This is a genomic window from Burkholderia sp. Bp9099, from assembly GCF_003857805.1.
In the GTDB taxonomy this organism is placed as follows: Bacteria; Pseudomonadota; Gammaproteobacteria; order Burkholderiales; family Burkholderiaceae; genus Burkholderia.
The window spans coordinates 1-56,489 of record NZ_QTPU01000023.1; the positions used below are offsets into that span (position 1 = coordinate 1).

At 66.7% G+C, this 56,489-nt stretch carries 54 protein-coding genes (1 of these 54 running past the window's edge); 29 read left to right on the forward strand and 25 right to left on the reverse strand.

From position 1 onward, the window contains the following. The coding region (locus DIE17_RS37545; protein WP_185643546.1) for a hypothetical protein at window positions 1-234 on the forward strand (234 nt) is incomplete at its 5' end. A 159-nt stretch (window positions 235-393) separates the two neighbouring features. Here DIE17_RS37545 and DIE17_RS25340 read toward each other — a convergent pair. Beyond that, a complete protein-coding gene (locus DIE17_RS25340) occupies window positions 394-1,170 on the reverse strand; it encodes an enoyl-CoA hydratase (protein ID WP_044845869.1) in 777 nt (258 codons plus the stop codon). A 129-nt stretch (window positions 1,171-1,299) separates the two neighbouring features. Between DIE17_RS25340 and paaN the strand changes: the two genes are divergently transcribed. The 5 genes from paaN to paaK all read left to right on the forward strand — a co-directional run bounded on the left by paaN (window position 1,300) and on the right by paaK (window position 6,924). Then, entirely contained in the window at window positions 1,300-3,006 is a 1,707-nt protein-coding gene (gene paaN, locus DIE17_RS25345) for a phenylacetic acid degradation protein PaaN (protein ID WP_124522165.1), read from the forward strand. Between the two features lie 87 nt (window positions 3,007-3,093). Further along, entirely contained in the window at window positions 3,094-4,296 is a 1,203-nt protein-coding gene (gene pcaF / locus DIE17_RS25350; protein ID WP_124522167.1) for a 3-oxoadipyl-CoA thiolase, read from the forward strand. A 45-nt stretch (window positions 4,297-4,341) separates the two neighbouring features. After that, window positions 4,342-5,133: a 2-(1,2-epoxy-1,2-dihydrophenyl)acetyl-CoA isomerase PaaG gene (gene paaG, locus DIE17_RS25355; RefSeq protein WP_124487913.1), complete on the forward strand. Its 792-nt coding sequence runs from the start codon at window positions 4,342-4,344 to the stop codon at window positions 5,131-5,133. 1 nt (window position 5,134) lies between these two features. Then, entirely contained in the window at window positions 5,135-5,587 is a 453-nt protein-coding gene (paaI, locus tag DIE17_RS25360) for a hydroxyphenylacetyl-CoA thioesterase PaaI (RefSeq protein WP_185500394.1), read from the forward strand. Window positions 5,588-5,625: 38 nt separating this feature from the next. After that, complete coding sequence (paaK, locus tag DIE17_RS25365) at window positions 5,626-6,924, forward strand: phenylacetate--CoA ligase PaaK (protein ID WP_044845874.1); 1,299 nt, start codon at window positions 5,626-5,628, stop codon at window positions 6,922-6,924. A gap of 136 nt (window positions 6,925-7,060) precedes the next feature. Here the strand turns inward: paaK and DIE17_RS25370 are convergent, their stop codons facing one another. Further along, a complete protein-coding gene (locus tag DIE17_RS25370) occupies window positions 7,061-8,293 on the reverse strand; it encodes a murein transglycosylase A (protein WP_124522169.1) in 1,233 nt (410 codons plus the stop codon). Between the two features lie 78 nt (window positions 8,294-8,371). After that, window positions 8,372-8,746 carry a Co2+/Mg2+ efflux protein ApaG gene (apaG, locus tag DIE17_RS25375; RefSeq protein WP_057924835.1) on the reverse strand — a complete coding sequence of 125 codons (375 nt, stop codon included), beginning with the start codon at window positions 8,744-8,746 and terminating at the stop codon, window positions 8,372-8,374. Between the two features lie 177 nt (window positions 8,747-8,923). Between apaG and rpe the strand changes: the two genes are divergently transcribed. From rpe to DIE17_RS25415, 8 genes are all read left to right on the forward strand, one after another. Further along, the gene (rpe, locus tag DIE17_RS25380) at window positions 8,924-9,610 is read left to right on the forward strand and encodes a ribulose-phosphate 3-epimerase (RefSeq protein ID WP_044845875.1); all 687 of its coding nucleotides are present in this window, start codon (window positions 8,924-8,926) and stop codon (window positions 9,608-9,610) included. A 4-nt stretch (window positions 9,611-9,614) separates the two neighbouring features. Then, window positions 9,615-10,361 (forward strand): phosphoglycolate phosphatase, encoded by a 747-nt coding sequence (locus DIE17_RS25385; protein ID WP_124487911.1) that lies wholly within the window; start codon window positions 9,615-9,617, stop codon window positions 10,359-10,361. Window positions 10,362-10,719: 358 nt separating this feature from the next. Then, window positions 10,720-12,213 (forward strand): anthranilate synthase component I, encoded by a 1,494-nt coding sequence (gene trpE / locus DIE17_RS25390; protein ID WP_059449739.1) that lies wholly within the window; start codon window positions 10,720-10,722, stop codon window positions 12,211-12,213. Window positions 12,214-12,226: 13 nt separating this feature from the next. Further along, window positions 12,227-12,826, forward strand: coding sequence for an aminodeoxychorismate/anthranilate synthase component II (locus DIE17_RS25395; protein ID WP_124522171.1), 600 nt, complete (start codon window positions 12,227-12,229; stop codon window positions 12,824-12,826). A gap of 13 nt (window positions 12,827-12,839) precedes the next feature. Next, a complete protein-coding gene (trpD, locus tag DIE17_RS25400) occupies window positions 12,840-13,871 on the forward strand; it encodes an anthranilate phosphoribosyltransferase (RefSeq protein WP_039318793.1) in 1,032 nt (343 codons plus the stop codon). A gap of 29 nt (window positions 13,872-13,900) precedes the next feature. Next, a complete protein-coding gene (gene trpC, locus DIE17_RS25405) occupies window positions 13,901-14,686 on the forward strand; it encodes an indole-3-glycerol phosphate synthase TrpC (RefSeq protein ID WP_044845878.1) in 786 nt (261 codons plus the stop codon). After that, window positions 14,686-15,312, forward strand: coding sequence for a CYTH domain-containing protein (locus DIE17_RS25410; RefSeq protein ID WP_044845879.1), 627 nt, complete (start codon window positions 14,686-14,688; stop codon window positions 15,310-15,312). The genes trpC and DIE17_RS25410 overlap by 1 nt, the downstream gene beginning before the upstream one ends. 13 nt (window positions 15,313-15,325) lie before the next feature. Further along, a complete protein-coding gene (locus DIE17_RS25415; RefSeq protein ID WP_124487908.1) occupies window positions 15,326-16,267 on the forward strand; it encodes a uracil-DNA glycosylase in 942 nt (313 codons plus the stop codon). Window positions 16,268-16,395: 128 nt separating this feature from the next. Here the strand turns inward: DIE17_RS25415 and DIE17_RS25420 are convergent, their stop codons facing one another. The 4 genes from DIE17_RS25420 to DIE17_RS25435 form a co-directional block, all read right to left on the reverse strand. After that, entirely contained in the window at window positions 16,396-16,992 is a 597-nt protein-coding gene (locus tag DIE17_RS25420) for an FMN-dependent NADH-azoreductase (RefSeq protein WP_124487907.1), read from the reverse strand. A gap of 147 nt (window positions 16,993-17,139) precedes the next feature. Beyond that, window positions 17,140-18,939 (reverse strand): M61 family metallopeptidase, encoded by a 1,800-nt coding sequence (locus DIE17_RS25425; protein WP_124522173.1) that lies wholly within the window; start codon window positions 18,937-18,939, stop codon window positions 17,140-17,142. A gap of 126 nt (window positions 18,940-19,065) precedes the next feature. Further along, entirely contained in the window at window positions 19,066-19,794 is a 729-nt protein-coding gene (locus tag DIE17_RS25430) for a DsbC family protein (protein ID WP_044845883.1), read from the reverse strand. Window positions 19,795-19,884: 90 nt separating this feature from the next. Beyond that, window positions 19,885-21,063, reverse strand: a complete 1,179-nt coding sequence (locus tag DIE17_RS25435) for a UbiH/UbiF family hydroxylase (protein WP_124487905.1) — start codon at window positions 21,061-21,063, stop codon at window positions 19,885-19,887. A gap of 247 nt (window positions 21,064-21,310) precedes the next feature. Between DIE17_RS25435 and ychF the strand changes: the two genes are divergently transcribed. Then, window positions 21,311-22,405: a redox-regulated ATPase YchF gene (gene ychF, locus DIE17_RS25440; protein ID WP_059532716.1), complete on the forward strand. Its 1,095-nt coding sequence runs from the start codon at window positions 21,311-21,313 to the stop codon at window positions 22,403-22,405. A gap of 76 nt (window positions 22,406-22,481) precedes the next feature. Here the strand turns inward: ychF and DIE17_RS25445 are convergent, their stop codons facing one another. The 5 genes from DIE17_RS25445 to DIE17_RS25470 form a co-directional block, all read right to left on the reverse strand. Further along, the gene (locus DIE17_RS25445; protein WP_124522278.1) at window positions 22,482-23,543 is read right to left on the reverse strand and encodes a radical SAM protein; all 1,062 of its coding nucleotides are present in this window, start codon (window positions 23,541-23,543) and stop codon (window positions 22,482-22,484) included. Window positions 23,544-23,582: 39 nt separating this feature from the next. Then, on the reverse strand, window positions 23,583-24,452 hold the full coding sequence (locus DIE17_RS25450) for an alpha/beta fold hydrolase (protein ID WP_124522177.1): 870 nt from the start codon (window positions 24,450-24,452) through the stop codon (window positions 23,583-23,585). A gap of 374 nt (window positions 24,453-24,826) precedes the next feature. Beyond that, window positions 24,827-26,218 carry a GABA permease gene (gene gabP, locus DIE17_RS25455; RefSeq protein WP_124487902.1) on the reverse strand — a complete coding sequence of 464 codons (1,392 nt, stop codon included), beginning with the start codon at window positions 26,216-26,218 and terminating at the stop codon, window positions 24,827-24,829. Window positions 26,219-26,675: 457 nt separating this feature from the next. Then, on the reverse strand, window positions 26,676-27,020 hold the full coding sequence (locus DIE17_RS25465; protein ID WP_124522181.1) for an MmcQ/YjbR family DNA-binding protein: 345 nt from the start codon (window positions 27,018-27,020) through the stop codon (window positions 26,676-26,678). A gap of 103 nt (window positions 27,021-27,123) precedes the next feature. Next, window positions 27,124-28,443, reverse strand: a complete 1,320-nt coding sequence (locus tag DIE17_RS25470; RefSeq protein ID WP_124522183.1) for an MFS transporter — start codon at window positions 28,441-28,443, stop codon at window positions 27,124-27,126. Between the two features lie 193 nt (window positions 28,444-28,636). Here DIE17_RS25470 and gcvA point away from each other — a divergent pair, with 193 nt between their 5' ends. From gcvA to ettA, 3 genes are all read left to right on the forward strand, one after another. Further along, entirely contained in the window at window positions 28,637-29,554 is a 918-nt protein-coding gene (gcvA, locus tag DIE17_RS25475; protein ID WP_124522185.1) for a transcriptional regulator GcvA, read from the forward strand. A gap of 113 nt (window positions 29,555-29,667) precedes the next feature. Further along, complete coding sequence (locus tag DIE17_RS25480) at window positions 29,668-29,976, forward strand: DUF3761 domain-containing protein (protein WP_124487898.1); 309 nt, start codon at window positions 29,668-29,670, stop codon at window positions 29,974-29,976. A 189-nt stretch (window positions 29,977-30,165) separates the two neighbouring features. After that, window positions 30,166-31,833, forward strand: a complete 1,668-nt coding sequence (gene ettA / locus DIE17_RS25485; protein ID WP_044845892.1) for an energy-dependent translational throttle protein EttA — start codon at window positions 30,166-30,168, stop codon at window positions 31,831-31,833. A 130-nt stretch (window positions 31,834-31,963) separates the two neighbouring features. Here ettA and DIE17_RS25490 read toward each other — a convergent pair whose 3' ends face one another. The 4 genes from DIE17_RS25490 to DIE17_RS25505 form a co-directional block, all read right to left on the reverse strand. Beyond that, the gene (locus DIE17_RS25490) at window positions 31,964-32,587 is read right to left on the reverse strand and encodes an HAD family hydrolase (protein ID WP_124522187.1); all 624 of its coding nucleotides are present in this window, start codon (window positions 32,585-32,587) and stop codon (window positions 31,964-31,966) included. Further along, the gene (locus DIE17_RS25495) at window positions 32,584-33,135 is read right to left on the reverse strand and encodes a cysteine hydrolase family protein (protein WP_124522189.1); all 552 of its coding nucleotides are present in this window, start codon (window positions 33,133-33,135) and stop codon (window positions 32,584-32,586) included. The genes DIE17_RS25490 and DIE17_RS25495 overlap by 4 nt, the downstream gene beginning before the upstream one ends. 66 nt (window positions 33,136-33,201) lie before the next feature. After that, window positions 33,202-35,016, reverse strand: coding sequence for an aminopeptidase P family protein (locus DIE17_RS25500; protein WP_124522191.1), 1,815 nt, complete (start codon window positions 35,014-35,016; stop codon window positions 33,202-33,204). 18 nt (window positions 35,017-35,034) lie between these two features. Then, complete coding sequence (locus DIE17_RS25505; RefSeq protein WP_044845896.1) at window positions 35,035-35,289, reverse strand: hypothetical protein; 255 nt, start codon at window positions 35,287-35,289, stop codon at window positions 35,035-35,037. A gap of 171 nt (window positions 35,290-35,460) precedes the next feature. Between DIE17_RS25505 and DIE17_RS25510 the strand changes: the two genes are divergently transcribed. From DIE17_RS25510 to DIE17_RS25540, 7 genes are all read left to right on the forward strand, one after another. Beyond that, a complete protein-coding gene (locus tag DIE17_RS25510; RefSeq protein WP_124487893.1) occupies window positions 35,461-36,222 on the forward strand; it encodes a response regulator transcription factor in 762 nt (253 codons plus the stop codon). Between the two features lie 26 nt (window positions 36,223-36,248). Further along, window positions 36,249-37,547, forward strand: a complete 1,299-nt coding sequence (gene hemA, locus DIE17_RS25515; RefSeq protein ID WP_044845898.1) for a glutamyl-tRNA reductase — start codon at window positions 36,249-36,251, stop codon at window positions 37,545-37,547. 84 nt (window positions 37,548-37,631) lie between these two features. After that, complete coding sequence (prfA, locus tag DIE17_RS25520) at window positions 37,632-38,714, forward strand: peptide chain release factor 1 (RefSeq protein ID WP_044845899.1); 1,083 nt, start codon at window positions 37,632-37,634, stop codon at window positions 38,712-38,714. A gap of 7 nt (window positions 38,715-38,721) precedes the next feature. Then, on the forward strand, window positions 38,722-39,564 hold the full coding sequence (gene prmC, locus DIE17_RS25525; protein WP_124921385.1) for a peptide chain release factor N(5)-glutamine methyltransferase: 843 nt from the start codon (window positions 38,722-38,724) through the stop codon (window positions 39,562-39,564). A gap of 67 nt (window positions 39,565-39,631) precedes the next feature. Continuing rightward, window positions 39,632-39,943, forward strand: coding sequence for a Grx4 family monothiol glutaredoxin (grxD, locus tag DIE17_RS25530; RefSeq protein WP_011883132.1), 312 nt, complete (start codon window positions 39,632-39,634; stop codon window positions 39,941-39,943). 13 nt (window positions 39,944-39,956) lie between these two features. Then, complete coding sequence (locus DIE17_RS25535) at window positions 39,957-40,553, forward strand: UbiX family flavin prenyltransferase (RefSeq protein ID WP_124522195.1); 597 nt, start codon at window positions 39,957-39,959, stop codon at window positions 40,551-40,553. 224 nt (window positions 40,554-40,777) lie between these two features. Then, the gene (locus DIE17_RS25540) at window positions 40,778-41,569 is read left to right on the forward strand and encodes a class III extradiol ring-cleavage dioxygenase (protein ID WP_059607887.1); all 792 of its coding nucleotides are present in this window, start codon (window positions 40,778-40,780) and stop codon (window positions 41,567-41,569) included. Between the two features lie 115 nt (window positions 41,570-41,684). On the opposite strand, the gene DIE17_RS25545 is transcribed toward DIE17_RS25540, so the two are convergent. After that, on the reverse strand, window positions 41,685-43,283 hold the full coding sequence (locus DIE17_RS25545) for an APC family permease (protein WP_124522197.1): 1,599 nt from the start codon (window positions 43,281-43,283) through the stop codon (window positions 41,685-41,687). Between the two features lie 421 nt (window positions 43,284-43,704). On the opposite strand from DIE17_RS25545, the gene DIE17_RS25555 reads away from it, so the two are divergent. Next, complete coding sequence (locus DIE17_RS25555; RefSeq protein ID WP_006477070.1) at window positions 43,705-43,908, forward strand: cold-shock protein; 204 nt, start codon at window positions 43,705-43,707, stop codon at window positions 43,906-43,908. Between the two features lie 102 nt (window positions 43,909-44,010). Here DIE17_RS25555 and DIE17_RS25560 read toward each other — a convergent pair whose 3' ends face one another. From DIE17_RS25560 to DIE17_RS25570, 3 genes are all read right to left on the reverse strand, one after another. Next, a complete protein-coding gene (locus tag DIE17_RS25560) occupies window positions 44,011-45,261 on the reverse strand; it encodes an Hsp70 family protein (protein WP_044845904.1) in 1,251 nt (416 codons plus the stop codon). Between the two features lie 359 nt (window positions 45,262-45,620). Continuing rightward, window positions 45,621-46,226 carry a nitroreductase family protein gene (locus tag DIE17_RS25565; RefSeq protein WP_044845905.1) on the reverse strand — a complete coding sequence of 202 codons (606 nt, stop codon included), beginning with the start codon at window positions 46,224-46,226 and terminating at the stop codon, window positions 45,621-45,623. A 157-nt stretch (window positions 46,227-46,383) separates the two neighbouring features. Beyond that, window positions 46,384-47,667, reverse strand: coding sequence for an MFS transporter (locus DIE17_RS25570; RefSeq protein ID WP_124487888.1), 1,284 nt, complete (start codon window positions 47,665-47,667; stop codon window positions 46,384-46,386). Between the two features lie 217 nt (window positions 47,668-47,884). Here DIE17_RS25570 and DIE17_RS25575 point away from each other — a divergent pair, with 217 nt between their 5' ends. Then, a complete protein-coding gene (locus tag DIE17_RS25575) occupies window positions 47,885-48,508 on the forward strand; it encodes a TetR/AcrR family transcriptional regulator (RefSeq protein WP_124487887.1) in 624 nt (207 codons plus the stop codon). An 82-nt stretch (window positions 48,509-48,590) separates the two neighbouring features. Beyond that, on the forward strand, window positions 48,591-49,163 hold the full coding sequence (locus DIE17_RS25580; protein WP_124487886.1) for a DUF1415 domain-containing protein: 573 nt from the start codon (window positions 48,591-48,593) through the stop codon (window positions 49,161-49,163). A gap of 216 nt (window positions 49,164-49,379) precedes the next feature. Here the strand turns inward: DIE17_RS25580 and DIE17_RS25585 are convergent, their stop codons facing one another. From DIE17_RS25585 to DIE17_RS25600, 4 genes are all read right to left on the reverse strand, one after another. Further along, on the reverse strand, window positions 49,380-50,270 hold the full coding sequence (locus DIE17_RS25585) for an SAM-dependent methyltransferase (protein ID WP_124522199.1): 891 nt from the start codon (window positions 50,268-50,270) through the stop codon (window positions 49,380-49,382). An 89-nt stretch (window positions 50,271-50,359) separates the two neighbouring features. Further along, window positions 50,360-51,493, reverse strand: a complete 1,134-nt coding sequence (locus DIE17_RS25590) for a methyltransferase (protein WP_124522201.1) — start codon at window positions 51,491-51,493, stop codon at window positions 50,360-50,362. A gap of 146 nt (window positions 51,494-51,639) precedes the next feature. Then, the gene (locus DIE17_RS25595) at window positions 51,640-51,972 is read right to left on the reverse strand and encodes a YegP family protein (protein WP_044845911.1); all 333 of its coding nucleotides are present in this window, start codon (window positions 51,970-51,972) and stop codon (window positions 51,640-51,642) included. 168 nt (window positions 51,973-52,140) lie between these two features. Further along, entirely contained in the window at window positions 52,141-52,635 is a 495-nt protein-coding gene (locus DIE17_RS25600) for an LEA type 2 family protein (RefSeq protein ID WP_124522203.1), read from the reverse strand. Between the two features lie 645 nt (window positions 52,636-53,280). Here DIE17_RS25600 and DIE17_RS25610 point away from each other — a divergent pair. Continuing rightward, entirely contained in the window at window positions 53,281-55,449 is a 2,169-nt protein-coding gene (locus DIE17_RS25610; RefSeq protein WP_044845913.1) for a M1 family metallopeptidase, read from the forward strand. Window positions 55,450-55,630: 181 nt separating this feature from the next. Here DIE17_RS25610 and DIE17_RS25615 read toward each other — a convergent pair whose 3' ends face one another. Next, on the reverse strand, window positions 55,631-56,489 hold the 3' portion of the coding sequence (locus DIE17_RS25615; RefSeq protein WP_044845996.1) for a transporter. It continues 170 nt past the right edge of the window; only the last 859 of its 1,029 coding nucleotides appear in the window; its start codon lies off the right edge, out of view; its stop codon occupies window positions 55,631-55,633.

Sequence of the window (56,489 nt, forward strand, 5' to 3'; positions counted from 1 at the left end):
TTTAAAGAGCATTTCTGCGAGGACCCGGAGGCTTTCTCAGCAGCGCTGCGTTTTCAGCAGCAGAGAAGCGAGATTATGAACCGCTTTTTTCAGTTCGTCAACAACTTTTTAACTACTTCGTTGCGACGGCTGGGGTTCAACTTCTTGCACCGCCGAGGCCGCTACGACCAGCCCGACAGCACCGCTTCCCTTCTTCTCCCGCGCCGCGTTTCCGTTAGCGCGAAAGAGGCGTGATTCTAAGCACCTGCCCCGCTCTCCGCAACCCCTTTGTGAAAATATTTTGAAAAGCCCCCGTGCGCTGCCGCGCACGGGGGCTTTGGGTTCATTGCACCAGGCGATCATGGCGGCGACCGACACCCGTCGCTCGCCAAGCTCCACCCGGCCGCCGGCGAATCAACGGTTCTTGAATACCGGTTTCCGCTTCTCGACGAATGCCGCCATCCCTTCCTTCTGATCTTCGGTAGCGAACAACGAATGGAACAGTCGACGCTCGAAATGGACACCCTCGGCCAGCGTCGTCTCGTATGCGCGGTTCACCGACTCCTTGACCATCATGACCGCCGGCAGCGAAAACTCGGCGATCGTCGTCGCAGCGGCAATCGCCTCGTCGAGCAGCTTGTCGGCAGGCAGCACACGCGACACCAGCCCGGCCCGCTCCGCCTCGGCTGCATCCATGAAACGTGCGGTCAGGCACATGTCCATGGCCTTCGCCTTCGAGACCGCGCGCGGCAGGCGCTGCGTACCGCCTGCGCCAGGCATCACGCCCAGCTTGATCTCGGGTTGACCGAACTTGGCCGTTTCCGCCGCGAAGATGATGTCGCACATCATCGCGAGTTCGCAGCCACCGCCGAGCGCGAAGCCCGCCACGGCAGCGATGATCGGCTTGCGGATCTCGCGGACGGTCTCCCAGTTACGGGTGATGTAGTCGCCGCGGTAAACATCCATATAGGAATAGGTCGCCATCATGCCGATGTCGGCCCCGGCCGCGAACGCCTTCTCGCTCCCCGTCACGACGATTGCGCCGATCTCGTCGTCCGCGTCGAACGCCTTCAGCGCAGCGCCCAATTCATCCATCAATGCATCGTTCAGCGCATTCAGCGCCTTCGGACGGTTGAGCGTGACCAGCCCGACTCGCCCCCGGGTCTCCACCAGGATGTTCTCGTAAGACATCTATTTCTCCTCGATCAATGAAATGAGAAACGCCTCGCACATGCGAATAGTTTGATGCTACCATTCTCCGACCAACCGGTCGGTTAATTAATCGATCCAACCCTTCTCAACGTCCATCAGGCCGCCGTCATGACCCATGCACTGTTCACGAAGCACGAAGACACGCTGAAACACGCCCTCGCCGCCATCGAGAGCCGCGGGTACTGGAGCCCGTTCGCGGAAATGCCGAGTCCCAAAGTGTACGGGGAAAGCGCGAGCGCCGATGGCGAAGCGGCGTTCAAAGCACACCTCGGCAACACGTTCGTGCTCGACCAGCCGGCGTCCGACGGAACCGTCGGCGCGGAGCAGTCGCCGTACGGGGTCGCGCTGGACATCCGCTACCCGAAATCGACGCCCGACGAACTGATTGCCGCGGCCGCCGCGGCCCAGCGTGCATGGCGCGAAGCCGGCCCGAGCGCCTGGATCGGCATCAGCCTGGAAATTCTCGCGCGACTGAATCGTGCGAGCTTCGAGATTGCCTACAGCGTGATGCACACGACGGGCCAGGCGTTCATGATGGCCTTCCAGGCCGGCGGCCCGCACGCGCAGGATCGCGCACTCGAAGCGGTCGCCTACGCATGGGACGAATTGCGTCGCATCCCCGCCGATGCGCACTGGGAGAAGCCGCAAGGCAAGAACCCGCCGCTCGCGATGCACAAGCGCTATACGATCGTCCCGCGCGGCACCGGCCTCGTGCTCGGCTGCTGCACGTTCCCGACCTGGAACGGCTACCCGGGCCTGTTCGCCGACCTGGCGACCGGCAACACGGTGATCGTCAAACCCCATCCGGGCGCGATCCTGCCGCTCGCGATCACGGTCCGCATCGCCCGCGACGTGCTGCGCGAAGCCGGCTTCGATCCGAACGTCGTCACGCTCCTCGCGACCGAGCCGAACGACGGCGCCCTCGTGCAGGACCTCGCGCTGCGTCCTGAAATCAAGCTGATCGACTTCACGGGCAGCACGCAAAACGGCACGTGGCTCGAACGCAATGCCCACCAAGCACAGGTGTATACCGAGAAGGCAGGCGTCAACCAGATCGTGATCGACTCGACCGACGACCTGAAGGCTGCAGCCAAGAACATCGCGTTCTCGCTGGCGCTGTACTCCGGCCAGATGTGCACGGCACCGCAGAACATCTATGTGCCGCGCGACGGCATCCGGACGGCAGACGGTCATGCGAGCTTCGACGAAGTCGCACAGGCCATCGCCGTCTCCGTGCAGAAGCTGACCGGCGACCCGGCGCGCTCGGTCGAACTGATCGGCGCGATCCAGAACGACGGCGTGACCGCGCGCATCGACGACGCGCGCAAGCTCGGCCGCGTGCTCGCCGACAGCCAGACGCTCCAGCACCCGGCGTTCGCCGACGCTCGCGTGCGCACGCCGCTCGTGCTGCAACTCGACGTGGCCGACCGCGCGAAGTTCACGCAGGAATGGTTCGGCCCGATCTCGTTCGTGATCGCGACCGACTCGACCGCGCAGTCGCTCGATCTCGCCGGCGAAATCGCCGCGGAACATGGCGCATTGACGCTGTCCGTCTACAGCACCGACGACAAGGTCCTCGACGCTGCGCACGATGCGGCGGTGCGTGGCGGCGTCGCGCTGTCGATCAACCTGACGGGCGGCGTGTTCGTCAACCAGTCGGCCGCCTTCTCCGACTTCCACGGCACCGGCGCGAACCCGGCCGCCAACGCGGCGCTGGCCGACCCGGCGTTCGTCGCCAATCGGTTCCGCGTGGTGCAAAGCCGCGTCCATGTTGCGCCGAAGGCAGTGCCTGCGGAAGCCGGCCAGACGGCATAACCCGAATGGCCGACGTGCAAACGCCGCCACGTTCTCTACCATGAACGAATCCGTCAACCGGCGGGTTCGTTGCACATCGACACACCCATGACCGACGCCTACATCTGCGACGCGATTCGCACCCCCATCGGCCGCTACGGCGGCGCCCTGAAAGACGTTCGTGCCGACGATCTCGGCGCGGTGCCGCTCAAGGCGCTGATCGAACGCAACCGCAACGTCGACTGGTCGGCCATCGACGACGTGATCTACGGCTGCGCGAACCAGGCCGGCGAGGACAACCGCAACGTCGCGCGCATGTCCGCGCTGCTTGCGGGCCTGCCGACCGCCGTGCCGGGCACGACGCTGAACCGGCTGTGCGGCTCGGGCATGGACGCCGTCGGCACCGCCGCGCGCGCGATCAAGGCGGGCGAGGCACGCTTGATGATCGCGGGCGGCGTCGAAAGCATGACGCGCGCGCCGTTCGTGATGGGCAAGGCCGCCAGCGCGTTTGCGCGCCAGGCCGCCATTTTCGACACGACGATCGGCTGGCGTTTCGTCAATCCGCTGATGAAACAGCAATACGGCGTCGATTCGATGCCGGAGACGGCCGAGAACGTCGCGGTCGACTACGACATCAGCCGCGCCGACCAGGACCTGTTCGCGCTGCGCAGCCAGCAGAAAGCCGCGCGCGCGCAGCGGGACGGCACGCTCGCCGAGGAAATCGTCCCGGTGACGATTCCGCAGAAGAAAGGCGACGCGCTCGTCGTATCCGTCGACGAGCATCCGCGCGAAACGTCGCTCGAAGCGCTCGCGAAGTTGAAGGGCGTCGTGCGCCCGGACGGCTCGGTGACGGCCGGCAACGCGTCGGGCGTCAACGACGGCGCATGCGCAGTGCTGCTCGCCAACGCGGAAGCCGCCGATCAATACGGGCTGCGCCGCCGTGCGCGCGTCGTCGGCATGGCGACCGCCGGCGTCGAGCCGCGCGTGATGGGCATCGGCCCGGCGCCGGCCGCGCAGAAACTGTTGCGCCAGCTCGGGATGACGATCGACCAGTTCGACGTGATCGAGCTGAACGAGGCATTCGCGTCGCAGGGTCTCGCGGTGCTGCGCATGCTCGGCATCGCCGACGACGATCCGCGCGTGAACCCGAACGGCGGCGCGATCGCGCTCGGCCACCCGCTCGGCGCATCGGGCGCCCGGCTCGTGACCACGGCACTTCATCAACTCGAGCGTACGGCCGGCCGCTTTGCGCTCTGTACGATGTGCATCGGCGTCGGCCAGGGCATCGCGATCGCCATCGAACGCGTGTAACCGACGCACCGCGCGCCTATAACGAAGTCATGAAGGAGACACTGCATGTCATATCAGGCGATCCAGCTGGATATCGATCAGGCTGCCCACGTGGCCACGATCACCCTCAACCGTCCGGACAAGCTGAACAGCTTCACGCGGGCAATGCACCGCGAATTGCAGTCGGCACTCGATGAAGTCGAGACGGCCGGCGCGCGTGCGCTGATCCTGACGGGTGCGGGGCGCGGCTTCTGCGCAGGCCAGGACCTGGCCGACCTCGACTTCACGCCGGGCGCGTCCACCGACCTCGGCACGCTGATCGACGAGCATTTCAATCCACTGATCCGCCGCCTGCAACGCATGCCGATTCCGGTGATCGCCGCCGTCAACGGCACGGCGGCCGGCGCCGGCGCGAATCTCGCGCTCGCCTGCGACATCGTGTTCGCCGCGCGCTCGAGCAGTTTCATCCAGGCCTTCGTCAAGATCGGGCTCGTGCCCGATTCGGGCGGCACATGGTTCCTGCCGCAACGCGTCGGCATGGCACGCGCGCTGGGGCTCGCCCTGACCGGCGACAAGCTCGGCGCCGAACAGGCCGAACAATGGGGCTTGATCTGGCGCGCGGTCGACGACGATGCGCTCGCCGCGTCGGCCCGTCAAGTTGCCAACCAGCTCGCGCAGCAACCGACGCTCGCGATCGCGTCGATCAAGCAGTCGATGCGCGACAGCGTCACGAATACGCTCGACCAGCAGCTCGACCTCGAGCGTGACCTGCAGCGCAAGCTCGGCCAGTCGTACGACTACGCGGAAGGCGTGAAGGCGTTCATCGAGAAGCGCGCGCCGCGGTTCGAGGGACGTTGACATGACCACCCCCACCGACACGCTCGACCCCGATGCGCTCGCCCGTGCGGCGGCACGGGCCATGTACGACGCGGACGCCTGCAGCCGCGCGTTCGGCATGGAAATCGCCGAAGTGCGCGCCGGCTACGCACGCCTGCAGATGCGCGTACGGCCGGAATTCCTGAACGGGCACCAGACCTGCCACGGCGGCATCATCTTCACGCTCGCCGATTCGACGTTCGCGTTCGCGTGCAACTCGTACAACCTGAATACCGTTGCCGCGGGCTGCTCGATCGAATACCTGCGCCCCGTCTACGGCAACGACCTGCTGACGGCCGAGGCGATCGAGCAGACACGCAGCGGCCGGCATGGCGTCTACGACATCCGCGTCACGAACCAGACAGGCGAAACGGTCGCGATGTTTCGCGGCAAATCGGCCCAGATCAAGGGCACGGTCCTCCCGGAAGACCGCTGACGTCCACGGCTCGCTCATAACAATCACTGGAGACAGGCATGACTACCCCGCTACCGCTCGAGCCGATCGAGACCGCTTCACGCGACGAGCTGACCGCGTTACAGCTCGAACGCCTGAAATGGTCGCTCCGGCATGCGTATGAGCACTCCCCCGTCTATCGCCGCAAATTCGACGAAGCGGGCGTGCATCCCGACGACCTGAAGACACTCACGGATCTGTCGCGCTTCCCGTTCACGACCAAGAGCGACCTGCGCGACAGCTACCCGTTCGGCATGTTCGCGGTGCCGCAGGACCAGATCTCGCGCATTCACGCGTCGTCGGGCACGACCGGCAAGCCGACCGTCGTCGGCTATACGGCGCGCGACATCGATACGTGGGCGAATCTCGTCGCACGCTCGATCCGCGCGGCCGGCGCGCGGCGCGGCGACAAGGTTCACGTCAGCTACGGCTACGGTTTGTTCACCGGCGGGCTCGGCGCACACTACGGCGCCGAACGCGCAGGGCTCACCGTAATCCCGTTCGGCGGCGGCCAGACCGAGAAGCAGGTGCAGCTGATCCAGGATTTCCGGCCCGACATCATCATGGTGACGCCAAGCTACATGCTGTCGATCGCCGACGAGATCGAGCGCCAGGGTCTCGATCCCGCGCAGAGTTCGCTGCGCATCGGCATCTTCGGCGCGGAACCGTGGACGAACGACATGCGCGTGGCCATCGAGCAGCGGATGGGCATCGACGCGGTCGACATCTATGGGCTGTCCGAAGTGATGGGCCCGGGCGTCGCGTCGGAATGCGTCGAGACCAAAGACGGCCCGACCATCTGGGAAGACTACTTCTACCCGGAAATCATCGACCCCGAAACCGGCGAAGTGCTGCCGGACGGTGAACTCGGCGAGCTGGTCTTCACGTCGCTGACCAAGGAAGCGCTGCCGATCATCCGCTATCGCACCCGCGACCTCACGCGCCTGCTGCCCGGCACCGCGCGCACGATGCGCCGGATGGAAAAGATCACCGGGCGCTCGGACGACATGATGATCGTGCGGGGTGTCAACGTCTTCCCGACGCAGATCGAGGAACAGCTGCTGAAGCAGCGCGCGCTGGCACCGCACTATCAGATCGTGCTGACGAAGGAAGGTCCGCTCGACGTGCTGACGCTCAATGTCGAGCCGTGTCCCGAAACGGCGCCGGACACGGCCGCGATCCACGCGGCCAGACAGGCGCTCGCACACGACATCAAGTCGCTGATCGGCGTGACGGCTGTCATCAACGTATTGCCCGTGAACGGAATCGAGCGCTCGGTCGGCAAGGCGCGACGCGTCATCGACAAGCGCAAGGGCTGATACCGGCTACGGCACGAGGGCGCTCCGGAACAGCGATCATGCGCGGCCCTCGAAAAAACAGCCCGACCGGCCAAAACCGGTCGGGCTGCCTCGTCTCGATGCGCCGGCTACACGTGCGTGCCGGCGTCACCGCGGATCACGAATTCGGGAACAGCAGCCACATCCGGCCGATCTGCTTCATCCGTCCGGCCTGGTCGCCGGCGTCGTCGCCGAGCCCCCAGAAATAGTCGGCCCGCACGCCGCCCTTGATCGCGGAACCCGTGTCCTGCGCGAACACGAGCCGGTTCATCGGCGTATTGGTCAGCGGACGCGTGGTCTGCAGGAACACCGGCGTGCCGAGCGGGATCGACGACGGATCGACCGCGATCGAACGCTCCGCCGTGAGCGGCACGCCGAGCGCACCGATCGGGCCGTCCGCGCCGCCGTGCGGTGCATCTTCCTTCGTCGGCATGTCGCGGAAAAACACGAATCGCGGATTCGTGTCGAGCAACGCATCCACGCGCGTCGGGTTCGCCTTCGCCCACGCCTTGATGCCCTGCATCGTCGCCTGGGCGGGCGTCAGCTCGCCGCGATCGAGCAGCCACTTGCCGATCGAGCGATACGGCTGGTTGTTGGTGCCGCCGAAACCCACCCGCATCACCGAACCGTCGTCGAGCAGCACGCGTCCCGAGCCCTGCACCTGCAGGAAGAACGCCTCGATCGGATCGTCGACCCACACGAGTTCGTTGCCGTTCAGGATGCCGGCGCGCTCGAGCTGCGCGCGAGCGGGCAGCGCGGCACCGGCACGATAGCCGGCCGGCCAGCGGTACAGCGCGTACTGGTAAGGACCGCGACGCACGCGGGAGCCATGCAGCAGCGGCTCGTAATAGCCGGTCACGAGCCCGTCGAGCGTGCCGTCGGTGTTCGCCAGCTGAAACGGCGTGAAATACGTTTCGAAGAAGGTACGCGCGCTGCTGACGTCGAGTTCGTCGAGGCGATCGGCGGCCGCGCAGGCGCGCTGCCACGCCGGCTGCCGCGCAAGCCGCGCGCAGTTCTGCCGCAGCGCGGCCGTCGCGCCGATCAGCGAATCGTCCTGCCACCCCGGCACCTGTTGCCATGCGACCGGCGTCAGCCGCTTCGCGGCGACCTGCCCCGGCACGATCGCCGCACCGGTCGGCGGCTTGAGCGTCGACGTGCGCGTCGGCGCGCCGCCGCACGCGGCAAGCAGCGCTGCCGCTGCGACCGCCGCAACCCAGCCGGCCGCCCGCGGCCCAAACCACATACAATGTCCGTTCTTGATGGAAACCGCCATGTCAGATTTTCTCGACCAATATCCGATGCTCATCTTCGCGCTCGAAGCCTTCGTAGCGCTTGCCCTGCTGGTCTTCATCGTCGTGTGGACGTCGTCGGGCAGGAAGAAGCACGCCCGCGGCAACGACCGCCAGCCGCGCTGACCAGCCCCGCACGCTCAATGCAGCGTGCGCGGCATGTGCAGCGCAAACTCGTCGACCGGCGCGTCGAACCGCTCGCCGTCCTCCGCCACGCAAAAGTACGCGCCGCGCATCGTGCCGACCGGCGTCGCGATCACGGCCCAGCTCGTGTATTCGAACTGTTCGCCCGGCTGCAGCAGCGGCTGGTGCCCGACGACGCCGAGCCCCTTCACTTCCTGCACGTGGTTTTCGCTGTCCGTGATGATCCAGTGACGCGCGATCAGCTGGGCCGCGACCTGCCCGGTATTGCGGATGGTCAGCGTGTACGCGAATGCGTATTGACGCCGATCGGGGTCGGATTGTTCCGGCAAGTAGCTGGTTTTCACCGAAACGGTGAACTGATACTGACTCATGATGTTTCCGCTGTAGGTAACCGCCCGCGCCCACTCGAGCGGCAGGGCCGCGGGCGCGCCGCACTGGTTCGGCATTCTATGCGGAATCGGGCCGCAACCGCACGGCCCGTCGCCGCGCACCGGGTCGCCGGACGGTAGAATGGCGGTTTTGCGCCGCAGCGTCCCCGCTCCCCTGTCATGACTCAATTCCGCATCGCTCCCAGCATCCTGTCGGCCGACTTTGCACGGCTCGGCGAAGAAGTCCGCAACGTGGTCGCCGCCGGCGCCGACTGGATTCACTTCGACGTGATGGACAACCATTATGTGCCGAACCTCACGATCGGCCCGCTCGTCTGCGAGGCGATCCGCCCGCACGTGCAGGTGCCGATCGACGTGCACCTGATGGTGCGCCCGGTCGACCGGATCGTGCCCGATTTCGCGAAAGCCGGCGCGAACCTGATCAGCTTCCACCCGGAAGGCTCGGACCACATCGACCGTACGCTGTCGCTGATCCGCGATCACGGCTGCAAGGCCGGCCTCGTGTTCAACCCGGCGACGCCGCTGAACTATCTCGATCACGTGATGGATCGCCTCGACTTCGTGCTGCTGATGTCGGTGAACCCGGGCTTCGGCGGCCAGTCGTTCATTCCGGAAACGCTGAACAAGCTGCGCGAAGCGCGCGCCCGCATCGACGCGTACACCGAGCGCACCGGCCGCGAGATCCTGCTCGAGGTCGACGGCGGCGTGAAGGCCGACAACATCGCGGAAATCGCGGCGGCCGGCGCGGACACCTTCGTCGCGGGTTCGGCGATCTTCGGCAAGCCCGATTACCGCACGGTGATCGACGAGATGCGTGCCGCGCTCGCCACCGTCGCGCGGAGCTGACGCCGTGGCCGATTCCTCGCTGGCCGGGGCCGCAGCCGACGGCACGGTCCGTTTCGCGACGCCGCGCATCGACGCGGCGCTGATCGACCTCGACGGCACGATGGTCGACACGGCCGACGATTTCACGGCCGGGCTGAACGGAATGCTCGCGCAGCTCGGCGCGCCGGCCACGTCGCGCGACGAGGTGATCGGCTACGTCGGCAAGGGCTCCGAGCATCTGATCCAGAGCGTGCTGAAGCCGCGCTTCACGCGCGACGAAGCGCACGCGCGCTTCGACGACGCGCTCGCGATCTACCAGACCGAGTACGCGAAGATCAACGGCCGCCACACGCGTCTCTATCCGGACGTCGCAACCGGCCTCGATGCGTTGCGCACGGCCGGCATCCGGCTCGCATGCGTGACGAACAAGCCGCACCGCTTCGCGGTCGAGCTGCTCGAGCAATACGGGCTGATCGATCGCTTCGGCATCGTGCTCGGCGGCGACAGCGTCGCGCGCAAGAAGCCCGATCCGCTGCCGATGCTGACGGCGTGCGAAGCGCTCGGCGTCGCGCCGGACGCGGCGGTCGCGATCGGCGACTCGGAAAACGACGCGCTGGCGGGCCGCGCGGCCGGGATGGCGACGCTGACGGTGCCATACGGCTACAACCACGGCAAAGCTATACAAACGATAAATTCGGATGGTATAGTCGATTCGTTGCTGGTCGCGGCCCGCGCGATCACCGCGCACAACGCCGGCCGGCCAACCCTCTGATTATTTCTTCCATCCGCATGTTTCTGAATAAAAAACGGAGTCTGAGCAGCATCGACCGGGGAGCCTGGCCCTGGCGTCGCTGGTCGCGCTAACCTCTTCGATGAGGTACGCTGAGGCACGTCTTCAGCGCCGTTTTTTATCTCGCTGCGCAGCCGCGCGCCGATCGTCGCACCACCTCGAGTTCTACCGCGTCCGAACGCTTGCGTTCAGGACCGGCCGCAGGCTCGCGACGTTCACGCCCGGCGTGCCGGCCGGCAACAGGCACTTCTCGATCGACCGCCCTTTCGCCGACGGCAGCCCGCGTAGCGTCAAGTGATCCCTGGCGCACTCCGCCGCTCGTCCCGAACAGGACCGGAACATGACCGAACTCGAATTCCAATCGCTTGCGAACGAAGGCTACAACCGCATCCCGCTGATCGCGGAAGCGCTCGCCGACCTCGAAACGCCGCTGTCCCTCTACCTGAAGCTGGCCCAGCCTGAACGCGCGGGCGCCAACTCGTTCCTGCTCGAGTCGGTGGTCGGCGGCGAACGCTTCGGCCGCTATTCGTTCATCGGCCTGCCCGCCCGCACGCTGGTGCGCACCCGCAACGGCGTGTCCGAAGTGGTGCGCGACGGCCAGGTCGTCGAGACGCACGACGGCGACCCGTTCGAATTCATCGAGTCGTTCCAGGCGCGCTTCAAGGTGGCGCAGCGCCCGGGCCTGCCGCGCTTCTGCGGCGGCCTCGCCGGCTATTTCGGTTACGACGCGGTGCGCTACATCGAGAAGAAACTCGCGAACACCGCGCCGCGCGACGATCTCGGCCTGCCCGACATCCAGCTGCTGCTCACCGAAGAAGTCGCGGTGATCGACAACCTCGCCGGCAAGCTCTATCTGATCATCTATGCGGACCCGGCCCAGCCGGAAGCCTATACGAAGGCCAAGCAGCGCCTGCGCGAGCTGAAGCAGCGCCTGCGCACGACCGTGCAGCCGCCCGTCACGTCGGCGAGTGTGCGCACCGAGACGTTCCGCGAGTTCAAGAAGGAAGACTATCTGGCCGCCGTGCGCCAGGCGAAGGAATACATCGCGGCCGGCGAACTGATGCAGATCCAGGTCGGCCAGCGTCTGACGAAGCCGTATCGCGACAATCCGCTGTCGCTGTATCGCGCGCTGCGTTCGCTGAATCCGTCGCCGTACATGTACTACTACAACTTCGGCGATTTCCACGTGGTCGGCGCATCGCCGGAAATCCTGGTGCGCCAGGAAAAGCGCGGCGAAGACCAGATCGTCACGATCCGTCCGCTCGCCGGCACGCGTCCGCGCGGCAATACGCCCGAGCGCGATGCGGAACTCGCGACCGAACTGCTGAACGATCCGAAGGAAATCGCCGAGCACGTGATGCTGATCGACCTCGCGCGCAACGACGTCGGCCGCATCGCGGAAATCGGCTCGGTGCAGGTGACCGACAAGATGGTGATCGAGAAGTACTCGCACGTGCAGCACATCGTCAGCTCGGTCGAAGGCAAGCTGAAGCCCGGCATGACGAACTACGACGTGCTGCGCGCGACGTTCCCGGCCGGCACGCTGTCCGGCGCGCCGAAGGTGCGCGCGATGGAACTGATCGACGAGCTCGAGCCGATCAAGCGCGGGCTGTACGGCGGCGCCGTCGGCTACCTGTCGTTCTCGGGCGAGATGGATCTCGCGATCGCGATCCGCACGGGCCTGATCCACAACGGCAACCTGTATGTGCAAGCGGCAGCCGGCGTCGTCGCGGACTCGGTGCCCGAATCCGAATGGCAAGAGACCGAGAACAAGGCGCGCGCGGTGCTGCGTGCGGCCGAACAGGTCCAGGACGGCCTCGATAGCGACTTCTGACCGGAGACTGACCATGCTGCTCATGATCGACAACTACGACTCGTTCACCTACAACCTGGTCCAGTACTTCGGCGAACTGGGCGAGGACGTGCACACCTATCGCAACGACGAAATCACGCTCGACGACATCGCGCGCCTGAACCCCGACGCCATCTGCCTGTCGCCCGGCCCGAGCAACCCGCAGCACGCGGGCATCACGCTCGACGTGCTGCGCGAATTCGCGGGCAAGAAGCCGATCCTCGGCGTCTGCCTCGGCCATCAGGCGATCGGCGAAGCGTTCGGCGGCCGCGTCGTGCGCGCGAAGACCATCATGCACGGCAAGGTGAGCCGGATCGAAACCGACTGCCGCGGCGTGTTCGCCGACCTGCCGAAGCATTTCGACGTCACGCGCTACCATTCGCTCGCGATCGAACGCGAATCGCTGCCCGACTGCCTCGAGGTGTCCGCGTGGACCGACGACGGCGAGATCATGGGCGTGCGTCACAAGACGCTGCCGGTCGAAGGCGTGCAGTTCCACCCGGAATCGATCCTCTCCGAGCACGGCCACGCGCTGCTCGAGAATTTCCTGAAGCAGAACCGCGCAACGGCCCGCGCGGCCGCGCCGGCAGCCTGACGGGAGACGCACGATGACGATTACCCCGCAGGAAGCGCTGCAACGCACGATCGAGCACCGCGAGATCTTCCACGACGAAATGCTGCACCTGATGCGGCTCATCATGCGCGGCGACATGTCGCCCGTGATGGCGGCCGCGATCATCACCGGGCTGCGCGTGAAGAAGGAGACGATCGGCGAGATCGCCGCCGCCGCGACCGTGATGCGCGAATTCGCGAACCACGTCGAAGTGCAGGACAACTCGAACTTCGTCGACATCGTCGGCACGGGCGGCGACGGTGCACACACGTTCAACATCTCGACCGCGTCGATGTTCATCACGGCGGCGGCCGGCGCGAAGGTCGCGAAGCACGGCAACCGCGGCGTGTCGAGCAAGTCCGGCAGCGCCGACGTGCTCGAGGCGCTCGGCGTGAACATCGACCTGCAGCCCGACCAGGTTGCCGCATCGATCGCCGAAACCGGCATGGGCTTCATGTTCGCGCCGAACCATCATCCGGCGATGAAGAACATCGCGGCCGTGCGCCGCGAGCTCGGCGTGCGGACGATCTTCAACATTCTCGGCCCGCTGACCAATCCGGCCGGCGCGCCGAACCAGCTGATGGGCGTGTTCCACCCCGACCTCGTCGGCATCCAGGTGCGCGTGATGCAGCGCCTCGGCGCGCAGCACGTGCTGGTCGTGTACGGCAAGGACGGGATGGATGAAGTATCGCTGGGCGCCGCGACGCTCGTCGGCGAATTGCGCGACGGCAAGGTGCACGAATACGAGATCCATCCGGAGGACTTCGGCCTGCAGATGGTATCGAACCGCACGCTGAAGGTGGAAAATGCCGAGGAATCGCGCACGATGCTGCTCGGCGCGCTGGACAACCAGCCGGGTGTCGCACGCGAGATCGTCACGCTGAACGCGGGCACCGCGCTCTATGCAGCCAATATCGCCGAATCGATCGCCGACGGCATCCAGCTCGCCCGCGAAGCGATCGCGAGCGGCAAGGCACGCGCGAAGGTCGACGAACTCGTGCGCTTCACGCAGCAGTTCAAGCGCTGACTCCCTTTACGAATCAAGCAGGAACCCACATGAGCGACATTCTCGACCGAATCATCGCCGTCAAGCGCGAAGAAGTCGCGGCGGCCATGCGCAGCACGCCGCTCGAGGCACTGAAACTGGACGCATCGGCGCGCGACCTGCGCGACTTCGTCGGCGCACTGCGCGCGAAGCAGGCAGCGGGCCAGGCGGCGGTAATCGCCGAAGTGAAGAAGGCGAGCCCGTCGAAGGGCGTGCTGCGCGAGCATTTCGTGCCGGCCGACATCGCGCGCTCGTATGCGGCCCACGGCGCGGCGTGCCTGTCGGTGCTGACCGACGAGCAATTCTTCCAGGGCAGCGTCCGCTATCTCGAGGAAGCGCGTGCGGCGTGCACGCTGCCGGTGCTGCGCAAGGACTTCATCGTCGACGCGTACCAGATCCTCGAGGCGCGCGCGATGGGCGCCGACGCGATCCTGCTGATCGCGGCCGCGCTCGACACGCCGCTGATGCAGGACCTCGAGGCATACGCGCACTCGCTCGGCCTCGCGGTGCTGGTCGAAGTTCACGACCGCGACGAGATGGAACAGGCGCTGACGCTGAAGACGCCGCTGCTCGGCATCAACAACCGCAACCTGCGCACGTTCGAGACGACGATCCAGACCACGCTCGACATGCTCGACATGATTCCGCCGGATCGCATGGTCGTGACCGAGTCGGGCATCCTGTCGCGCACCGACGTCGACACGATGCGCGCGGCGAACGTGAACGCGTTCCTCGTCGGCGAAGCGTTCATGCGCGCCGACCAGCCGGGCGAGGAACTGGCGCGGATGTTCTTCTGATGGCGATCGAAAAGGAAATCAAGCTCGCACTGCCGGCCGGCCAGGCCGATGCGGCGCGGCGCTTTTTCGAGACGCTGACCGGCGAAACCGGTAACGTGATCGCGCTGGCGAACGTCTACTACGACACGCCCGACCTCGCGCTGGCTCGTTCGAAGAGCGCGGTGCGCGTGCGCCGCACGCCGCACGGCTGGCTGCAGACCTTCAAGACCGTCGGCAGCGCCGAAGCCGGCCTGCATCGCCGCCATGAATGGGAATTGCCGGTCGCCGGCGATGCGCTCGAAATCGACGCGCTGGTCACCGCGTGCGACGTGCCGGAGGCTGCCGGCGCGCTGCGCGATGCGGCGCCCGCGCTGCACGCGCTGTTCCGGACGGATTTTTCGCGTACGCTGTGGCGCATCGCAATCGGCGGCGCAACCGTCGAGGCCGCGGTGGACGTCGGCGAGATCGTCGTCCAGGCGGAACACGATACGCGCCGCGAACCGATCAGCGAAATCGAACTCGAACTGATCGACGGCCCGGAAGCGGCGCTCGCGACACTCGCCGCCGAACTGCAGCAGGCGCTGCCGGGCCTCGCCCCCGAAAACATCAGCAAGGCGCAACGCGGCTACCGGCTGCGCGCGCAATAAACCCGCATCACGCATGGCAACCCGCAAGACTTTCCGCACGCCGCAGCAGGCGTCGCTGTTCGATGATCCCGTGCCGGAAACGGCGCAGGACGATGTTCCCGCCCCGGCGCCTGCGCCGGCCGCAGCCGGGCGCAAGCCCGCAAAGAAGGCCGCGGCCGCCGCGCCGGTTTCCGCCGCGCCGCAGCCCGCTGCCGCCGACGCTCCCGGCACTCCCGCCGCCCCTGTTGTCGCGGATGTCCCGCACCTCGCCGCGCAATTCGACGCGCTGCCGGCCGTCTGGCGCGACGTGCTGAAACCCTTCACCGACAGCGACGCGTATGCGCCGCTGTGCCGCTTCGTCGACGACGAACGCGCGGCCGGCAAGACGGTCTACCCGACCGACGTGTTCCGCGCGCTGCGCCTGACGAGCCCGGACGACGTGAAGATCGTGATCCTCGGCCAGGACCCGTACCACGGCGACGACCGCGGCACGCCGCAGGCGCACGGCCTCGCGTTCTCGGTGCCGCCGGCCGTGCGCACGCCGCCGTCGCTGCGCAACATCTTCAAGGAGATCGCCGCGAATTTCGGCCACGACACGCCGCGTCACGGCTGCCTCGATACCTGGGCGCGCCAGGGCGTGCTGCTGCTCAACACCGTGCTGACGGTCGAGCGCGGTGCGGCCGCGAGCCACGCGAAGCGCGGCTGGGAGCAATGCACGGACACGCTGATCCGCGAACTCGCCAACCGCCATCGCGGCCTCGTGTTCATGCTGTGGGGCGCGCATGCGCAGGCCAAGCGCGCGCTGTTCGATGCGAGCGCGCACTGCGTGCTCGAGGCGCCGCATCCGTCGCCGCTGTCCGCTCACCGCGGTTTCCTCGGTTGCCGCCACTTCGCGCTCGCGAACGACTATCTGGTCGACGCTGGGCGCGAGCCGATCGACTGGCGCCTGCCGGAGGTGGCCGAAACGCTTGCGTAACCGCGTTGCGCGGTTAGCGCTTCACGTTTCGCCTTCGTCCGCATCAAGCAAAAACGCCGCGCCCCTTTCGGGACGCGGCGTTTTTTTCATCCGTCGGACGCAGCGGGTGCGGCGCACCCGCGTCGGCCTCAGACGGCAGCGATCGCTTCGCGTGCGCTGGCGAGCGCGGCGCTCTGCGCATCCGGCCCGAGGTTCAGGCCTTCAGCGTGGATGAAGTTCACGTCGGTCAGGCCGATGAAGCCGAGGAACGAGCGCAGGTACGGCGTCTGGCTGTCGTTCGGCGTACCCAGGTACTTGCCGCCGCGCGCCGTCACCACGTGAACCTTCTTGCCCTTGATCAGGCCTTCCGGACCGTTCTCGGTGTAGCGGAACGTGACGCCTGCGCGGGCGATCCAGTCGAAATACGTCTTCAGTTGCGACGACACGCCGAAGTTGTACATCGGTGCGCCGATCACGACGATGTCGGCGGCTTGCAGTTCGGCGATCAGCGCATCGCTCTTCGCGACGATCGCATTCTGTTCCGCGCTGCGCTGGTCGGCCGGCGTGAAGAATGCGCCGAGCACCGATTCGTCGAGGTGCGGCAGCGCGTCGGCCAGCAGGTCGCGAACCACGACCTTCGAACCGGGGTTCGATTGTTGCAGCTTTGCCGTCAGTTCGTTGGCCAGCAGCGTGGATTGCGCACCTTGCGAGCGCGCCGCGGAATTGATTTGCAGAATGGTCGTCATGTCAGGCTCCGGTTTGGTTGCGCTTCGGTAGCGCGAGTGACGCCATTGTGCGTGGCCGCATGGCCGCGAAAAAGCGGGTTCAGGGCGACGGATTGTTGCAGCAACAGAACAATCCATGATCGCGCCCCGAAACCCGCCCGTGCATGCTCAGCCCTTCAGCCAGGCTTCGCGGGCCTTCTGCGCGGCAGCCGGTTTCGCGGCGGCCGCGAGCCGGTAGCGCGCGATTTCCGGCCCGTCCAGTTTCAGTTTCGCGGTCCGCAGCTCGTCGCGGCGGAATACGTGCACCTCGACCTTGTCGCCCGGCCGGTAACGCGCGAGCAGCATGTCGAGGTTCGTGCCGGTGACGCGCAGCCCGTCGAGCGCGATCAGCGTGTCGCCCGCCGACAGCCCCGCGCGATGCGCGCCGCCGCCTTCGTAGACCGCCGCCAGCGTGCAGTCCACGCCGCCGCGCAGCCGCGCGCCGATGGTCGGCTTCGCGGTCGCACCCGCTGCAACCTCCGGCGTGAGCGTCACGCCGAACGGCGCCAGCAGGTCGGCGAGCGGCAGGTCGCGCGTGCCGTGCACGGCGTCCGCGAACAGCCGGCCGAGCGCGACGCCCGTCGCTTCCTCGATCAGCGTCTCGACCTCGTTTTCTTCGACACCCGCCTGCTTGCCTCGATAGAACTCGCGGCCGTAGCGTTGCCACAGCAGACGCATCACGTCGTCGAGCGACTTGCGGTTGCGCGTCTGCGCGCGGATCGCGAGATCGAACGCAAGCGCGACGAGCGAACCCTTCGTGTAATAGCTGACGATCGCGTTGGTCGCGTTCTCGTCCTGACGGTAGTACTTGATCCACGCGTCGAACGAGCTGTCCGCGACGCTCTGCTTCAGGCGCCCCGTACCGCGCAGCACGCCGCCGACGGTACGGCCGAGCGCCGCGAAATATTCGTCCTGCGACATCAGCCCGCTGCGCACCAGCATCAGGTCGTCGTAATACGACGTGAAGCCTTCGAACAGCCACAGCAGCGACGTGTAGTTTTCGCGCGCGAGGTCGTACGGCACGAACGCCGCCGGCTTGATGCGCTTCACGTTCCACGTATGGAAATACTCGTGGCTGCAAAGGCCGAGGTACGTGCGATAGCCTTCCGTCGTTTCCGGCCGGCCCTTCACCGGCAGGTCGGTGCGGTTGCAGATCAGCGCGGTCGACGCACGGTGCTCGAGGCCGCCGTAGCCGTCGCTGACCGCGAGCGTCATGAACACGTAGCGGTCCATCGGCGCCTGTTTCGATTTCGGTTCGAACAGCGCGATCTGCGCTTCGCACACGCGCTTCAGGTCGGTGCGCAGCCGCTCCATGTCGAGCTGCGTCACACGCCCGGCGATCACGATGTCGTGCGGCACACCGTGCGCGTCGAACGTCGCCAGCGCGAATTCGCCGATCGTCACCGGATGGTCGGCGAGCTCGTCGTAGTTCGCTGCGCGATACGCGCCGAACCCGTAGCGCCTGGTCCCGCGTGCCTCGGGCAACGACGTGCCGACCCGCCACGTGCGAAACGCCGGGCCCGCCGGTTTCGCGATGTCGACCTCGCATGGCGCATCCTCGCGGCCGGCGGCGCTCAGGAACACGGCCGTGGCGTTGAAGAAGCCGCCCGAGTCGTCGAGATACGCGGAGCGGACCGACAGGTCCCATGCGTACACGTCATAGCGCAACGTCAGCGCGCCGTTCACCGGCGCGGCCTGCCACGTGTTCTTGTCGGTTTTCGCGATCCGTACCTTGCGGCCCGCGTCGTTGAACGCGGCGAGCGTCACGATGTTGCGCGCGAACTCGCGCACGAGGTAGCTGCCCGGAATCCATACCGGCAGCGAGAAGCGCTGGCCTTCGGGATCGGGATCGGTGACCGTCACCGTCACTTCGAACAGGTGCGCGGCAAGATCTTTCGGGGCAATCGAATAGCGGATCGGCTGGGTCATCGTGGCAATCGGTCGAAAATCGGACGGGGAATCAGACGGAATACGGCGGCGGAAACGAAGAGAGGCGCCGGCAGAGATCGCGGGCGCCCCTCGCTGGCCGGGCCGTGCGGCCCGGCGTGTCGCCGGTTACTTGCTCGACGCGAGCGCCTGGTTCAGCTGGTCGGCCGACACCGCGCCCGGCAGGCGGCGGCCGTCGGGCAGGAAGATCGTCGGCGTGCCGGTGACGTTCATCCCGCGGCCCAGCGCGAGGTTCTTGTCGAGCGCGGTCGTATCGCAGGCGCCGGCGCCGGTCGGCACGCGATGGTCGAGCATCCAGCCCTCCCAGGATTTCGCGCGGTCGGTCGCGCACCAGATCGCCTTCGACTTCGTGGTCGAATCGGGCGACAGCACCGGGTACAGGAACGTGTAGACGGTCACGTTGTCGACCGACTGCAGCGTCGTCTCGAGGCGCTTGCAGTACGGACAGTTCGGATCGGAGAACACCGCGATCTTGCGGGCGCCGTTACCTTTGACGACCTTGATCGCGTTGGCGAGCGGCAGGCTCGCGAAGTCGATCTTGTTGAGGTCGGACAGGCGCGCGTCGGTCAGGTTCTTGTGCGTCTTGGTGTCGACGAGATCGCCGAGCAGCACGTAGTCGCCGGCTGCATCGCTATAGATGATCTGCGTGCCGAGGTTCACTTCGTACAGGCCCGCGACGGGCGACTTCGACACGCTCTTGATCGGCGCGTCGTTGCCGAGACGCGCTTGCAGCGTGGCTTTCAGCTTGTCGGTGGTCTGGTCGGCCTGCGCGGTACAGCCGAGCGTCGCCATCGTGACGGCCAGCGCCAGCGATGCGATGCGGATCGTTTTTTTCATCCTGTCGTTCCTTCAGCTCAATCGGAGTGCACGTCACAGTGTACGCCGTAACGGAGCCCAGTCCGACAGGCCGAGGGCGCGAAGGTTCGCTCAGCCAAGCGCGGCCGACACGAGCCAGCGCTTCACGAGCGGTTGCGCGCCGACGAACGCCATGCCCGCGTTGCGGACCGCCTTCGCGAACGAGCCCGGAACCGCGAACAGCCGCTGCAGCCCGTCGGTCGCGACCATCAGTGCGCGGATGTCCTCGCGGCGCGAGCGCTCGTAGCGGCGCAGCAGCACCGTATCGCCGAGGTTGCGGAAGCTCTCCTTGTTCGCGATCGCATCGGCGAGTGCCGCGACGTCGCGCAGCCCGAGGTTCATCCCCTGCCCCGCGAGCGGATGGATCAGGTGCGCGGCATCGCCGACGAGCGCGACGCGCGGGGCGATCAGCTTGTCGACGGTCTGCAGCGCGAGCGGGAAGCCGGCCGCCGGCGTCACGCATTCCAGCGTGCCGACCTGGCCGTGCGACACGCGCTCGACTTCCGCCGCGAGCTGCGCGGGATCGAGCGCGAGCAGTTCGTCCGCATGCGCGGTGTGCGCGGACCATACGAGCGACACGTGACCGTCCGGCAGCGGCAGCAACGCAATGATCTCGCCTTCGTGAAACCACTGACAGGCCGTCTCGCGGTGCGGCAGCGACGCCTTGAAGTTCGCGACGACGCCCGTCTGCCGGTAATCGCGCCGCTCGACCCTGGCCCCCATTTGAGAACGCACCCACGAATGCGCGCCGTCCGCGCCGACCACGAGGTCCGCTTCGAGCACCTTGCCCGACGACAGCGTCAGCACGGCCGCGTCGTCGCGCACGTCGAAGCCCTGTGCACGCGCGTCGAACCACGTGAGGTTCGGCTGGAACCGCAGCGCCGCGTCCAGCGACGTCTCGATCAGCGACGATTCGGCGATCCAGGCCAGTTGCGGCACGGAGGCCTGGTACGCGGAGAAATGCAGCTCCGCGTGCGCGTCGCCGTACACGCGCATGTCGTACACCGGCGCGAGCCGGCCATGGTCCAGCGCCTGCCAGACCCGCAGCCGCTCCAGCAATGCCTGCGAGCTGGACGACAGCGCGTAGATGCGGGTGTCGAACGCGAGATCGGCGGGGCGCGGCGTGGCCGGCTGGGCGAGCAAGGCGGTCTTGTAGCCGGACTGGGTCAGTGCGAGCGCGGCCGTCTTGCCGACGAGCCCGCCGCCGACCACGGCGACGTCGAAGGTGTGGTGGGCAGTCATGGCGGGCATTATAGCCGTGGGGCCAATCCCTTACGCGGCCGGACTTTGCGGGAAATCAGCAGAATCGCAGGCGGGTCCGGCAGCGCGGCGGCCCGTCGCATCGGGCGTTCGGGTGAAGGCCGGAAACCGGGGCGTCGGCACGGTACAATAGCGCCTTTGAACGTCGGCCCGCCGCGCCCCGCGCGCCGGCCGTCCCTATTTTCCCGCGCCGCCGTGCCTTGTCCGGCCGCGCCGCTCCACCCGTCCGAAGGATTCCATGAGTCTCAAATGCGGCATCGTCGGCTTGCCCAACGTCGGCAAGTCCACCCTGTTCAATGCGCTGACCAAGGCCGGCATCGCCGCCGAGAACTACCCGTTCTGCACGATCGAGCCGAACGTCGGCATCGTCGAAGTGCCTGACACGCGCCTGAAGGCGCTCGCCGAGATCATCAACCCCGAGCGCATCGTGCCGGCCGTCGTCGAATTCGTCGACATCGCGGGCCTCGTCGCGGGCGCGAGCAAGGGTGAAGGCCTCGGCAACCAGTTCCTCGCGAACATCCGCGAAACCGATGCGATCACGCACGTCGTGCGCTGCTTCGAGGACGACAACGTCATCCACGTCGCCGGCAAGGTCAGCCCGATCGACGACATCGAAGTGATCAACACCGAACTCGCGCTCGCCGACCTCGGCACCGTCGAGAAGGCGCTCACGCGCTACTCGAAGGCCGCGAAGTCCGGCAACGACAAGGAAGCGGTGAAGCTCGCCGCGGTGCTCGAGAAGGTGCGCGCGCACCTCGACCAGGGCAAGGCCGTGCGCGGCCTCGATCTGTCGGACGACGAGCAGGCGCTGCTCAAGCCGTTCTGCCTGATCACCGCGAAGCCGGCGATGTACGTCGCGAACGTGAAGGACGACGGCTTCGAGAACAACCCGCACCTCGAAGCGGTGCGCAAGTACGCGGAAAGCGAGAACTCGCCGGTGGTCGCGGTGTGCGCGGCGATCGAGGCGGAAATCGCCGATCTCGACGATGCGGACAAGGAAGCGTTCCTCGCCGACATGGGCATGGAAGAGCCGGGCCTCGACCGCGTGATCCGCGCGGGCTTCAAGCTGCTCGGCCTGCAGACCTACTTCACCGCGGGCGTGAAGGAAGTGCGCGCGTGGACGATCCACATCGGCGACACGGCGCCGCAAGCGGCCGGCGTGATTCATACGGACTTCGAGCGCGGCTTCATTCGCGCGCAGACGATCGCATTCGACGACTTCGTCGCGTACAAGGGCGAACAAGGTGCGAAGGAAGCCGGGAAGATGCGTGCGGAAGGGAAGGAATACGTCGTGCACGACGGGGATGTGATGAACTTTCTGTTCAACGTCTGAACCTCGCTCCGATACCCATGCACAAAGCCCGCATTTTGCGGGCTTTTTGATTTTCGATTCCGGCAACTGCATCGCATTACTGCACCGTGCAATCCGACGTGCGCCCAACGCGGTTGCGCGGATGGTAACTTGACCAGACGAACTGACTGAAATAGCTCTCCGCGACCTCCGTCCATGTCCTAAGTCCATCGGCTTCCTGCAGCACATGCTTGGCGTTAACGAGCAACCACGACATCACGGCCTGGCTGTCGCGACACTTCGCGCATTCTCCTGAAGTACAGCAGCGCGCCAGCGTATGCAGGTCTGCGCGATACGCGTTGAATTTCGGCAACGCGGGCCACCCCGAGGCAAACCGTTCCGCATTCTGCGGATGACCTTCGCTGACACTCGGGCAACTGGCATAGCCGAATGTTCCCCAGGCGGTTTCCCCACGCATGAGTGCTGCCAGGTAGTACGGATGGCTCGCCACGGTTTCAGGGTATTTGGCCTTCAATTCGAGCAATACGTTCAGGAGTTGCTCCTCACCACGTCGGCGAAGCGGCCCGGCAACATCGTATGGACTGTAGTAATTGAACAGCAGTCGATTTCCGTTATCCCGGATCCTGCGCACCGTTTCTTCGATATAAGCCATTCCATCGATCGACACGGCAAAGACGAAACCTGCCCGTTCGTCGTCGCGATAATTAGCCAACGCCTTGTCGAACAAGCCAGTGAAACGCTTTCCGTTCGGGCCGATCGCGCGTAGTTCGTCATCGAGCGGGCCGCCACCGAACACCGAGACCGCAATGGTGACATCTTCGAAACCCTCGTAAGGAATTCGTCGAAGCCCGTTTGTCGAAACGGACACCTTCGGCATGTATTTCCTGAACACGCTTATCCGGTCCAGATAAAGCGCGGGCTCGCCGCCTATCAGCAATGGCGCGTTGATCCCGCGCGCCGCCTCATCCTTCACGCGTGCCTCGAGATGCAACGTATCGTTCAACTCATCCGACGCGACGTCGAATTCGTTTTCGAAGAACCAGCACCCCTTGCAGCGCAAATTGCATCGATTGGTGAGATGGTAAAGCGACGCGCGCGTCTCCCTCGCTTCGTTTCTGACTGCTTTGAAGCGCATCTTCATGTCGATTGAATCGTCCATCGTGGTCTCCTGATTTGAGGACGCAAGCGGGCCTGAGCGTCAACTCAGCAATCCTCTGGTGAGTTCCGGCCACAGCGACGCATGCTGGCGGCGGAACATGCCGACGTGACCGATTGCGCGGCCATCGCATTTTTCCGGGCTGATGAAATGGACGTGACATCTGGCTCGCGGCAACCATCGCAGCCAGTCTTCGATATTGGCCGGCGTCGCGAGCGGATCGTCAGTCGCTGCGACTACGGTGACGGGAGCGGAGAATTCGTTGTAGTAATGACGCGCAATGCCGACCCCGAACTCGTTCGCTACGTATCCGGGGCGGCGACACCATCGGGCCCACTGAAGCCCGACGCGTGCAGGCAGATCGTCGCCCCAGCCGAGCACCCGGGCAGGCACATAGCCGAGCAGACGTGCGGTAACCGGGACGTAGACATTTGCCAGCGACAATGCGGCAATTCGATTCGGCCACCGGATGTTGCCGACGTATCCGGATGAAGCGGATATCGCACACAGCGAGCGTACCGACGCGTGATTCGGCATCAGTCCGACCAGTTGTGCGCCGGCACTATGACCGATCAGATGCGCTTCGCTCGCGCCGGTTTCTCGAAGAAGCCAGTCAAGCGCTGCGGGCATGTCAAGCTGCCCCCAGTCTTGTTTGCGGGCACGCGACTGGCGAACGTGACGCACGTCGAGCGACGCCCCCATCCCCCGATAATCGAATACGAATACCGAATATCCCGTTGCGCGCAGCCAATCCGCGAATGGAAAATAAAAGGACTGGCGAAGGCCCGTTGCAGGGCAAATGAGTACCGGTAAACAAGTGGCACCGGCCGCAGGAAAATACGTGCCCCCCAAGGGAAAACCGTCGCGTGCATGAAATGCAGCGCGTACATGGGGTATCGGCCGCCCGCTCATCGCTCTGGGCTCGATAGGGTGAACACGGGAAGATGCGCCCCGTATTCGGTAACGAACCTACGGCCTGGTTTCTGAATCCAGCCGTATAACAAAGGATTCCAAATCGATTCGCCCATCGATTCACCCCGGTTATCGAAGTGATCAATGTATTAAGTCACTGCCGCCAATGAAATCAGACAAGTTCGATTTTTGACCACAAATGTCGATACCGCCGCTGTCGCCGAAAAATCCATGTCGACACGGGAAACGGCATCCGCTTGTTCTGAAAGACAAATGGCCGGACCGGCTTTTGCCGATCAGGCCATTTGTTACGACGGGAACCTCTCCGCCAACCGACAGCGAACGCTCAGGCCCGCTGCCGCATCGTCACTTCATCACATCGCCGACACCCGCCGCCCCGCCCCCGCTCGCGCATCGCGACCGCGCTTGTTCAGCCAAGACGCAAACAGCACGAGCAGCGCGAGCACGGCCGTCGCACCGACTTCCATCCGGTGTTCCTCGCTGACGAACATCACGGTCAGCGTGCCGCAGATGAACAGGATCACCGCCCACGTGAGCCACGGGAACAGCCACATCCGCAGCGTCAGGTCGGCGCCGCCCGATTCGAGCGTCTTGCGCATCCGCAGCTGCGAGATCGCGATCACGAGATACACGAGCAGCGCGATCGCACCCGACGTCGCCAACAGGAAGCCGAACACCTGCTCCGGCATCAGGTAGTTCGCGATCACGGTCAGGAAACCGAATGCGGTCGATGCCAGCACGGCCGCACGCGGCGTACCGGTCGAATCGGTGCTGTGCAGGAACGCAGGTGCGTCCTTGCGCTTGGACAGCGAGAACAGCATCCGCGATGCGGTGTACAGCGCGGAATTCAGGCAGCTCGCGACCGACACGAGCACGATCACGTCGATGATTGCCTTCGCGTTCGGAATGCCGATCAGCTCCATCGCACGCTGATACGAGCCGTGCTTCGGCAGCAGCGGATCGTTCCACGGCACGATCGCCGCGACGACGAGGATCGAGCCGAGATAGAACAGCGTGATACGCCAGATGACGGAATTGGTCGCACGCACGATCTGGCGTTGCGGGTTGTCCGACTCGGCGGCCGCGATCGTCACGATCTCGGTACCGAGGAACGAGAACATCGTCGTCAGCATCGCCGCGAGCACCGCGCCGGCGCCGTTCGGCATGAAGCCCTGGTGCGCGAAGAGGTTCGACACGCCCGATACGGCCGGCGCGGGCACGATGCCGACGATTGCCGCACCGCCGATGCACAGGAACACGACGATCGCGACAACCTTGATCAGCGCGAACCAGAATTCGAATTCGCCGTAGTTCTTGACCGAGAAGAGGTTGGTGATCGTCAGCAGCAGCGTGATGCCGAGCGCGAAGATCCAGGTCGCGACGCCGGGGAACCACGCATTGAGGATGGTAGCCGCAGCGGTTGCCTCGATCGGGATCACGAGCACCCAGAACCACCAGTACAGCCAGCCGATGGAGAAGCCCGCCCAGTGACCGATCGCGCGATCGGCATAGGTCGAGAACGAACCGCTGTCCGGATGCGCGACGGCCATCTCGCCGAGCATGCGCATCACCAGCACGACCAGGACGCCCGCGATCGCATACGCGAGGATCGAAGCCGGGCCGGCTTCCGCGATTGCGTGGCCGGAGCCGACGAACAAGCCCGCGCCGATGACGCCGGCAATCGACATCATCGTCACGTGCCGCTGCTTCAGACCCGTGCCGAGGCCTGTCTTGCTTCCACTCATGTGTCTCTCTCCAAAAAACGGTTCTGGTATGACCGGGTGTCGCGTGAAGGCGGCGGGGAGTTGTCGTTGTTGAACCCGGCAGCCCGCCGCGCATGCGCGCATACGGGCAGGAAGCCGGGTCGAGCCTGTTCCGGTCGGTGCGCGACGCAGTCTGCGAAGCCGCGGGTGCGATGCGGCGCACGAGGTGCCGGCGCATCGCGTGCGCCCTTTCCGTCGGCTGTCGGTCAGCCGCCTTCGAAGCGAAGGAGTGTAAGCATCAAACGGTTCTTCACTAAGAACCAATTGAAGAATTTCGATGGATCCACTTGTTGCATCGATGCGAACCGATGCAACGCATGATCCGGTTCGGCGTCCGCCTGCGGGCAACCGGATCGGGCAAGTGATGACGGCGCGTGCCCGCTCGGCATCATGGTGAACACGTTCCGTCGAAGCGGATCGCGTGCGGCGCCGGCGCGGCTCAGTTGGCGTCGTCCGGCCCTGCGTCGCGCCATTTGGCCGGCACGATCGCGCGCCATTCGCGCAGAAGCAGGTTTCTCACGGCGTCGGGATGCGCGGCCGACAGGCGCACCAGCACGATCGGCCAGCCCGCATAGTGGTCGGTCAGGTAATACACGTCGGGTTCCGCTTCGATCAGCCACGCGCGCTCGTCGGGGCCGACGCCCTTCACGACGAGCGTATCGCCGTCCTCGCGCAGGCGAGCGAGCATCTTGCCCTTCACCTTGAGTGCGGGCGTGCCGTACGACGCCCCCTCCTCGACGCCGCGCCATGCGAGCGCGATCTGCCGCACTTCGTCGAATGTCACGATGCGCCTCCAGCCGTCGATGATCGAGATCCGGCCACCGTAGCGGAAATCGTAGATCGCGCCTAGCTGGAAGGCGCCGTGCCTCGCAGCGGGCGACGCGCGTCTAGCGGCCGGCCGCGCGCACGGCCATCTGCGCGCGGCCGGTGGTGGCGACGATCGCGAACGCGATCGCATTGGCGGCCGCGCTGGCCAGGATCGGCACGAGATAACCGCCACCCGCGTCGTAGATGAAACCGGCCGCAGCCGGCCCGATCAGCGTGCCGAACGCGATGCTCGTGTACAGCACGCCGATGATCGCGCTCACGTTGCGGCCGCCGAAGTAGTCCATCACGACGGCGGGCAGGACGGCGACCCAGCCGCCGTAGAACACGCCGAACACGAGTGCGAACGTGGCCAGCGTCGCGACGCTGCCGGCGCCGGCCCACGCGACGAGCGCGACGGCCATGCCCGCGAACATCGCGAGCAGCGATGCGCGGCGGCCGAAGCGGTCGGCGAGGCCACCGAGAAAGAAGCGCCCAGCCGTGCTGCCGACGCCGATCGCGCCGAGCAGCAGCACGGCCGTCGACGATGCGACGCCATGATCGAGCGCATACGGCACGAGGTGCACGAACGGCACGAAGACGCCGAACGAGCACACGAGGCACGCCGCGTAGAGGCTCGCGAACGGTCGCGACGTGACGGCCTCGCGCAGCGTCGCGCCGGTGGGCGCCGCTGCGGCAGCCCGCGCGCGATCAGCAGCGTTCACGGAGTCCGGGGCCCCTGCCGTGTGCCCGCCCGCTTCCGGCAAGCCTCCGCCGGCGGCCGGATGCACGGCCTCCCCGTCCGGCAACAGCCCGCGCCCGCGCGGGTCGTTCTCGATCAGCAGCGACATCCCGGCGCCGATCGCGACGGCGAGCGCCGCAAGCGTGAAATAGGCGCCGCGCCAGCCGACGTGCGCGATCAGCGCGGCGGCGAGCGGCGGCATCACGAGCGTGCCGACGCCGATCCCCGCGACCGCGAGCCCCGACGCGAAGCCGCGCCGCCGCACGAACCAGCGCTGCACGGCGCCGACGGCCGGCACATACGCGCAGCCGACGCCGAGGCCGACACCGAGCCCGTACGCGACATAGACCTGCAGCAGCGTATGCGCGGCGCCGGCCGCCGCGAGACCCGCCGCCGTCAGCAACATGCCGGTGACGGCGAGCCGCCGTGAGCCGAAACGATCGGCAAGCGGGCCGCTGACGATGCCGAAGCCGAAATACAGGAAGCCGGCCAGCGAGAACACGAGCGAGATCTGCCCGCGCGATGCGGCGAAATCCCGCTGCAGCGCTTCGACGAACGCGCTGAACGTGTACGCACTGCCGAAGCCGACGAACGTGACGGCGAACGCGGCCGCCACCACATACCAGCCGTAGAAGACGCGCGACGCGCGCGGGCCGCTCATGACGATGGTCCTCTCAGGTTCCGCCGGACGCCGCGCGGCGTCCGGATTGCCTCATGGATATAGTTGAACTATGTTGATCGCATCGACCGCCGCGAAGCAGCCGTGACGAATCCGATCCGATGCGACAACGGTACTCGCGCGCATGCCTTGCCTCAAACGATATTTCGTCGGCCTTTCGCTTTAGAAAAACTCAATGAACCGTTCCCGTCTGCCACCGCTCAACGCGTTGCGCGCGTTCGAGGCAGCGGCCCGCCACCTGTCGGTGAAATCGGCAGCGGAAGAGCTGTCGGTCACGCCCGGCGCGGTGAGCCAGCTGATCCGCACGCTCGAGACCCATCTCGGCGTGCAACTGTTCGAGCGCGTGAACCGCGGCATCCTGCTGACCGCCGCGGGCCGCGACTATCTGCCGCCCGTGCGCAACGCGTTCCGGCAAATCGCCGACGCGTCGCAGCGCGTGTCGGGCGCCGCCGACAGCGGCGTGCTGACGGTGAGCGTCACGCCGTTTTTCGCATCCGCATGGCTCGTGCCGCGCCTCGCGCAGTTCCGCGACGCATGCCCGGACGTCGACCTGCAGATCGTCGCGAGCCATGCGCTCGCCGATTTCTCGCGCGACGGCGTCGACGTCGCGATCCGCCACGGTCTCGGCCGCTACATCGGGCTGTGCAGCGAACGGCTGCTGACCGTGGAGATCGTCGCGCTTGCGGCGCCGGAACTCGTCGCGCGGCTGGGCATGCCGGCCACGCCCGCCGACCTGGCCGGATGGCCGCATCTGCACGACGCCGAACGCAAGGGCTGGCACATCTGGTTCGACGCGCAGCGAATCGCCGATTTCGGCCCGCCGCGCGGCCCCGCGTTCGACGATTCCAGTCTGTTGCTGCAGGCGATCCTCGCCGGCCAGGGCGCCGGCCTGCTGCCGGCGGCGATGGTGCGCGGCGAGCTCGCGAGCGGCCGGCTCGTGCAGCTTGCCGACGTCGCGTGGCTCGACGACTTCGCGTACTACCTCGTCTATCCGCCGCATCATGCGGAGCGCGCGAAAGTCGCCGCGTTCCGTCGGTGGATTCTCGAGGCAGCCCAGGCCGACGGCGCGGCATCGATGACGGGCACGGCGTAGCGTCGCTGCAGCGCGGGGCGGCGGCAACGATCTCGAGCCGATCGGCTAACATGCGGCCCGGGCCGTCGGCCCGCCAGCCACCGGCAACGGACAACGACATCCGCAGAGAGACCATGCCCGCCCTGCTCCGCCGCGCGACACGCATCGCAACCCTGTCGGCCGCGCTGTTCGTCGCGTGCGCCGCCCTGCCGCCCGCGGCGCACGCCTATCGCGCGTCGCCCGGCTACGGCAGCGAAGCCGACCTCGACCGGCACGACACGTACCGCAATCGCGACGGCGACACCGTCCATGCACCGGCGCATTCGAAATCGGGCCGCGTGCCCGAGGGCGCGAGCGCGCGCTGCCGCGACGGCACGTACAGCTTCAGCCGCCATCGGCGCGGCACCTGCTCCGGGCACGGCGGCGTCGCCGGATGGCTGTGAACGCGGGTCGGCCGAATGGCCAGCGCGGTGCCAGCGGCAGCCGGCGCCGAAGTACAATACGCGCTCGCGCCGCCAACCCGCGGCGACACCGCCGCGCCCCGCGCGGCACGCTCCGTACCGAATCACCCGACGCCACGCACGCCGATGCGCTGCGCGGCAGTCTCAACCCTTTCTGAGTTTCACACCCAAATGGCCCAATACGTTTTCACGATGAACCGGGTCGGCAAGATCGTGCCGCCCAAGCGCCAGATCCTGAAGGACATCTCGCTGTCGTTCTTTCCCGGCGCGAAGATCGGCGTGCTCGGCCTGAACGGCTCGGGCAAGTCGACGCTGATCCGCATCATGGCGGGCGTCGACAAGGACATCGAAGGCGAAGCGACGCCGATGCCGAACCTGAACATCGGCTACCTGCCGCAGGAACCGCAGCTCGATCCGACGAAGACGGTGCGCGAAGCCGTCGAGGAAGGCCTCGGCGACCTGTTCCAGGCGAACAAGAAGCTCGAGGAAATCTACGCGGCCTATGCGGAACCGGACGCCGACTTCGACGCGCTCGCGGCCGAGCAGGCGAAATACGAAGCGATCCTCGCGTCGAGCGACGGCGGCAGCCCCGAGCAGCAGCTCGAAGTGGCCGCCGACGCGCTGCGCCTGCCGGCGTGGGACGCGAAGATCGAGCACCTGTCGGGCGGTGAAAAACGCCGCGTCGCGCTGTGCAAGCTGCTGCTCGAGAAGCCGGACATGCTGCTGCTCGACGAACCGACCAACCACCTCGACGCGGAATCGGTCGACTGGCTCGAGCAGTTCCTGGTGCGCTTCCCGGGCACCGTCGTCGCCGTCACGCACGATCGCTATTTCCTCGACAACGCGGCCGAGTGGATTCTCGAACTCGACCGCGGCCACGGCATTCCGTGGAAGGGCAACTACAGCAGCTGGCTCGACCAGAAGGAAGAGCGCCTGAAGCAGGAAGAAGCGTCGGAATCGGCGCGCCAGAAGGCGATCAAGAAGGAACTGGAGTGGGTGCGCCAGAACCCGAAGGGCCGCCAGGCGAAGTCGAAGGCGCGTATCGCGCGCTTCGAGGAGCTGAACAGCCAGGAATACCAGAAGCGCAACGAAACGCAGGAAATCTTCATTCCGGTCGGCGACCGCCTCGGCAATGAAGTGATCGAGTTCAAGAACGTCAGCAAGTCGTTCGGCGACCGCCTGCTGATCGACAACCTGAACTTCAAGATTCCGGCCGGCGCGATCGTCGGCATCATCGGCCCGAACGGCGCCGGCAAGTCGACGCTGTTCAAGATGCTGACCGGCAAGGAACAGCCGGATTCGGGCGAAGTCGTGATGGGCCCGACCGTGAAGCTCGCGTACGTCGACCAGAGCCGCGATGCGCTCGACGGCTCGAAGACGGTGTTCGAGGAAATCTCGGGCGGCGCCGACGTGCTGACGGTCGGCAAGTACGAAACGCCGTCGCGGGCGTACATCGGCCGCTTCAACTTCAAGGGCGGCGACCAGCAGAAGATCGTCGGCAACCTGTCGGGCGGCGAACGCGGCCGCCTGCACCTCGCGAAGACGCTGATCTCCGGCGGCAACGTGCTGCTGCTCGACGAACCGTCGAACGACCTCGACGTCGAAACGCTGCGCGCGCTGGAAGACGCGCTGCTCGAATTCGCCGGCTCGGTGATGGTGATCTCGCACGATCGCTGGTTCCTCGACCGGATCGCGACGCACATCCTCGCGTTCGAAGGCGATTCGCAGGTCACGTTCTTCGACGGCAACTACCAGGAATACGAAGCCGACAAGCGTGCGCGCCTCGGCGAGGAAGCCGCGAAGCCGAAGCGCCTGCGCTACAAGCCGATCAGCCGCTAAGTGGCGCGGCCCGTGCATCCGGCGACGCGGCGACACGACGCCGGGTGCCGAATGCGGCCGCTTCCAGATCGGCAGAACGAAAAAGCGGGCTCATGGCCCGCTTTTTTCATCCGGCGGTCCGGCGCGACGCCTACGCGAGCGCGCCCAGTTCGCGCAAACGCGTCTCGGTCGCGGCCGCGCTCGTGTGATGAATGCCATGCCAGCCGAGTGCCGTCGCGGCCGCGGCATTCTTCGCGTTGTCGTCGATGAACACGAGCTCATGCGGCGCAATGCCCGGCAGGTGCGGATCGATCCGCGCATGCATCTCGCGGTAGATCGCCGGATCGGGTTTCACGAGCTTCACGCGGCCCGACACGACGATGTCCTTGAAACGCCGCAGCACCGGGAAGTTGTCCCACGCATACGGAAAGGTCTGCGCGGACCAGTTGGTCAGCCCGAAGAGCGGCATCCCCTGCGCATCGAGCCGGTCGACGAGCGCGGCGCCTTCGTCGAGCACGCCGCCGATCATCTCGTGCCAGCGCGCGTAGAACGCGCGGATCAGCGTCTCGTGCGCCGGAAACTTCGCGACCAGCTCGCTCGTGCCGTCGTCGATCGTCTGCCCGCCGTCCTGCCGGATCACCCAGTCCATCGCGCACACGTGCGTGAGGAACCAGCGGCGCTCGGCTTCGTCTGGAATCAGTTGCCGGTACAGGTACTCGGGGCTCCAGTCGATCAGCACGCCGCCGAAATCGAACACCACCGCCTTGATCGTCATGCGAACTCCGTGGCAAGCACGTCGGCGAGCGGACGCGGCGTCACCGCATTGCCCGACAGCGTATTGTTTTCCCACACGAAGTGATGATGCGCGACGATCTGCGCGGCCGACAGGTGCGCGCGCTCGTTCGTCGTGTGCAGGTCGGACACGACGGTCGTCCGATAGCCGAGCAGTGCCGCGCGGCGCGCGGCCGAATCGACGCAGAACTCGGTCGCATAACCGCAGATCAGCACCGAACGAATGCCGTGGCCGTCGAGCTGCGCGGCGAGCGGCGTGTCGTGGAACGAATCGCTCACCTGCTTGCGGATGCGCCAGTCGGTGCGACCGACGATCAGTTCCTCATGCAGTTCCCAGCCGGGCGTGCCGGGCACGATGTCGTCGTCCGCATCGCCGTCGTGCTGCACGAAGCACACGGGCGCGTTTGCCGCACGTGCCGCCGCCGTCAGCCGGTTGATGCCCGACACGACGTCGTCGAGCCGGTACGCGGGCCGCGCCCGCTGCACCAGCCCCCGTTGCATGTCGATCACGATCACTGCGGTGTCTGCCATCGATTGCCCTCTCCGTCGTGGTCCGGCCGTCGCGCGGCCAGTATCTGTCGTGTATTGCGCGTCGCGTCAGATCGGCTGCGTGCGCGCGTCGAGCCACGCCTTCGCGTCGCCGCTCACGTGCCGGCCGACGCGCTCGCGCACGGTCGCGTGATACGCGTTCAGCCACGCGCGTTCTTCTTCATGCAGCATCTCGATCAGCACGCAGCGCGTGTCGATCGGGCACAGCGTCAGCGTCTCGAACGCGAGGAAATCGCCGAATTCGGTCTGCCCGCCCGCGCGATTCACGACCAGGTTTTCGATCCGGATGCCCCATTTGCCGGGCCGGTACACGCCCGGCTCGATCGACGTGATCATCCCCTCTTCCATCGCCGTGTATGGCTCGGCCGGCGCGTAGTGCGAGATGACCTGCGGGCCCTCGTGCACGTTCAGGAAGTAGCCGACGCCGTGACCGGTGCCGTGGCCGTAGTCGAGCCCGGCCGCCCACATCGGCGCGCGCGCGATCGCGTCGAGCATCGGCGAGCGGATGCCGCGCGGGAAGCGTGCGCGCGACAGCGCCATCATCGACTTCAGCACGATCGTGAAATCGCGGCGCTGCAGGTCGCTGACCGTGCCGACCGGCACGACGCGCGTGATGTCGGTGGTGCCGGTCGTGTACTGGCCGCCCGAATCGACGAGCAGCAGGCCGTCGCCGGCGATCGTCGCGTGCGACTCGGGCGTCGCGCGATAGTGCGGCATCGCACCGTTCGCGTTGAAGCCGGCGATCGTCGCGAAGCTCGGTGACACGTAGCCAGGGCGCCGTGCGCGCGCGGCCGTGAGTTGCTCGTCGATCGTCAGCTCGGTGATCGTCTCGCGGTTCACCGCCTGCTCGAACCACGCGAAGAACTCGGCGAGCGCGGCGCCGTCGTGCTCCATCGTCACGCGCACGTGCTCGATCTCGGCGGACGTCTTGCGCGACTTCGCGAACGTCGACGGGTTCACGGCCTCGATCAGCTTCACGCCGGCCGGCACGGCCTCGAGCGTGCCGAACGTCACGCGGCGCGGATCGATCAGCAGCGTCGCGCCGTCGGGCAGCGCCGCGAGCGCCGCGCGCGCGGCGTCGTACGCGCGGACCTCGACGCCGTCCTGCGCGAGCGACGCGGCCAGCGCCGGCGACACCTTGCCGTCGGCGACGAACAGCGTCGCGCGATCGGCCCCGATCATCGCGTGCGCGACGAACACGGGGTTGAAGTTGACGTCGGCGCCGCGCAGGTTGAACAGCCACGCGAGATCGTCGAGCGTCGACACGAAATGCCATTGCGCGCCCTGCGCGTGCATCGCGCGGCGCACTTCGGCGAGCTTGCTCGCGCGCGTCGTGTCGGCCTGCGGCGCCACGTGCTCGAACACCGCGTCTCCCGGCAGCCCCGGGCGCTCCGGCCAGATCGCGTCGAGCAGGTCGAGATCGGTGCGCAGCGCGATGCCGCGCGCGCTCAGCGCGGCCGTCAGCGCGCGTGCCGCCGCGACGCCGAGCACGGCGCCGTCGACGCCGACCGTCGTCCCGGCCGGCACGTTCTGCGCGAGCCAGTCGACGTGCGGCGCGCTCTGCTGCCCGCCCGTCATCTTCATCAGCTGGACGCCCGTGCCGGCGAGTTCGGCCTCGGCCTGCACCCAGTAGCGGCTGTCGACCCACAAGCCCGCGAAATCCGCGGTCACGACCAGCGTGCCGACCGAGCCCGTGAAACCGGACAGCCAGCGTCGCGCCTGCCAGCGCTCGGGCAGGTACTCGGACAGGTGAGGATCGGCGGACGGCACGAGATAGGCGGCCAGGTCCTCGCGGACCATCGCGCCGCGCAGCAGCGCGAGGCGGGCCGGCACCGACGAGACTTCGGGGAGACGGGCATTCATGATTTCACCTGAGAGCGTTCAGCGACGGGCCGACACGGCGACCGTCACGGCTACGGCGAGGAACGCGACACCGGTGCAGACCGGCCATTCGAGCGTTTCGCCGTCGTAAAACAGTCCAGAGAGATTGCCGGCCATGCGCGCGGCGGCGGCGCCTGCGATGCCGACCAGCACCACGATCCACCATGCCGGCCGGCCCGTGCGCCGCATCGGATGCAGCCACCGGCCGAACAGCCCGACGGCCGCTCCCAGGACAAGGATTCCAAACCAGTTCATTCGACGCCTTCTATAAATTCAGATTCGTCCCATAGGCGTGAACGTTGCCAGCGGCTAGCATCGATTCATCCATCGAACCCGAGACCAGCCGGGCGCCGCGAACATTCGAGTGTAGGGGCCGACCCGACGTTATGGCAAGCGCGCACCCGCAGGCGTATTGAAGAAATCCTCATGCGAATCGCTCTCATCGATCCGGAGGCGCATCATGCTGCGCTCCTGAACCGCCTGCTGTTCGCCGGCGGCCATGTGTGCCACGCGTTTCCGTCCAGCGCGGCATTCTTCGAGTGGCTCGCCACCGATACCTGCGACATGCTGATCATCGGCAACTGGGCCGGCGACCAGCCAGCCGAGGAAGTCATTCCGCGGGCGCAGGCGATCCTGCCCGGGCTGCCGGCCATCGCCGTGATGCAGCTGCCGCGCGAAAGCGAAGTCGTGTCGTGCCTGCACGCTGGGGCCGACGACTGCCTCGTGCGCCCGGTGAGCGGCCCCGAGCTGCTCGCACGCGTCAACGCGCTGAGCCGGCGCGCAGGTGTCCGGCGGCCGCCGAATCGCTCGCGCGAAATGTATGGAGAATACGCGTTCGATGCGACCCACAGCCTCGTGCGCTTCGGCGATGCGATCGTCGCGCTCACGCCGAAGGAGTTCCGCTTCGCACAGCTGCTGTTCGCGAACCTGTCGCGGCCCGTGTCGCGCGCCCATATCCTCGAAACGGTGTGGGGCCGCCGCCGCGACATGAAGTCGCGCACGCTCGACACCCATGCGTCCCGGCTGCGCAGCAAGCTGCGGCTGCTTCCGGAGCACGGCTACCGGCTTCTGCCGCTCTACGGCTACGGCTACCAGCTCGACCGCGTGCCGATCGAGCCCCCAAATTCGAGGCCGCGCCACGCCGATGCCCGGTATGCCGCAAGTGAGGAAATCGCTGAAACGCTATAATATGGGGCTAAACGATAGCCCTCGATATGCAACTCCTCACGATCGGAATCAACCACCACACTGCGCCTGTCGCCCTGCGCGAACGCGTGGCGTTTCCGCTCGAGCAAATCAAGCCGGCTCTCGTCACGTTCAAGAACGTGTTCCTCGGCCCCCAGGCGCCGAATGCGCCCGAAGCGGCAATCCTCTCCACCTGCAACCGCACCGAACTCTATTGCGCGACCGACGATCGGGCCGCCCGCGAGGGTGCGATTCGCTGGCTGTCGGAGTACCACCAGATTCCGGTCGACGAACTCGCCCCGCACGTCTATGCGCTGCCGCAATCGGAAGCGGTCCGGCACGCATTCCGCGTCGCGTCGGGTCTCGATTCGATGGTGCTCGGCGAAACGCAGATCCTGGGCCAGATGAAGGATGCGGTGCGCACCGCGACGGAAGCCGGCGCGCTCGGCACCTATCTGAACCAGCTGTTCCAGCGCACGTTCGCCGTCGCGAAGGAAGTGCGCGGCACGACCGAGATCGGCGCGCAGTCGGTGTCGATGGCCGCCGCCGCGGTCCGCCTCGCGCAGCGCATCTTCGAAAAAGTGTCGGATCAGCGCGTGCTGTTCATCGGCGCCGGCGAGATGATCGAGCTGTGCGCGACGCACTTCGCCGCGCAGAGCCCGCGCGAGCTCGTCGTCGCGAACCGCACGGCCGAACGCGGCCAGCGGCTCGCCGAACGTTTCAACGGCCGCGCGATGCCGTTGTCGGACCTGCCGGCCCGCATGCACGAATTCGACATCATCGTGTCGTGCACCGCGTCGACGCTGCCGATCATCGGCCTCGGCGCGGTCGAACGTGCGGTGAAGGCGCGCCGCCACCGGCCGATCTTCATGGTCGACCTCGCGGTGCCGCGCGACATCGAGCCGGAAGTCGGCAAGCTGAAGGACGTGTTCCTCTACACCGTCGACGATCTCGGTGCGATCGTGCGCGAAGGCAACGCATCACGCCAGGCCGCGGTTGCACAAGCCGAGACGATCATCGAAACCCGCGTGCAGAACTTCATGCAGTGGCTCGACACGCGCAGCGTCGTGCCGGTGATCCGTCACATGCATACGCAGGCCGACGCGCTGCGCCGCGCGGAAGTCGAGAAAGCGCAGAAGCTGCTCGCGCGCGGCGACGATCCGGCCGCCGTCCTCGAAGCGCTGTCGCAGGCGCTCACCAACAAGCTGATCCACGGCCCGACGAGCGCGCTCAACCGCGTGAACGGCACCGACCGCGATTCGCTGATCGACCTGATGCGCGGCTTCTACCAGCACGCGCCGCGCTCGAACGACCAGTCCGGCCACTAGCGCCGGCCGGTTGCCCCTGCCGCCGGCCGCGCGCCGGCCTATCCTTTTCGAATACCCCTTTGTCCGGGAGCGTCGCTCCACACCATGAAGACGAGCATGCAACGCAAGCTCGACCAGCTGTCTATCCGGCTGGCCGAACTGAACGACCTGCTGAGCCGCGAAAACGTCACGGCCGACCTCGACCAGTACCGCAAGCTGACGCGCGAACACGCGGAACTCGGCCCGGTCGTCGAGCAGTACGCGCTGTGGCGCCAGTCGCGCAGCGACGAGACGGCCGCGCAGGAGCTGGTCGCCGATGCATCGATGCGCGATTTCGCCGAAGACGAGATTCGCAGCGCGCGGGAACGCATGGTTCGCCTCGAAGGCGAGTTGCAGAAGATGCTGCTGCCGAAGGACCCCAACGACGACCGCAACATCTTCCTCGAAATCCGCGCGGGCACCGGCGGCGACGAGTCGGCGCTGTTCGCGGGCGACCTGCTGCGCATGTACCTGCGCTTCGCGGAACGCCAGCGCTGGCAGGTCGAGATGATGTCGGAGAGCCCGTCGGATCTCGGCGGCTACAAGGAAGTGATCGTGCGGATCGCCGGCCAGGGTGCCTACTCGCGGCTGAAGTTCGAATCGGGCGGCCATCGCGTGCAGCGCGTGCCGGCGACCGAGACGCAGGGGCGCATCCACACGTCCGCCTGCACGGTCGCGGTGATGCCGGAAGCCGACGAAATCGGCGAGGTCGAGATCAATCCGGCCGACCTGCGGATCGACACGTTCCGCGCGTCGGGTGCGGGCGGCCAGCACATCAACAAGACCGATTCGGCGGTGCGCGTCACGCACATCCCGACCGGGATCGTCGTCGAGTGCCAGGACGACCGCTCGCAGCACAAGAACAAGGATCGTGCGCTGAAGGTGCTCGCCGCGCGCATCAAGGACAAGCAGTATCACGAGCAGCACGCGAAGGAAGCGGCGACGCGCAAGAGCCTGATCGGCTCGGGCGACCGCTCGGAGCGGATCCGCACGTACAACTTCCCGCAGGGCCGGATGACCGATCACCGGATCAACCTCACGCTGTACCGGCTCGAGGCGCTGATGGACGGCGATCTCGACGAACTGATCGGCGCGCTCGTCACCGAACACCAGGCCGAACTGCTCGCGTCGCTCGGCGACACCGACTGAGGTCGCGATGCCCGACACCACCGCCGACGATCTGCTGCGCGCGTCGCCGCTCGACCCGGTCGATGCGCGCGTGCTCCTCGCGTACGCGCTCGGCTGGACCCGCACGCAGCTGATCACGCGCGGCGACGCCCCGCTCGAGCCCGCCGCGATCGCGCGCTACCGGGCGCTCGAAGTGCGCCGCGTCGCGGGCGAGCCGGTCGCGCAGCTCGTCGGGATGCGCGAATTCTTCGGCCGGCCGTTCGATGTGACGCCCGACGTGCTGATCCCGCGCCCCGAAACCGAACTCCTCGTCGAAGCCGCGCTCGACGCGATCGACGGTCGCCCGCATCCGGCCGTGCTCGATCTCGGCACCGGCAGCGGCGCGATCGCCGTGTCGATCGCCGCCGAACGGCCCGACGCACGCGTGTGGGCGCTCGACCGCTCATCGGCCGCGCTCGACGTCGCCCGGCGCAACGCGCACAAGCTGCTCGACGCGCGCCGCCCCGGCGGCCCGCTGCACTGGCTGCAGAGCGACTGGTACGCCGCGCTCGAGCCGACGCTCGCGTTCGACACGATCGTCAGCAATCCGCCGTACATCGCGCAGCACGATCCGCACCTCGCGCAGGGCGACCTGCGGTTCGAGCCGCGCGGCGCGCTCACCGACGATGCCGACGGCCTCAGCGCGATCCGCACGATCGTCGCAGGCGCCGGCGCGTACCTGAAACCGGGCGGCACGCTCTGGATCGAGCACGGCTACGACCAGGCCGAAGCCGTGCGTGCCTTGCTCGTGTCACGCGGCTTCGTCGCGGTCGAATCGCTCGCCGATGTCGCCGCGATCGAACGCACCACGGGCGGCCGCCGGCTCGTCTGACGGCCGGCCCGCCCGGTTGAAATCCGCTATCATTTCGTTCTAACGCCCCGCCAACGCAAGGTCAGTCATGGACACCCAACAACGTATCAAGCAAATCGTCGACGAAAACCAGGTCGTGCTCTTCATGAAAGGCAACGCGCAATTCCCGATGTGCGGCTTTTCGGGCCGCGCCGTGCAGGTGCTGAAAGCCTGCGGCGTCGACCAGTTCAAGACGGTCAACGTGCTCGAGGACGACGAGATCCGCCAGGGCATCAAGGAATTCTCGAACTGGCCGACCATCCCGCAGCTGTACGTGAAGGGCGAATTCATCGGCGGCTCGGACATCATGATGGAGATGTACCAGTCGGGCGAACTGCAGCAACTGTTCGCCGCCGCGTAACGCCCCGTTCCCGATGGCATCTCCCAGCGCGCCGCCACGCCGGCTGATCGTCGCGATCACCGGCGCCACCGGCGCGGTCTACGGCGTGCGGCTGCTCGAATTGCTGCGCGCCGCCGGCGGCGTCGAAACGCATCTGCTGGTTTCGAACGCCGGCTGGCTCAATATCCAGCATGAATTGCAGCTGTCGAAGGCCGAAGTCGAAGGCCGGGCGGATGTCGTGCATTCGGTACGCGATGTCGGCGCGACGATCGCGTCCGGTTCGTTCGCAACCGACGGGATGGTGATCGCCCCCTGCTCGATGAAGACGCTCGCGAGCGTCGCGCACGGCCTGTCGGACAACCTGATCACGCGCGCGGCCGACGTCACGCTGAAGGAACGCCGCCGTCTCGTGCTGATGGTGCGCGAAACGCCGTTCAACCTCGCGCATCTGCGCAACATGACCGCCGTGACCGAAATGGGCGGCATCGTGTTTCCGCCGCTGCCCGCGTTCTACGCGATGCCGAAGACGATCGAGGAACTCGTCGACCAGACCGTCACGCGCGTGCTCGACCTGTTCGCGCTCAGCGCACCGATGACGACGCCGTGGGCCGGCATCCGGCCCGCACGGTAAGCCGCTCGACGCGGCGCTTCGGCGCCGTTCTCCACGCATCTTCGTCGATTCGGCCGCCTTCCGGTTCGATCCAGCCACGCCCCGCCTCCCCGCGCCGGCTCCCGCGCACCTGAATCGGCCGAATTATCAACCATTGCGATTCAATCAAATTCCGGCAAGCCGATTTATCAATGTCCGGTGCGCGCCTATAGTCACAGGCAACCCACTATTGCAGGCTCCCCACCATGAACCGCTTGCCTTCGCTTTACCTGTCACACGGTGCCCCGACGCTGCCGATCGACCCGACGCTGCCGTCCGGCGCATTCACGCACCTCGGCGCCGAATTGCCGCGCCCCCGCGCGGTGCTGATGCTGTCCGCGCACTGGGGCACGCAGCAGCCGGTCGCGAGCGTGGCCGCGCACCCGGAAACGATCCATGACTTCTACGGCTTCCCGCGCGCACTGTACGAGATCCGCTACCCGGCACCGGGCGCGCCCGAGGTCGCCGAGCGGGCGGCCGCGCTGCTGAACGCGGCCGGCATCGCGACAGCGACGACCGAGCACGGTCTCGACCACGGCGCGTGGGTGCCGATGCTGCTGATGTTCCCGGAGGCCGACGTACCCGTCGCGCAGCTGTCGATCCAGCCGCGTGCGGACGCGGCCCATCACTTCGCGCTCGGCCGCGCGCTGCGGCCGCTGCGCGACGAAGGCGTGATGGTGATCGGCTCGGGCCAGATCACGCACAACCTGCGCGCGGCCGATTTCAGCGCGGCGCCCGAGGATGCGGACCCGCGCGTCGCGGAATTCACCGACTGGTTCGAGGCGAAGCTGGCCGCGCGCGACGTCGACGCGCTGCTCGACTATCGCCGGCAGGCGCCGCACGCAGCGCTGATGCATCCGACCGACGAGCACCTGCTGCCGGTGTTCACCGCGCTCGGCGCAGCCGACGACGACTACCAGCTCGGCATCCAGTCGCTCGGCACGTATCAACGCGTGCTCGCGATGACGAACTACGTGTTCGCAAGCGCGGCCGCCTGAATCGCGCGACACGGCGACACAAGCGCCGAGCACAAATAAAAAGCCCGCCCGAGCATCGCTCGGACGGGCTTTTTTGCGCTTTCCGCCACCGCCGATTCCGGTGGCAGGTCAGGCGTCAGGCACCGACCCCTTCAAGGATCTCGTCGTGCGACTCGCGCTCGTCGAGATACTGGGTCCGGTAACCGGTGTTCACGCCCCAGAAGTAGAACACCAGCGAGATTGCCGCGACGATCAGCATGTCCCAGCCGTACGGCAGCACGCCGTAACCGCCGAACTCCTTGCTGCCGACCAGCGACAGCACGGCCATCGTCGGCAGGTACGCGACCAGCCACCATGCGGCCTTCAGGTCGGCGCCCCAGCCGGTCCAGCCCGACTTCGCCTGGAAGTAGAAATACACCGGCAGCGCGACGATCATCAGCAGGATGATTTCGCCCGTCAGCGGCCACTTCGCCCAGTACAGGATCAGCGACGCGCAGACGAACGCGAACGGTGCGATCAGCTTCATCAGCGGGATCGACAGCGGACGCTCGATGTCGGTCGCCGCGCGGCGCAGCGCCATCAGGCTGATCGGGCCGGTCAGGTACGAGATCACCGTTGCGACCGAGATCACTGCCGCGAGCGAGCTCCAGCCGCGGAAGAAGAACAGGAAGATGAACGACACGAGCAGGTTGAACCACATCGCCTGGCGCGGCACACCGTAGATCGGGTGCACGTTGCCGAACATCTTCGGCATCGTGTTGTTGCGCTCCATCGCGTAGATCATGCGGGTGGTCGTCGCCATGTAGGTCGTACCGGTGCCGCTCGGGCTGATGAACGCGTCGACGTACAGCAGGATCGCGAGCCAGTTCAGGTTCAGCGCGATCGCGAGTTCGGCGAACGGCGACGAGAAGTTGAACTGCGACCAGCCCTTCGCGACGTCGGCCGGATTCACCGAACCGATGTACGCCATCTGCAGCAGCACGTAGATCACGAGTGCGATCAGGATCGACGTGATCACCGCGAACGGCACGCTGCGCGACGGATTGCGCGCTTCGCCGGCCAGGTTCACCGGGCTCTGGAAGCCGTTGAACGCGAACACGATACCGCTCGTCGCGACCGCGGTCAGCACGGCCGACCAGCCGTACGGCGCGAAGCTTGCATTCGATGCAGTGCCGAGGTTTTCCGAGTGGAAGCTCGACAGCATCAGGCCGAGGATCGTGAGGCCGGGGATCAGGAACTTGAAGATCGTGATCGCGGTGTTCGCACGTGCGAAGGCCTTGACGCCCCAGTAGTTCAGCATGAAGTAGATGACGACCAGCACGGCCGACAGCAGCAGGCCGGGTGTCGTCAGCTCGCCGTTCACGAACAGCGCATGCGCCCACGGATACTGCCACGTGCTCATGTACTGGATCGACGCTTCCGCCTCGATCGGGATCACCGATACGATCGCGATCCAGTTCGCCCACGCGCTGATGAAGCCCACCAGCGAACCGTGCGAGTAGCGCGCGTAGCGCACCATGCCGCCCGACTCGGGGAACATCGCACCGAGTTCAGCGTACGTCAGCGCAATCGCGAGAATTACGACCGCGCCGATGATCCATGCGCAAATCGCCGCCGGACCGGCAATCTTCGCAGCCTTCCAGGCGCCGAACAGCCAGCCCGAACCGATAATCGAACCCAGCCCCGTCAGCATCAGTGCAAACGGGCCGATGTTCCGTTGAATAGAACTCTTCACATCCTCTCCTATGTCTCAAAAAGCATGGTCGGCCCGCGGTCCGGGATCGGCTCGGACAGCAGCGCGCATGCAATTTTGGGGGGAAGGATCACCCGATCGGGGCAACCCGTCCACGCGGCGCGTAGTTTAACGGTTGCACCTCCAAGTTGGCGCCAAAATCGTTCGGCCCCTACAAAAAAGTCGCATCGTTTGCAAGGTTTGTAAACCTTAACTCCGCAATAACCCTGAGTGCATGGAAATCCGGTTGACCGCGCGACCGATTACCCGTATAAACAACGTTGCAGGATTTCAAGCGGCGAGTGAATTGGTTCTTTCGTAGTTCGCCCATCAACGGTACTCCGGTTGGTCCCATTACCCCCTTCCTTGATTTTCCGCACCCCATGGGCCTCGGCCCCGTTTTATCTTTTTAGGAACAAGTAACATGGCAACCGGTACCGTCAAGTGGTTCAATGACGCAAAGGGCTTCGGCTTCATCACCCCGGAAGGCGGCGGCGACGATCTGTTCGCGCACTTCTCGGAAATCCGCGTCGAAGGCTTCAAGACGCTGCAAGAAAACCAGAAGGTTGAATTCGAAGTGAAGACGGGCCCGAAGGGTCTGCAAGCTGCGAACATCCGTCCGGTCTAAGTTCGGCGCGATAATTCGTGTAAAAAAGCCCCGCTTCGGCGGGGCTTTTTGTTTTCCGGCGCGGGCGGCCATGCGGCCGCCACGATCGAGAATGGCCTCCGGTCAGCCGAACAGCCGCTGCGCGTGAATGCCGAGCCCGGTCGCGACGCTCGCGAGGCGATCGCCGAACACCGGCTGCGCGTCCGGGAATGCGCCGGCGAGCGCACCCGACAGGAACGCGAGCCCGGTCGAGCCGCCGGTGAAATACAGCGCGCCGACGTCGCGCGGCGCGACGCCCGCCAGCCGCACCGTTTCGCGCGCGGCATCGACGATGCGCGCCGTGTCGTCGACGCTCGCGTCGACCAGGCGTTCGGCGTCGAACGCGATCTGCAGATCCTCTTCCACGTCGTTCAGGTCGATCATCGTCTCCCCGCCCGCCGCCACACCGATCTTCGCTTCTTCCGCGCGCGCCATCAGTGCATGCCCGAGCCGCTGCTCGACCACGCGCGTGAGCCGGTCGTACTGCCGCACGTCCTGGTACAGGTGCTTCATCAGCTTCAGCTCGCCCAGCCGCTTCGGCGTGTAGACCGTGTTGATGAGGTGCCAGGTCGCGAGGTCGAAGTAGATCCGGTTCGGCAGCTCGCGTCCCTCGGGATCGAGCGCGCGGTAGCCGAACGCCGGCAGGATCGCCGCCAGCTCGACGCGCCGGTCGTAATCGGTGCCCGCGACGTGCACGCCGTGGTGCGCGAGCACGTCGTCCTTGCGCTCGAGGCGCGCCATCCGCTCCGGCCCGACGCGCACCAGCGAGAAGTCCGACGTACCGCCGCCGATGTCGGCGACCAGCACGAGCCGCTCGGCCTGCTGGCGCGACTCGTAGTCGAACGCGGCCGCGATCGGTTCGTACTGGAAATGCACGTCCGCGAACCCGACCGACTGCGCGGCCGCTTCGAGCTGGTCCTGCGCGAGACGGTCGGCGCGCGGATCGTCGTCGACGAAGAACACCGGCCGGCCGAGCACCGCGCGGCCGATCGGCGCGCCGGCGCGCGCTTCGGCCTTGCGTTTCAGGTGCGTCAGGAAGCGCGCGATGATCTCCGTGTACGCCATCGCGCTGCCGTCGCCGAGATCGGTCGTGGTTTCCGCGAGCGGCGAGCCGAGGATGCTCTTCATCGAGCGCATCAGGCGGCCGTCGAAACCGTCGATATAGGACGCGAGCGCCGCCCGGCCGTATTCGACCGTCTGCTCGTCGTTGTTGAAGAAGATCGCGGTGGGCAGCGTCAGGTGGTCGCCCTCGACGGGCGCGAGGCGCATGGCATCGCCGTCGGGCAGGGCCACGGCGGAATTGGACGTGCCGAAATCGATCGCGCAGTAAGTCATGGGAAGGTGCCGCAGCATGGCCGGCGCGAAAACGGAAAGGACGGGCTTTTTAACATGAAGCCCGCCGGATCACAACCGGGGGCGGCCGCCGGCGCGGTGCAACCGGCCCGGGGCGGAGATCAGGCGCGCCTGCGGCATGCCGGCGACAGGGGCGGACGGGGTGCCCGAGGCGCCCCGCCGCCCGCTTGCAGCGCACCGGCGACAGGTTCGGACAGAGTGCTCGACGCGCCCCGGCACCCGCTTGCGGCACACCGGCGACAGGTGCAGACGGGGTGCCCGACGCGCCCCGCTGCCCGCCTGCAGCGCACCGGCAACCGGTGCGGACAAGGTGCTCGACGCACGCCTGGCCGCTTGCACCATCAGGCCGCGGCGTCGAAACCCTTCTTCCATGCGCCCGCATACACGACCTCGCCGATCGCATGGCGCGTGCGCGGCGCCTTTTCGCGTTCGCGCAATACCGGGTCGAGCTTGTCGACGTTGCCGTAGTGGCCGAGCGAGATGATCGCCGGAATCGCGACGTCGGCCGGAATCTCGAACGCATCGCGGAACGCCTTCGCATCGAAGCCGCTCATCTGGTGCGCGGCGAGACCCAGCGCGTGCGCCTGCAGCACCAGCGACATCGCGGCCGCGCCCGCATCGTACAGCGCGGTCGGCGCCGGCTCGCCCTTCGGCGTGAGCGTATGCGCGGTCACGGCGATCAGCACCGGCGCCGGCGCGTTCCAGCCCTGGTTGAACGGCACCAGCGTCGCGAATGCGTGCTTGAACGCCGCTTCGTCCTGCGTGCGATCGAACACGATGAAGCGCCACGGTTGCGCGTTGTAGGCGGACGGCGCCCAGCGCGCCGCTTCGAGCACCGCGTGCAGATCGGCGGCGCTGATCGGCTCGTCCGAATACGCGCGCGGGCTCCAGCGGCCGGCGATCAGGTCGTGAATCGAAACAGTGGTGGGAGCAGGTTTGACGGACATGCGGTTCCTCGCTGACATCGATGAAGGGCGCGAACGCCCGGCGAACCGCAAGCATAACCGCTTGAGCCGTCGCGCGCCCGGTCATCCCGCGCAATGCAAATCACCGATCCTGCATTGACCGGCCGCACCCGCGCACGGGTCGGCCGGCGCACCGAGCTCAGGCGGCCTGCGCGGCCGCGCGGGACGGGCCGCGATTGATCCGCAGCACGATCAGCGCACCGACGATGCAGAGCGCGCCCGAGATCATCGACGCGATCGTATAGGTGCCGAGGCTCGCGCGCAGCAGCCCCGCGCCGAGCGCCGCGAACGCCGCGCCCAGTTGGTGGCCGGCGACGATCCAGCCGAACACGACCGGCGCCGCGGCCTTGCCGAACACGTCGGTGGCCAGCCGCACGGTCGGCGGCACGGTCGCGATCCAGTCGAGCCCGTAGAACATCGCGAACAGCGGCAGACCGAAGAAGTCGATGCCGAACGCATGCGGCAGGTAGATCAACGACAGCCCGCGCAGCCCGTAGTACCAGAACAGCAGCACGCGGTTGTCGTAGCGGTCGGACAGCCAGCCCGACAGCGTCGTGCCGAACAGGTCGAACACGCCCATCGCGGCGAGCAGCGAGGCGCCCTGCACTTCGGACATCCCGTAGTCGCTGCACATCGCGATCAGGTGCGTGCCGACGTAGCCGTTGGTGCTCGCGCCGCAGATGAAGAAGCTGAAGAACAGCAGCCAGAAGTCGCGCGAGCGGCTCGCGGTCAGCAGCGTGCGGAACGCGACCGCGAGCGGGTTCTCCTTCGTCGCGTCGGGCGCCGCCGGCGCGTCGGCCGGCTCTCCGTACGGGCGCAGCTGCACGTCGGCCGGTCGCTCGGGCAGCAGGAACGCGACCAGCGGAATCACGATCGCGGCCGCCACCGCGACGACCAGCACGACCGGCCGCCAGCCGTGGCGCTGCGCGATCGCCGCGAGCATCGGCAGGAACACGAGCTGGCCGGTGGCCGTGCTCGCGGTCAGGATGCCCATCACGAGCCCGCGCCGCGCATGGAACCAGCGTGTGACGAAAGTCGCGGACAGCGTCAGCGCGACGACGCCGGTCGAGCAGCCGACCATCAGCCCCCAGATCACGACCATCTGCCAGCTCTGCGTCATCATCGACGACAGCGCGACGCCCGCGCCCATCGTCACCAGCGCGGTCAGGATCGTCGGCCGCAGCCCGAAACGCTGCATCGCCGCGGCCGCGAACGGGCCCGTCAGGCCGTACAGCGCGATGTTCACCGAAATCGCCAGCGAAATCGCCGCGCGGCTCCAGCCGAGTTCGCGCTCGAGCGGCACCATCAGCACGCTCGGCGTCGCGCGCGTGCCGGCCGCCGCCAGCAGGATCAGGAAAACCACCGCCGCCGCGAGCCATCCGTAGTGGAAGCGCCCGCCGATTCGTGTCACTGCCCAGTTCATGTTGTCGCTCTCCAGTTGGCTGGCCCGCGCTCGCGCGCCAGCCCCGCCTCACCTCCGGGCCACCTCCGCCGCACGCTGCATCGGCTGACCCGGGCCGATACGTGGCATTTGTCTGTCGATCCGGTCGGCATTGTTACCGATCGGTCACAAGTGTGTTGCGATCGTAGTTACCAGTCGGTAACATGTCAAGCAATTCACCACGCAGTCGAGGGTCATCATGTCGGGCATCGAGGCCGCCAACAAGCCGCCGGCACGCCGCACGCGCCGGCCGATCGCCGCGGCCGCCGCGCAGGAACACCTGCTGCGCGCCGCGGAGGAGCTGTTTTACAAGGAAGGGGTGCGCGCGGTCGGCGTCGAGGCGGTCGTGGAGCGCGCGGGCGTCAACAAGATGAGCCTGTACCGCCAGTTCTCGTCGAAGGACGAGCTGATCCTCGCGTATCTGGAACGGATGGATGCGTGCTTCTTCGAGCGTCTCGATTCGAGCGTCGCGAAGCATCCGGGCCAGCCGAAGGCGCAATTGATCCAGTATTTCGTCGATCTGGCCGAACGCGCGACGCAGAAGGACTATCGCGGCTGTCCGTTCGTCAACGTCGCGGCCGAATTCCCGGATACGTCGCATCCGGCGCGCGAGCGCGTCGCGCAGAACAAGGAACAGCTGATGAAGCGGCTCCTCGAGTTGTGCGAAGGCGCGGGCGCCCGGCAGCCGAAAGCGCTCGCCGACGCGCTCGCGCTCATCGTCGAAGGCATCTACGCGGCCAGCCAGACCTACCGGCACGGCGAAACGCCGATCGGCACCGCGCCCGCGCTGGCCACGCAGCTGATCGACGCCGCCTGCGCGTGACGGGCGGCGCACGCGCCGACCCGGCGTGCCCGCTCCGGCTACAATGCGGCCCTCGCTGCCGCTTCGCCCGACCGCCTCCGCCATGACCGATACCCGCCCCGACTCCCACGACGACATTCTCGCCGCCACGCGGCACTGGCTCGCGCGCGCGGTGATCGGGCTCAATCTGTGCCCGTTCGCGAAGAGTGTCTATGTGAAGGAACAGGTACGCTATGCGATCAGCGAAGCGACGACGCTCGAGGATGCGCTCGCCGATCTCGAAACCGAGCTGCGCGCGCTCGAAGCGGCGGATCCGCAGCAGGTCGACACGACGCTCGTGATCTATCCGCGCGCGTTCGCGGATTTCGTCGACTACAACGATGCGCTGTTCTTCGCCGAGCGGCTCGTGCGGCAACTGCGACTCGACGGCGTGCTGCAGATCGCGAGCTTCCATCCCGAGTACCGGTTCGAAGGCAGCGAAGCCGACGACATCGAGAACTACACGAACCGCGCGCCGTATCCGATCCTGCACCTGCTGCGCGAGGACAGCATCGCGCGCGCGGTCGATGCGTTCCCGGACGCATCCGCGATCTACGAGAAAAACCAGGAAACGCTGCGCCGCCTCGGCCACGACGGCTGGCGTGAATGGATGCGCCGGCCGGGCGACGACGTCTGACGCGTCGCGCGGCGGGTGGCTGGCGCGCGGCGGACGGGGGCCGGGCGTCGGTCCGCCTTGGTCCGCCTTGGTCCGCCTTGGTCCGCTTTGGTCCGCTTTGGTCCGCTTTGGTCCGCTTTGGTCCGCTTTGGTCCGCCTTGGTCCGCCTTGGTCCGCCTTGGTCCGCCTTGGTCCGCCTTGGTCCGCCTTGGTCCGCCTCGGTCGCCTCGATCCGCCTCAGTCCGCGGACTGCTCGACGGCCTCGCCGGCCGCCGCCGCGGGTGCCGGCGCGAAGAAGCGCTCGTTCAGTTCGGCGAGCCCGAACATGCCGAGGATCTCGTTCAGCCGCTCGCCGGGCTTGCGGCGCGGCAAGTTCTTGTACTGCGCGATGATCAGCTCGTTCTTCATCGAATGCTCCCAGCCGACCAGCTCGGTCACGCTCACCTGGTAGCCGTGCGCCTCGACCTGCAGGCAGCGCAGCACGTTGGTGATCTGGCTGCCGAATTCGCGCGTATGCAGCGGATGCCGCCACACTTCCGTCAGCGCGTTCGCGAGCGACTTGCCCTTGTTCTTGCGCAGCACGCCCGCGACCTCCGCCTGGCAGCACGGCACCAGCACGATGTGCTGCGCGCGCTTCGCGAGCGCGAACCGGATCGCGTCGTCGGTCGCCGTGTCGCATGCATGCAGCGCGGTGACGACGTCGACCGTTTCGGGCAGCTTCGGCGACGTGATCGAATCGGCGACCGACAGGTTCAGGAACGACATCCCGCCGAATCCGAGCCGCGCGGCGAGTTCGGTGGAGCGCGTGACGAGTTCCTCGCGCGTCTCGATCCCGTACACGTGCGACGCGAATGCCGGCGTGCCGTGCCCCGGCTGCTGCTTGAAGAACAGGTCGTACAGGATGAAGCCGAGATACGACTTGCCGGCGCCGTGATCGACGAGCGTCACGCCGCCCTTGTCGGCCTGCACGCTCGCGAGCAGCGGCTCGATGAACTGGAACAGGTGATAGACCTGCTTCAGCTTGCGGCGGCTGTCCTGGTTCAGCTTGCCGTCGCGGGTCAGGATGTGCAGTTCCTTCAGCAGCTCGACGGACTGCTCCGGACGGATTTCGTAGGTCTTGTTCGACATCGTGAAACGGCGCCGGGCCACGGTCGGTCGACCACGGCCCGGCGGCGGGAATTCGTGAGGAATGGCGACAGTTTACCGAAAATACGCGATCAGGCTCGCGCGCCGAGCCGCCAGAGCGACGTGACCTCGGCGCGGCGCGCGGCGTGCAGGGGATCGTCCGCGTCGGCCGACTTCGGGTGTGCGGGGCGGATGTCTTCGCGGCCGAGCACGACGAGGCCGGCTTCGTCGATCCATTGCAGCAGCGTGTCGCGCGGGCGCAGGCCGAGATGCTCGGCAAAATCGGACAGGATCAGCCAGCCCTCGCCGCCCGGTTCGAGATGGTCGGCAAGCCCCGCGAGGAAACCGCGCAGCATGCGGCTGTCGGGATCGTAGACCGCGTATTCGATCGGCGCGCTCGGACGGGCCGGCACCCACGGCGGGTTGCAGACGACGAGCGGCGCGCGGCCGGCCGGAAACAGGTCGGCTTCGACGACGTCGACGCGCCCGGCATGACCGAGCCGCGCGACGTTCTCGCGGGCGCATGCGAGCGCGCGCGGATCCTGGTCGGTCGCGACGATGCGCTCGACGCCGCGCGACGCGAGCACGGCCGCGAGCACGCCGGTGCCCGTGCCGATATCGAACGCGAGCGAGGTCGCGGGCAGCGGCGTGCGCGCGACGAGTTCGACGTATTCGCCGCGCACCGGCGAGAACACGCCGTAATGCGGATGGATCGGCGCGCCGCCGAGCGCCGGGATCGGCACGCCCTTCTTGCGCCATTCGTGCGCGCCGACGAGGCCGAGCAGTTCGCGCAGCGACACGACCGACGGCGCGCCGCCCGGGCCGTATGCTTCCTCGCATGCGGCGCGCACGTCGGGCGCGCGGCGCAGCGGGATCGTGTAGTCGGCGTCGAGCGGGATCAGCAGCATCCCGAGCGTGCGGGCGCGCTGCGATTGCGCGAGCCGGTGCAGGTTGAACGCGTCGACGCCGACCGCGGCCTTCGCCTTCTTCGGCTTGCGTTCGACGCGGCGCGCCATCGCCTGCACGAGCTGGCGTGCATTCTGGAAATCGCCCTGCCAGACGAGTGCGGTGCCCTCGCACGCGAGGCGGTACGCCGCGTCGGCGGTGACGCGGTCGTCGGCGGGCACGGCGCGCTTCGGCGGCTGCACGCCGGCTTCGGAGCGCCAGCGCACGGCATGTTCGGCGCCGTCGGCGTCGGTCCAGTGGAAAACGGGGAAATCGGTCACGCGAGCTCGGCTACGGTTGGCTTCAGACAGGCGGCGCTACCGGACTACCGGAGTGCGCCGCGCGGACCACACCATACCGCGCTTTGCCCGCGCGGCAAAGCGCGGGCGACCGCCCTGGCCGCCACCCGCGCGATGCTCGCGGCGCGTCAGCTCTGGTCGTCCAGCGCCGCGTCCGGCGCGTTCTGCTTCACCGACGCGATGCCGTTCTCGCGGCCGGCTTCAGCCTTGTACAGCTCGCTCGTGCCGATGATCTCGTGATTGCCGGCCTTCAGGTTGAACATGAACTGGCCGTTGCTCGCGGTCTTGCGCTCGTAGCGCGCGTCGTCCGGTGCGTTCTTGCGCACGGACGCGACGCCGTTTTCCGCCGACGCCTTCGTCTTGTACAGCTCGCTGCGCAGAATGATCTCGCCGTTGGCGGCCTTCAGGTGGAACAGGAACTGCCCGTCGTTCGCTTTCTTGATGACGAATTTCGCTGCCATGGTGCCCTCTCGAAAAAGTCGTCCGGCCCTCCGGACCGAGGCAGTCTAAACGCGATTGCAGCGCAAAACGTAAGGCGCACGAAACACGATCGTCAGGAATCGTCAGACGGCGCTGCAATCGCGCCGCTTCGTCCGGCCGGGCATCCCGGGCGTCGCGCAGGCATCGCTCTAGCCGCCCCAACCCGGCGTCGCCGGCATGCGCAACGTGCCCGCATCGCTGAAACGCACGGTGCCGAGCACGCCGCCGGCGAGCCGGCCGCGCAGCGCGTACGGCAACTCGCCGCTGGCCGCCGCGCCCGGCAGGTTCCACGCCTGCCGCGCGGCGGCGAACGCCGACACCGAAACGGGCACGTCGATCACGGCTTCGCCGAAGCGCGGCACGACGCCCGAGCGATCGCTGACCCCGCTCGCGAACGGCGTGCCGTTCAGGTCGAGCGCGACCGAAATGCCGTCGTATTCGATCGGCGTGTCATTCGGGTTCTGCACGCGCAGCTTCAGGCTGAAGCGCATCTCGAGGCCCTGTCCGGCCAGCGGGTCGAGCCCGGCGACGGTCACGCTCACGGGCTCGCGCGTCAGGCCCGCGCACCCGCCGAGCGCGAAGACGGCGGCGAACAGCAGCAGCATGGCGCGCAGCGGCGCGATACGGAACAGGGCTCGTGGCATGGGCTGGCCTCCTTGCGGCAATCGATCGGCGGGTCGTCGCCGCATTGTACCGAGCGCGCCGCGCCACGCCCTGATTCGTAGTTTTCGCGCATCGGCGAGATCGTTAATAGATTAAAACTACGGAAACGAACGGCTAAACAGAAAGCGAATTAATGCCTCCCAGCATTCAATGGCGCGCGAAAAATTCAAGAGAAGCACTTTCTAATTTTTTCGTTTCCTTTACCCAAAACCATCAAGTATATTTACGCATCCTTCGAGCAGGCCGACAAACCTTCAAGCCGTATGACGGCGATTTTACGGAACGGCGACACGCCGTCCTTCCGTCCTGCGGCCTGGTACGGCCAGCCCCGTGGGTCGTCGGTTCAAAGGGAATGCACGCCCGCATAAGGGCGGGCGGCCCCGTGTCGTGCGCGCGAAATCAATTCAGTACAACCCGCGCCCGGCCATTTTGAACCGGCCAGTTAACCGACATCCGGAAACACAGAGGGGGCAGTAAACCATGATTACCTTCACGTAGTCGGCCGGCCGTCTTTTCGAATAATCCGTCATTGGCATTTCTCGTCGCTGTTGATTAACGGCGAGGGATTTCTTTTGCCGGCGTTTTCGCAGCACTGAACGATTCTTTCAACAATCGAGGTTTCAGTCATGTCGATCAACATTCACAAGATGCGTTACCTGCCGCTGGTTGCCGCACTCGCGCTCGCCGGGTGCGGCGGCGACGACAGCGGCGTCGGCTCGGCTTCCGCACTCAGCTCCGCCGGCGCGCCGCACTCGAGCTCGTCGCCCGCCGCCAACACGCCGCCGTCAGCCTCCAACGTCGACAAGAGCGTGTCGCCCGTCGAGCTGCCGGACACCGTGGTACCGGTCAACTACCGGCTGTGGTTCCGCCCGAACGATGCGCTGAACGCGTTCGACGGGCGCGCCGACGTCGAGATCAAGGTGCTGAAGCCGGTCAACAACATCGTGATCGCCGGCCACCGGATCAAGTTCACGAACGGCCGCATCACGCTGCAGCCGGGCAACATCCAGCTGATCGCGACGCCGCAGGACAAGGGCGACTTCTACCAGCTGCGCCCCGTTGCCGGCACGATCGCGCCGGGCAACTATTCGCTGCACATGGAATGGTCCGGCATCATCAACTTCAAGTCGTACGACGATCCGGCCACGCAGACGGGCGGCAGCTGCGGCGACGACCCGTATCCGGGCTGCTCGGCCGCCGAAGGCGTGTTCCGCGTCGACCTGAAGGGCACCGACGGCAAGACGAGCGGCGCGATCCTCACGCAGGGCGAAACCAACCTGTCGCGCCAGTGGTTCCCGGGTTGGGACGAGCCGGCCTTCCGGCCGACCTATGAAGTGACGGCCGAAGTGCCGCAGAACTGGCGCGTCGTGTCGAACGCGGCCGAGAAGCCGTCGACCAACGTCGGCGGCGGCTACAAGCTCGTGCAGTTCGAGAAGACGCCGCCGATGCCGTCGTACCTGCTGTTCTTCGGCGGTGGCCTGTTCGATACCTACGAGGACGACTTCTCGAGCCCGCTGCCGGGCGGCAAGGGCGGCCTGCACCTGCGCGTGTTCACGCCGCCGGGCATGAGCGACTGGGCCAAGCCGGCGATGGACCGCACCAAGCAGGCGCTCGATTTCTATTACCGCTACACGGGTATCCCGCTGCCGCTGACGAAGTTCGATACGGTCGCCGCGAACGACGCGTTCAAGGAGCAGAAGGACCTGAACTTCGGCGGGATGGAGAACTGGGGGTCGATCCTCGAGTTCGCCGACGACATCCTGCCGCAACCGGGCCAGCCGATGTCGCGCTACGGTAACGAGGTGCTGACGCACGAAGTCGCGCACCAGTGGTTCGGCGATCTCGTCACGGCCGACTGGTGGGACAACGTCTGGCTCAACGAGTCGTTCGCGACGTTCTTCGAGACGAAGACGACGATCCAGTTCTTCCCCGACGAGTTCAGCTGGCTCGACCAGGTGAAGAACAAGTATCGCGTGATCAATCGCGACATCGGCCCGAACGCGTTCCCGGTCGCGCCGAACTTCAACGACTGGGCATCGAACGACTTCGTGCTGAGCGCGAGCGCGTTCACGTACGACAAGGGCGGCCATGTGCTGAAGACGCTCGAGAACTATCTCGGCGAGCAGACATTGCGCCGCGGCCTGCAGCAGTACCTGGTCGACTACTCGTTCGGCAACGGCACGCCGAAGCGCCTGTGGGATGCGCTGTCGAAGGAAAGCGGCCAGGCGGTCGGCCCGATCGGCGACAGCTACGTGCGCCAGACGGGCGTGCCGCTGATCTCGCTCGACACGCAGTGCGACATGACGAAGAACCAGACGGTCGTCACGCTGAAACAGCAGCCGTTCCCGAACAAGAACGCGTATCCGGGCCTGCAGTGGACGGTACCGATCACGCTCGCGTACGGCCAGGGTCTCGCGAAACGCACGACGCTCGCGCTGAAGGATACGCAGACGCAGACGCGGATCGACGGCTGCACGGGCGTGGTCGCGGATCCGAGCGGTCTCGACTACTACGTCGTGAACTACAGCGACGCCGCGTGGAGCGGCCTGCTCACGCAGGTCAACAGCTCGGTCGATCCGGTGCTGCTCGCGAACCTGAAGAGCGAGGCCGCGCTGCTCGTCGCGAACAACCTCGCGCCGGCTTCGCGTTCGACGTCGATCGGCTCGGTCGCTTCGCCGGCCGCGATGAAGCTGCGCCAGACGCCGAGCTTCGGCGGCATCGCGCCGACGGTGAAGGAACGTCCGTCGCTGCGCTACCAGGGCATGTTCAAGCCGCGCAAGACGCTGGTTCAGTAACGTGATCCGGCCGGCCGGTGCCGCGCGATACGCGGCGCCGGCCGGCGTTCGACGCTTCATGTCCCTTCACGTCCCTTCACCGCCTATCGCAGGCCCCGGATGCGGGGCCTGTTTTTTGTTGCCGCCGCGTGCGGCGCCGCGCCAATGCCGACCTGGCGCCTGTTCACGCCAATAACGGGCCCTAGCGATCGTCGCGCCGGCGAAACGCCCACCACGCGGCGAGTGCGGTAAAGCCCGCGACCAGCAGCACCATCAGCCAGAACCCGTGCTTGTTCTCCGAGAACGGCACGCCGCCGACGTTCATCCCGAAGAAACCCGCGACGATGTTGATCGGCAGCGCGATCACGGTCACGAGCGTCAGCGTGAACAGCGTCCGGTTGTTCTGCTCGTCGAGCCGCGAACCGATCTCTTCCTGCAACAGCTTGATCCGCTCGTTGAGCCCAGACAGATCCGCGAGCACCAGCGAGAACTCTTCGGTCGATTCGCGCAGTTCCTGCACGTCTTCGGCGTGGAGCCACGCGGGCGGTTTCGCGAGCAGCCGGAAAATCGAGCCGGGCTCGGGCGCCAGCATGCGCTGCAGCCGCGTCAGCGTGCGGCGCATCGCGCCGAGCTCGATGCGGTTCGACGTGAGCCGTTGCGACAGGAAGCGATCCTCGATGCGATCGACGTCGATGCTCGTGCGCCGCATGATCTGGATCAGCAGGTCGGCCTGGTCGCGCAGCAGGTGCACGAGCAGTTCGGCCGGCGACCGGAACCGCTCGCCGTCGCGCACGCAGGCTCGCAGCGTATCGACTGAACGCAGCGGCTTGAGCCGCGCGGTGACCATGATGCGCCGCTCGACGTGGACGAACAGCGTCGCGATTTCCGACGGCGTCAGCTCGAGGTTGAACATCACGTCGTTGACGATCGCGCGCAGCGCGCCGTCCTCCTGCTCGATGCGCGTCGAGCGCGATCCTTCGTGGAGGAATTCGAAGAAGCTGTCGGGCAATCCGAGGTGCGTGCGCATCCAGCGCTCGCTCGCGCCGTGCGCGAGATTGAAG

Coding starts and splice junctions, on each gene's coding strand:
- DIE17_RS25340 (WP_044845869.1), bottom strand. CDS start 1,170: ATGTCTTACGAGAACATCCTGGTGGAGACCCGGGGGCGAGTCGGGCTG.
- paaN (WP_124522165.1), top strand. CDS start 1,300: ATGACCCATGCACTGTTCACGAAGCACGAAGACACGCTGAAACACGCC.
- pcaF (WP_124522167.1), top strand. CDS start 3,094: ATGACCGACGCCTACATCTGCGACGCGATTCGCACCCCCATCGGCCGC.
- paaG (WP_124487913.1), top strand. CDS start 4,342: ATGTCATATCAGGCGATCCAGCTGGATATCGATCAGGCTGCCCACGTG.
- paaI (WP_185500394.1), top strand. CDS start 5,135: ATGACCACCCCCACCGACACGCTCGACCCCGATGCGCTCGCCCGTGCG.
- paaK (WP_044845874.1), top strand. CDS start 5,626: ATGACTACCCCGCTACCGCTCGAGCCGATCGAGACCGCTTCACGCGAC.
- DIE17_RS25370 (WP_124522169.1), bottom strand. CDS start 8,293: ATGAAGACCAGCAGGGCAAGCGCTACGAAGGCTTCGAGCGCGAAGATG.
- apaG (WP_057924835.1), bottom strand. CDS start 8,746: ATGAGTCAGTATCAGTTCACCGTTTCGGTGAAAACCAGCTACTTGCCG.
- rpe (WP_044845875.1), top strand. CDS start 8,924: ATGACTCAATTCCGCATCGCTCCCAGCATCCTGTCGGCCGACTTTGCA.
- trpE (WP_059449739.1), top strand. CDS start 10,720: ATGACCGAACTCGAATTCCAATCGCTTGCGAACGAAGGCTACAACCGC.
- DIE17_RS25395 (WP_124522171.1), top strand. CDS start 12,227: ATGCTGCTCATGATCGACAACTACGACTCGTTCACCTACAACCTGGTC.
- trpD (WP_039318793.1), top strand. CDS start 12,840: ATGACGATTACCCCGCAGGAAGCGCTGCAACGCACGATCGAGCACCGC.
- trpC (WP_044845878.1), top strand. CDS start 13,901: ATGAGCGACATTCTCGACCGAATCATCGCCGTCAAGCGCGAAGAAGTC.
- DIE17_RS25410 (WP_044845879.1), top strand. CDS start 14,686: ATGGCGATCGAAAAGGAAATCAAGCTCGCACTGCCGGCCGGCCAGGCC.
- DIE17_RS25415 (WP_124487908.1), top strand. CDS start 15,326: ATGGCAACCCGCAAGACTTTCCGCACGCCGCAGCAGGCGTCGCTGTTC.
- DIE17_RS25420 (WP_124487907.1), bottom strand. CDS start 16,992: ATGACGACCATTCTGCAAATCAATTCCGCGGCGCGCTCGCAAGGTGCG.
- DIE17_RS25425 (WP_124522173.1), bottom strand. CDS start 18,939: ATGACCCAGCCGATCCGCTATTCGATTGCCCCGAAAGATCTTGCCGCG.
- DIE17_RS25430 (WP_044845883.1), bottom strand. CDS start 19,794: ATGAAAAAAACGATCCGCATCGCATCGCTGGCGCTGGCCGTCACGATG.
- DIE17_RS25435 (WP_124487905.1), bottom strand. CDS start 21,063: ATGCCCGCCATGACTGCCCACCACACCTTCGACGTCGCCGTGGTCGGC.
- ychF (WP_059532716.1), top strand. CDS start 21,311: ATGAGTCTCAAATGCGGCATCGTCGGCTTGCCCAACGTCGGCAAGTCC.
- DIE17_RS25445 (WP_124522278.1), bottom strand. CDS start 23,543: ATGGACGATTCAATCGACATGAAGATGCGCTTCAAAGCAGTCAGAAAC.
- DIE17_RS25450 (WP_124522177.1), bottom strand. CDS start 24,452: ATGAGCGGGCGGCCGATACCCCATGTACGCGCTGCATTTCATGCACGC.
- gabP (WP_124487902.1), bottom strand. CDS start 26,218: ATGAGTGGAAGCAAGACAGGCCTCGGCACGGGTCTGAAGCAGCGGCAC.
- DIE17_RS25470 (WP_124522183.1), bottom strand. CDS start 28,443: ATGAGCGGCCCGCGCGCGTCGCGCGTCTTCTACGGCTGGTATGTGGTG.
- gcvA (WP_124522185.1), top strand. CDS start 28,637: ATGAACCGTTCCCGTCTGCCACCGCTCAACGCGTTGCGCGCGTTCGAG.
- DIE17_RS25480 (WP_124487898.1), top strand. CDS start 29,668: ATGCCCGCCCTGCTCCGCCGCGCGACACGCATCGCAACCCTGTCGGCC.
- ettA (WP_044845892.1), top strand. CDS start 30,166: ATGGCCCAATACGTTTTCACGATGAACCGGGTCGGCAAGATCGTGCCG.
- DIE17_RS25490 (WP_124522187.1), bottom strand. CDS start 32,587: ATGACGATCAAGGCGGTGGTGTTCGATTTCGGCGGCGTGCTGATCGAC.
- DIE17_RS25495 (WP_124522189.1), bottom strand. CDS start 33,135: ATGGCAGACACCGCAGTGATCGTGATCGACATGCAACGGGGGCTGGTG.
- DIE17_RS25500 (WP_124522191.1), bottom strand. CDS start 35,016: ATGAATGCCCGTCTCCCCGAAGTCTCGTCGGTGCCGGCCCGCCTCGCG.
- DIE17_RS25505 (WP_044845896.1), bottom strand. CDS start 35,289: ATGAACTGGTTTGGAATCCTTGTCCTGGGAGCGGCCGTCGGGCTGTTC.
- DIE17_RS25510 (WP_124487893.1), top strand. CDS start 35,461: ATGCGAATCGCTCTCATCGATCCGGAGGCGCATCATGCTGCGCTCCTG.
- hemA (WP_044845898.1), top strand. CDS start 36,249: ATGCAACTCCTCACGATCGGAATCAACCACCACACTGCGCCTGTCGCC.
- prfA (WP_044845899.1), top strand. CDS start 37,632: ATGAAGACGAGCATGCAACGCAAGCTCGACCAGCTGTCTATCCGGCTG.
- prmC (WP_124921385.1), top strand. CDS start 38,722: ATGCCCGACACCACCGCCGACGATCTGCTGCGCGCGTCGCCGCTCGAC.
- grxD (WP_011883132.1), top strand. CDS start 39,632: ATGGACACCCAACAACGTATCAAGCAAATCGTCGACGAAAACCAGGTC.
- DIE17_RS25535 (WP_124522195.1), top strand. CDS start 39,957: ATGGCATCTCCCAGCGCGCCGCCACGCCGGCTGATCGTCGCGATCACC.
- DIE17_RS25540 (WP_059607887.1), top strand. CDS start 40,778: ATGAACCGCTTGCCTTCGCTTTACCTGTCACACGGTGCCCCGACGCTG.
- DIE17_RS25555 (WP_006477070.1), top strand. CDS start 43,705: ATGGCAACCGGTACCGTCAAGTGGTTCAATGACGCAAAGGGCTTCGGC.
- DIE17_RS25560 (WP_044845904.1), bottom strand. CDS start 45,261: ATGACTTACTGCGCGATCGATTTCGGCACGTCCAATTCCGCCGTGGCC.
- DIE17_RS25565 (WP_044845905.1), bottom strand. CDS start 46,226: ATGTCCGTCAAACCTGCTCCCACCACTGTTTCGATTCACGACCTGATC.
- DIE17_RS25570 (WP_124487888.1), bottom strand. CDS start 47,667: ATGAACTGGGCAGTGACACGAATCGGCGGGCGCTTCCACTACGGATGG.
- DIE17_RS25575 (WP_124487887.1), top strand. CDS start 47,885: ATGTCGGGCATCGAGGCCGCCAACAAGCCGCCGGCACGCCGCACGCGC.
- DIE17_RS25580 (WP_124487886.1), top strand. CDS start 48,591: ATGACCGATACCCGCCCCGACTCCCACGACGACATTCTCGCCGCCACG.
- DIE17_RS25585 (WP_124522199.1), bottom strand. CDS start 50,270: ATGTCGAACAAGACCTACGAAATCCGTCCGGAGCAGTCCGTCGAGCTG.
- DIE17_RS25595 (WP_044845911.1), bottom strand. CDS start 51,972: ATGGCAGCGAAATTCGTCATCAAGAAAGCGAACGACGGGCAGTTCCTG.
- DIE17_RS25600 (WP_124522203.1), bottom strand. CDS start 52,635: ATGCCACGAGCCCTGTTCCGTATCGCGCCGCTGCGCGCCATGCTGCTG.
- DIE17_RS25610 (WP_044845913.1), top strand. CDS start 53,281: ATGTCGATCAACATTCACAAGATGCGTTACCTGCCGCTGGTTGCCGCA.